General features: G+C 45.5%; 45 protein-coding genes, 3 tRNA genes, 1 pseudogene and 1 riboswitch (2 of these 50 cut by a window edge). Of the genes and pseudogenes, 35 read left to right on the top strand and 14 right to left on the bottom strand.

The features are described from left to right. Positions 1-501: the 3' portion of a DNA gyrase/topoisomerase IV subunit A gene (locus DW642_RS11215; RefSeq protein WP_117510222.1), read on the top strand. The gene continues 1755 nt to the left of window position 1, outside the view; 501 of the gene's 2256 nt are visible here — the last part of the coding sequence; the start codon falls outside the window, past its left edge; it ends in the stop codon at positions 499-501. 125 nt (positions 502-626) lie between these two features. Here DW642_RS11215 and DW642_RS11210 read toward each other — a convergent pair whose 3' ends face one another. Next, entirely contained in the window at positions 627-2027 is a 1401-nt protein-coding gene (locus DW642_RS11210) for a citrate/2-methylcitrate synthase (RefSeq protein WP_117510221.1), read from the bottom strand. Between the two features lie 311 nt (positions 2028-2338). Here DW642_RS11210 and DW642_RS11205 point away from each other — a divergent pair. After that, a tRNA-Thr gene (locus DW642_RS11205) sits at positions 2339-2411 on the top strand. Between the two features lie 192 nt (positions 2412-2603). Here DW642_RS11205 and DW642_RS11195 read toward each other — a convergent pair. After that, positions 2604-3251, bottom strand: a complete 648-nt coding sequence (locus DW642_RS11195) for an epoxyqueuosine reductase QueH (protein ID WP_117510219.1) — start codon at positions 3249-3251, stop codon at positions 2604-2606. 110 nt (positions 3252-3361) lie between these two features. On the opposite strand from DW642_RS11195, the gene DW642_RS11190 reads away from it, so the two are divergent. The 7 genes from DW642_RS11190 to asd all read left to right on the top strand — a co-directional run bounded on the left by DW642_RS11190 (position 3362) and on the right by asd (position 9929). After that, on the top strand, positions 3362-4132 hold the full coding sequence (locus tag DW642_RS11190) for an ABC transporter ATP-binding protein (RefSeq protein WP_117510218.1): 771 nt from the start codon (positions 3362-3364) through the stop codon (positions 4130-4132). Then, positions 4125-4970 (top strand): ABC transporter permease, encoded by an 846-nt coding sequence (locus DW642_RS11185; RefSeq protein ID WP_117510236.1) that lies wholly within the window; start codon positions 4125-4127, stop codon positions 4968-4970. The genes DW642_RS11190 and DW642_RS11185 overlap by 8 nt, the downstream gene beginning before the upstream one ends. Next, a complete protein-coding gene (locus DW642_RS11180) occupies positions 4867-5283 on the top strand; it encodes a hypothetical protein (protein ID WP_055217698.1) in 417 nt (138 codons plus the stop codon). The genes DW642_RS11185 and DW642_RS11180 overlap by 104 nt, the downstream gene beginning before the upstream one ends. Beyond that, a complete protein-coding gene (locus tag DW642_RS11175; protein ID WP_117510217.1) occupies positions 5280-6218 on the top strand; it encodes a DNA/RNA non-specific endonuclease in 939 nt (312 codons plus the stop codon). The genes DW642_RS11180 and DW642_RS11175 overlap by 4 nt, the downstream gene beginning before the upstream one ends. A 71-nt stretch (positions 6219-6289) precedes the next feature. Beyond that, positions 6290-7183 (top strand): recombinase family protein, encoded by an 894-nt coding sequence (locus DW642_RS11170; protein ID WP_055228577.1) that lies wholly within the window; start codon positions 6290-6292, stop codon positions 7181-7183. Between the two features lie 193 nt (positions 7184-7376). Continuing rightward, positions 7377-8756, top strand: a complete 1380-nt coding sequence (argH, locus tag DW642_RS11165; protein WP_055228597.1) for an argininosuccinate lyase — start codon at positions 7377-7379, stop codon at positions 8754-8756. A gap of 87 nt (positions 8757-8843) precedes the next feature. Beyond that, positions 8844-9929, top strand: coding sequence for an aspartate-semialdehyde dehydrogenase (asd, locus tag DW642_RS11160; protein WP_022463016.1), 1086 nt, complete (start codon positions 8844-8846; stop codon positions 9927-9929). A 183-nt stretch (positions 9930-10112) separates the two neighbouring features. Here asd and DW642_RS11155 read toward each other — a convergent pair whose 3' ends face one another. The 6 genes from DW642_RS11155 to DW642_RS11125 form a co-directional block, all read right to left on the bottom strand. Beyond that, on the bottom strand, positions 10113-11123 hold the full coding sequence (locus DW642_RS11155) for a GGGtGRT protein (protein WP_022463017.1): 1011 nt from the start codon (positions 11121-11123) through the stop codon (positions 10113-10115). A gap of 25 nt (positions 11124-11148) precedes the next feature. Continuing rightward, positions 11149-11841 (bottom strand): iron-sulfur cluster assembly scaffold protein, encoded by a 693-nt coding sequence (locus DW642_RS11150; RefSeq protein WP_022463018.1) that lies wholly within the window; start codon positions 11839-11841, stop codon positions 11149-11151. 224 nt (positions 11842-12065) lie between these two features. After that, complete coding sequence (locus tag DW642_RS11145; RefSeq protein WP_055228579.1) at positions 12066-12731, bottom strand: acyltransferase; 666 nt, start codon at positions 12729-12731, stop codon at positions 12066-12068. A 48-nt stretch (positions 12732-12779) separates the two neighbouring features. Continuing rightward, positions 12780-14882: a DNA topoisomerase gene (locus tag DW642_RS11140; RefSeq protein ID WP_117510215.1), complete on the bottom strand. Its 2103-nt coding sequence runs from the start codon at positions 14880-14882 to the stop codon at positions 12780-12782. Further along, positions 14879-15637, bottom strand: a complete 759-nt coding sequence (locus tag DW642_RS11135; RefSeq protein ID WP_055228581.1) for a formate/nitrite transporter family protein — start codon at positions 15635-15637, stop codon at positions 14879-14881. Before DW642_RS11135 ends, DW642_RS11140 begins: the two co-directional genes overlap by 4 nt. A gap of 446 nt (positions 15638-16083) precedes the next feature. Next, the gene (locus tag DW642_RS11125; protein WP_117510214.1) at positions 16084-17283 is read right to left on the bottom strand and encodes a helix-turn-helix domain-containing protein; all 1200 of its coding nucleotides are present in this window, start codon (positions 17281-17283) and stop codon (positions 16084-16086) included. 220 nt (positions 17284-17503) lie between these two features. Here DW642_RS11125 and DW642_RS11120 point away from each other — a divergent pair, with 220 nt between their 5' ends. The 5 genes from DW642_RS11120 (at position 17504) to DW642_RS11100 (ending at position 28817) form a co-directional block, all read left to right on the top strand. After that, positions 17504-19954, top strand: coding sequence for a beta-galactosidase (locus DW642_RS11120; RefSeq protein WP_117510213.1), 2451 nt, complete (start codon positions 17504-17506; stop codon positions 19952-19954). 92 nt (positions 19955-20046) lie between these two features. After that, the gene (locus tag DW642_RS11115) at positions 20047-21465 is read left to right on the top strand and encodes an MFS transporter (protein WP_242991176.1); all 1419 of its coding nucleotides are present in this window, start codon (positions 20047-20049) and stop codon (positions 21463-21465) included. A 115-nt stretch (positions 21466-21580) separates the two neighbouring features. Beyond that, complete coding sequence (locus tag DW642_RS11110) at positions 21581-23929, top strand: GH36-type glycosyl hydrolase domain-containing protein (protein WP_117510212.1); 2349 nt, start codon at positions 21581-21583, stop codon at positions 23927-23929. Between the two features lie 49 nt (positions 23930-23978). After that, positions 23979-26402, top strand: coding sequence for a glycoside hydrolase family 3 protein (locus DW642_RS11105; protein ID WP_117510234.1), 2424 nt, complete (start codon positions 23979-23981; stop codon positions 26400-26402). Then, positions 26403-28817 carry a glycoside hydrolase family 3 N-terminal domain-containing protein gene (locus tag DW642_RS11100; protein WP_117510211.1) on the top strand — a complete coding sequence of 805 codons (2415 nt, stop codon included), beginning with the start codon at positions 26403-26405 and terminating at the stop codon, positions 28815-28817. It begins immediately after the preceding gene. 23 nt (positions 28818-28840) lie between these two features. On the opposite strand, the gene DW642_RS16800 is transcribed toward DW642_RS11100, so the two are convergent. After that, complete coding sequence (locus tag DW642_RS16800; RefSeq protein WP_117510210.1) at positions 28841-29047, bottom strand: helix-turn-helix domain-containing protein; 207 nt, start codon at positions 29045-29047, stop codon at positions 28841-28843. Between the two features lie 446 nt (positions 29048-29493). Then, positions 29494-29569: riboswitch (cyclic di-GMP riboswitch) on the top strand. Positions 29570-29668: 99 nt separating this feature from the next. Between DW642_RS16800 and DW642_RS11085 the strand changes: the two genes are divergently transcribed. The 4 genes from DW642_RS11085 to DW642_RS11070 all read left to right on the top strand — a co-directional run bounded on the left by DW642_RS11085 (position 29669) and on the right by DW642_RS11070 (position 36832). Continuing rightward, entirely contained in the window at positions 29669-31513 is a 1845-nt protein-coding gene (locus tag DW642_RS11085) for an ABC transporter substrate-binding protein (protein ID WP_117510209.1), read from the top strand. 146 nt (positions 31514-31659) lie between these two features. Then, positions 31660-33804 carry an ATP-binding protein gene (locus DW642_RS11080; RefSeq protein WP_117510208.1) on the top strand — a complete coding sequence of 715 codons (2145 nt, stop codon included), beginning with the start codon at positions 31660-31662 and terminating at the stop codon, positions 33802-33804. A 66-nt stretch (positions 33805-33870) separates the two neighbouring features. Next, positions 33871-34686, top strand: a complete 816-nt coding sequence (locus tag DW642_RS11075) for a substrate-binding periplasmic protein (protein ID WP_117510207.1) — start codon at positions 33871-33873, stop codon at positions 34684-34686. Then, entirely contained in the window at positions 34670-36832 is a 2163-nt protein-coding gene (locus DW642_RS11070; protein ID WP_117510206.1) for an ATP-binding protein, read from the top strand. Before DW642_RS11075 ends, DW642_RS11070 begins: the two co-directional genes overlap by 17 nt. A 506-nt stretch (positions 36833-37338) precedes the next feature. Here the strand turns inward: DW642_RS11070 and DW642_RS11060 are convergent. From DW642_RS11060 to DW642_RS11050, 3 genes are read right to left on the bottom strand one after another with little or no spacing between them, the layout of a single operon-like run. Beyond that, entirely contained in the window at positions 37339-38286 is a 948-nt protein-coding gene (locus DW642_RS11060; protein WP_117510204.1) for a TlpA disulfide reductase family protein, read from the bottom strand. Between the two features lie 30 nt (positions 38287-38316). Further along, complete coding sequence (locus DW642_RS11055; RefSeq protein WP_117510203.1) at positions 38317-39207, bottom strand: 4Fe-4S binding protein; 891 nt, start codon at positions 39205-39207, stop codon at positions 38317-38319. Beyond that, positions 39200-39340 (bottom strand): CD1871A family CXXC motif-containing protein, encoded by a 141-nt coding sequence (locus DW642_RS11050; protein ID WP_020435933.1) that lies wholly within the window; start codon positions 39338-39340, stop codon positions 39200-39202. Before DW642_RS11050 ends, DW642_RS11055 begins: the two co-directional genes overlap by 8 nt. A gap of 144 nt (positions 39341-39484) precedes the next feature. Here DW642_RS11050 and DW642_RS11045 point away from each other — a divergent pair. The 17 genes and pseudogenes from DW642_RS11045 to DW642_RS10960 all read left to right on the top strand — a co-directional run. Further along, positions 39485-39682: pseudogene (locus tag DW642_RS11045) on the top strand (cell filamentation protein Fic); the annotation flags it as partial. A gap of 319 nt (positions 39683-40001) precedes the next feature. Then, entirely contained in the window at positions 40002-40205 is a 204-nt protein-coding gene (locus tag DW642_RS11040; RefSeq protein WP_147326118.1) for a hypothetical protein, read from the top strand. After that, entirely contained in the window at positions 40205-41119 is a 915-nt protein-coding gene (locus DW642_RS11035) for an ABC transporter ATP-binding protein (protein ID WP_117510202.1), read from the top strand. Before DW642_RS11040 ends, DW642_RS11035 begins: the two co-directional genes overlap by 1 nt. Beyond that, on the top strand, positions 41116-42015 hold the full coding sequence (locus DW642_RS11030) for an ABC transporter permease (RefSeq protein ID WP_117510201.1): 900 nt from the start codon (positions 41116-41118) through the stop codon (positions 42013-42015). The genes DW642_RS11035 and DW642_RS11030 overlap by 4 nt, the downstream gene beginning before the upstream one ends. Positions 42016-42060: 45 nt before the next feature. Then, the gene (locus DW642_RS16285) at positions 42061-43002 is read left to right on the top strand and encodes a GNAT family N-acetyltransferase (RefSeq protein WP_242991175.1); all 942 of its coding nucleotides are present in this window, start codon (positions 42061-42063) and stop codon (positions 43000-43002) included. 257 nt (positions 43003-43259) lie between these two features. Then, positions 43260-44654, top strand: a complete 1395-nt coding sequence (locus DW642_RS11015; protein WP_117510200.1) for an aldehyde dehydrogenase — start codon at positions 43260-43262, stop codon at positions 44652-44654. 58 nt (positions 44655-44712) lie between these two features. Continuing rightward, entirely contained in the window at positions 44713-45150 is a 438-nt protein-coding gene (locus DW642_RS11010) for a LytTR family DNA-binding domain-containing protein (protein WP_055228234.1), read from the top strand. 13 nt (positions 45151-45163) lie between these two features. Continuing rightward, positions 45164-45607: a DUF3021 family protein gene (locus tag DW642_RS11005; RefSeq protein ID WP_117510199.1), complete on the top strand. Its 444-nt coding sequence runs from the start codon at positions 45164-45166 to the stop codon at positions 45605-45607. Between the two features lie 177 nt (positions 45608-45784). After that, positions 45785-45857, top strand: a tRNA-Val gene (locus DW642_RS11000). Positions 45858-45877: 20 nt separating this feature from the next. Further along, positions 45878-45951 (top strand) — tRNA-Met (locus DW642_RS10995). A 114-nt stretch (positions 45952-46065) separates the two neighbouring features. After that, entirely contained in the window at positions 46066-47199 is a 1134-nt protein-coding gene (locus DW642_RS10990) for an exonuclease SbcCD subunit D (protein WP_117510232.1), read from the top strand. Further along, entirely contained in the window at positions 47196-51137 is a 3942-nt protein-coding gene (locus DW642_RS10985; protein ID WP_117510198.1) for an AAA family ATPase, read from the top strand. Before DW642_RS10990 ends, DW642_RS10985 begins: the two co-directional genes overlap by 4 nt. A gap of 145 nt (positions 51138-51282) precedes the next feature. After that, entirely contained in the window at positions 51283-52308 is a 1026-nt protein-coding gene (queA, locus tag DW642_RS10980; protein WP_117510197.1) for a tRNA preQ1(34) S-adenosylmethionine ribosyltransferase-isomerase QueA, read from the top strand. A 228-nt stretch (positions 52309-52536) separates the two neighbouring features. Further along, positions 52537-53211, top strand: a complete 675-nt coding sequence (locus DW642_RS10975; protein WP_242991174.1) for a phosphatase PAP2 family protein — start codon at positions 52537-52539, stop codon at positions 53209-53211. Beyond that, positions 53201-54262, top strand: coding sequence for a lysylphosphatidylglycerol synthase transmembrane domain-containing protein (locus DW642_RS10970; RefSeq protein WP_117510195.1), 1062 nt, complete (start codon positions 53201-53203; stop codon positions 54260-54262). Before DW642_RS10975 ends, DW642_RS10970 begins: the two co-directional genes overlap by 11 nt. Next, entirely contained in the window at positions 54246-54881 is a 636-nt protein-coding gene (locus tag DW642_RS10965; RefSeq protein WP_117510194.1) for a CDP-alcohol phosphatidyltransferase family protein, read from the top strand. The genes DW642_RS10970 and DW642_RS10965 overlap by 17 nt, the downstream gene beginning before the upstream one ends. Then, positions 54878-55789 (top strand): phosphatidylserine decarboxylase, encoded by a 912-nt coding sequence (locus DW642_RS10960; RefSeq protein WP_242991173.1) that lies wholly within the window; start codon positions 54878-54880, stop codon positions 55787-55789. The genes DW642_RS10965 and DW642_RS10960 overlap by 4 nt, the downstream gene beginning before the upstream one ends. Before the next feature lie 62 nt (positions 55790-55851). Here DW642_RS10960 and aroA read toward each other — a convergent pair whose 3' ends face one another. Both aroA and DW642_RS10950 read right to left on the bottom strand, forming a co-directional pair. Beyond that, positions 55852-57135, bottom strand: coding sequence for a 3-phosphoshikimate 1-carboxyvinyltransferase (aroA, locus tag DW642_RS10955; RefSeq protein ID WP_117510193.1), 1284 nt, complete (start codon positions 57133-57135; stop codon positions 55852-55854). 34 nt (positions 57136-57169) lie between these two features. Further along, positions 57170-57671 carry the 3' end of a prephenate dehydrogenase gene (locus DW642_RS10950; RefSeq protein ID WP_117510192.1) on the bottom strand. It continues 611 nt past the right edge of the window, so only the last 502 of its 1113 coding nucleotides appear in the window; its start codon lies beyond the right edge, outside the window — the gene reads right to left on this strand; its stop codon occupies positions 57170-57172.

The raw sequence follows: 57671 nt of genomic DNA, 5'->3' as shown, positions 1-57671 counted from the left end.
CCGTATGGAAGATTCCGTGACAAGGGAACGCCGATCGACAACCTTGGAAATTACAGCAGCCAGAAGGAGCAGATGATTTACGTCGATGCACTGGAACATATCAAGAACAATAAGCTGCTGTTCGTCAGCGCGGCCGGTATGGTAAAACTTGTCGATGGATCCGAGTTTGATGTCGTAAAACGAACGATCGCGGCGACGAAGCTTTCATCCGAGGAGGACCGTCTGATTCTTGCCGAGGTCTGCCAGGAGCAGGAGTATGTGGTTCTGCAGACGAAAAACGGTGTCTTCCTGCGCTTCCTTACGAGTGAAGTGCCGGAGAAGAAAAAAGCAGCCGTTGGTGTGCGTGGTATCCGTATGGCAGAGGACGACGCGGTAGAGCATGCGTATCTGCTGGCAAGCCGGATGGATTACACGATCACGTATCACGACAAAGAGATTTCTCTGACAGCGAAGATTAAGCTGGCAAAACGAGACACCAAGGGAACAAAGATCCGGGTATAACGCAGAGTTTTGTTTATAACCATGAGAAGCACGCTCCGCGGGTTTTTCGAGAGATCACTTGGCAATAAAAGGACACCTGCCCGATACCAGAACGGTACGGGCAGGTGTCCTTTTCGCATAATTTTTTAGTTATTTGAAAAACTGTGGGAAGTCTTTCTTGGGGTTCTTCTTTCAATGGCAACGTACGGACGATGATGACCGACATATTTATAAGCCGGACGGATGATCTTTCCTTCGTTGACAAGCTCTTCGATCCGGTGTGCGGACCAGCCGGAGATACGGGAGATAGCAAAGATCGGGGTGTAGAGCTCTTTTGGAAGGCCAAGCATTGTGTAGACGAAACCGCTGTAGAAATCAACATTTGCACAGACTGGTTTGAGCAGACGGCGCTTTCTGGCGATACACTCGCCGGCAATGCGTTCTACAGACTCATAGAGAGCAAATTCTTTCTCGCGGTGCTTCTCAGCGGAAAGCTTCTTTGCATATTCTTTCAGAATCACACAACGTGGATCGGACAGGGTATAAACAGCATGGCCCATACCATAGATAAGACCAGTTCCATCGAATGTTTCACGATCAAGCATTTTGGTCAGGTAGGTGCGCAGTTCGTTTTCGTCTTCCCAGTTTGTAACATTCTCTTCAATATTTTCAAACATCTCCATAACCTTCAAGTTGGCACCGCCGTGGCGCGGTCCTTTTAAGGAACTTAAAGAAGCCGCAACAGCAGAGTAGGTATCGGTTCCGGAGGAGGAGACAACGTGTGTCGTAAATGTTGAGTTATTTCCGCCGCCGTGGTCTGCGTGAAGAATTAACGCAACATCGAGAACCTTTGCCTCCAGAGCAGTGTATTCTCCATCCGGGTGAAGCATCTGCAGAATGTTTTCAGCCATCGACAGCTCCGGTTTCGGATTTCGGATGATCAGGTTCTGGTTTTCGTGGTAGTGGCGGTATGCATGGTAGCCGTAAACGGCGATCAGCGGCATTTTGGCGATCAAACTCAAAGCCTGGCGGAGGACGTTCGGAATGGAAATGTCATCCGGCTTTTCGTCGTAGGAATACAGGGTCAGCACACAGCGCTGCAGAGTATTCATCATGTTTTTGCTGGTGGCCTTCATGACAACGTCGCGGACAAAAGTGTCCGGCAGCTCGCGGTAGATACTTAAAATTTCGTTGAAATCATTTAACTGCGGTTCTGTCGGAAGAGAACCGAACAGAAGAAGATAGGTAATCTCTTCAAAACCGAAGCGTCGTCCTTCCATACCTTTGATCAGATCTGCGACGTTATAGCCCTGAAAATAGAGACGGCCATCGGTCGGAACTTTTTCGCCGGTGCGCTCATCAATATCGAAGCCGATAACATCGGAAATTTCGGTCAGGCCGGTGAGAACACCTTTACCGGTGGAATCACGCAGTCCCCGTTTTACATCGTACTCAGTGTATAAAGATAAATCAATCTTTCCGGAATCTTTCGTATACTCTACAAGCTGACTGAGCTTGTCTTCCAGATTATCGTATTGCATGGTCATGACAACAGCCCCTTTCTTCCTTTAGTTAAAAACTATACTTACTTTTTTGGCGGTTGTCAATGCTTTTCTTTCAAAATACATTAATTTTTATAAGGAAAAGTGATGGTTTTCCTTAATTTTTGAAAGCAAGGACAAAGTTTATGCATAAAATTTGCGTCAGGGATGTGAAAACAACAAGGATGAAAACGGCAGGAAATCAGTGGGGCGGAACAAATTCTAGAAAAAGATTCATAAATTTCAAAAAAATGCTTGCAATTTCAAAAAAATACGGTATAATAATGATTGTGTCATTCAGAAAATGAATTTCACAGGCCGAAATAGCTCAGCCGGTAGAGCACTTCACTCGTAATGAAGGGGTCGTCAGTTCGAATCTGATTTTCGGCTTATTCTTTAGAAACCCGCAGGACGTAAGGTTCTGCGGGTTTTCTGGTATCATGAGAAATATGACAGAAATACGAACGCCCTTTGCAGGAAAAAGATCTGCTGCAAAGGGCGTTTGCTGTTACAAGTTTCAGGAAAATCAGTTCGTACAGCATATCCTGACGGAGCTTTTGGCCGGACACTTCAAAGAGCACATCAGCTGTTGCCATTTTCCTGTGCTGCCACCCGTGCGTCGCGTTCCTGGCGGGAAAAGACGCAGCCGCAGTAGTCCTGGCGGTAGAGACCGTATTCATGGGAAAGTTCGATGGAACGCTGGTAGCCGCCCCGTTTCTTGAAATCTGAATTGAGATATGGGATCCCGTATTCGGCGGCAAGCCGTTCTCCGATTTCATTCAGCTTTTCCGCGTTTTTCAGCGGGCTGATGGAGAGGGTTGTTGTAAAATAGTCGAGTTTGAGCTGCTTTGCCATTTCGGCCGCTTCGCGGAGCCGCATTTCATAGCAGACAAAACAGCGCTCGCCGCCCTCCGGCACATTTTCCATCCCGCGTGTCAGCTCATAGAACCGGTCAGAATCGTACGGGCCGGGGCAGAAGGAAATCGGATGCACGGCGGGAAGAGAATGGATCAGACGCTGCTGTTCCTCCACGCGGTGCTCGTACTCCGTCGGCGGATAGATGTTGGGATTATAGTAAAAGAGCGTAATGGAAAAATACTGCGACAGATATTCCAGCACGTAACTGCTGCACGGCGCACAGCAGCTGTGCAGCAGCAAGGTCGGAACTTCACCGTGAAGTCCTGCAATCTTCGCATCCAGCTCCTTCTGGTAATTTCTTTTATTGGCCATAATGTATCTTCAAACCTCCTGGTATCTTTCAATCCTTTCTATTATAGCCTCAGCGCGGCTGGGATGCAAGCTGCATATGATATCTTATAGATAGAGGAGGATGCAAAAAAATGGATGATCAAATCCTGTCATTAGAGCATATATCACTGTCCTATCACACCATGAAAGGAGAAACACCGGCGCTGTGCGATCTGACCTTTTCGGTAAAAACGGGGGAATTTGTTGCTCTTGTCGGACCGAGCGGCTGCGGAAAGAGCACGATCCTGAACTTGATTTCCGGTCTTTTAAAGCCGGAGGCGGGAACTCTGCTGAGCCGCGGACGGCCGATCACGGAGGCGGATCTCCATATCGGCTACATGCTGCAGAGAGACCACCTGTTTGAATGGCGGACCATCTACAGCAACGTTCTGCTGGGCCTTGAGATTTCGCGCACGCTGACACCCGAGCGGAAAGAAAAAGTCGGGGAGATGATGGAGACATACGGCCTGAAATCCTTTTCCAATGCCCGTCCGTCCGAACTTTCCGGCGGTATGCGGCAGAGGGCGGCACTGATCCGTACACTGGCGATGGAGCCGGATCTTCTGCTGCTTGACGAGCCGTTCTCCGCTCTCGACTACCAGACGAGGCTGAACGTCTGTGATGATATCGGAAAGATCATCAAAAAAGAGGGAAAGACAGCAATTCTCGTGACACACGATATTTCGGAGGCCATCAGCATGGCGGACCGTGTGATTGTTCTGGCGGCACGGCCGGCATATGTGAAAAAAAAGATTCCGATCCGGTTTGCGATGGAGGAGCGCACGCCGATGAAAGCGCGCAGTGCGCCGGAATTTAAAACGTATTTCAATGCCATCTGGAAGGAGCTGAATGAAAATGCGTGAGCAGGCAAAAACGCCGGAGAGCAGCTTTCAGAGGGCGTATCTCCGGCAGAAAAAAAGAGAACGGGAGCGGGTGCGGGTGTTTCGGGCTTTGCTTCTCGTCAGTTTTCTGGTATTATGGGAGGTGGCGGCGGATCTGAGATGGATCGATCCGTTTATCTTTTCCAGCCCTGTGCGGGTGGGAAAAACGTTCGTGACCCTGCTGACGGAGCAGAACCTTCTGCGCCATATCGGGATCACGGTGTATGAGACGGGAATCAGCTTTCTGCTCGTCTCGGCACTTGGCATGGCGTTCGCTGTGCTTTTGTGGCTCTTTCCGCGCTTTTCTGCGGTGATGGAGCCGTACCTGGTAGTCCTGAACAGCCTGCCGAAATCGGCGCTCGCCCCGCTTCTCATTGTGTGGATGGGGGCAAACGTGAAAACGATCATCACGGCCGGCATTTCCGTTGCGATATTCGGCTCGGTGATCAGCATTTACAGCAGCTTTCAGAGTGTGGAGCCGGATATGCTCCGCCTGATTGCAACACTCGGCGGAACGAAGAAGGATATGCTGTTCCGCGTCGTGCTGCCGTGGTCGTTTCCGGGGCTGCTCGCCGTGTGGAAGGTCAACATCGGCCTGTGCCTCGTCGGTGTTGTAATCGGAGAGTTTATCGGGGCAAGAGAGGGGCTTGGCTATCTGATTATCTACGGCAGTCAGGTGTTCAGATATGCACACGCAAGAGAAGGGAGGATGACAGATGATTGGAATCGTATGTCTGGAAGAACGAAGAGGAATGCAGTTTGGCGGACGACGCGTTTCGCGGGACCGCGTGGTAACGGAAAAAATCTGCGAACTGTGTGAGGGGAAAACGCTCTGGATGAATCCGGCTTCGGAAAAGCTGTTCGCGGAGCAGAAGGAGAGTGGGAAGGTAACACTTCAGGCGGCGGCAGATTTTCTGGAGCAGGCAGGCGAAGGAGAATACTGCTTTGTGGAGAATACGGGACTGCAGGCTGTGGAAGCGAAGATAGAGAAAATCATCGTTTTCTGGTGGAACCGGCATTATCCGTCTGACCGGAAATTCGACCTGGATCTTTCCAAATGGAATAAAGTGTCCGAGGAGGAGTTTGCAGGCTATTCCCATGAGAAAATAACGAAAGAGGTATATGAGAAATGAAAAAACTAAGAAAACAGCTTCTGCTGCTGGCGGCGCTTCTTGCTCTGACACTGACCGGCTGTGAGGCGCAGGATCTTCTCTCGACGGAGAGAGCAGATTCCGGTTCGGAGGTTACGGCCGCTTATACGATGACGGAATCCCAGATTACCGATCAGGCACCGACGGCCGTTTCAGTTCTTGATGTTCCGGAGTTTTCCGGTGAACCGTATGTCGTTTTAAACGGAAATGAGCCGGATTTTACCGATGAGGAAAAGACGACCGAGTCGTACGAGCATTACAGCGATCTGGACAGCCTGGGACGGTGCGGCGTGGCAGAGGCGAATATTGGCCAGGATCTGATGCCGACGGAGAAGCGCGGCGCGATCGGCCAGGTAAAGCCGACGGGCTGGCATACGGTAAAATACGATCAGGTGGAAGGTAAATATCTGTACAACCGCTGCCATCTGATCGGATACCAGCTGACCGGTGAGAATGCAAACGAGAAGAATCTGATCACTGGAACACGTTATCTGAATGTCGAGGGCATGCTGCCGTTTGAAAACATGGTTGCCGACTACGTCAAAGAGACCGGAAACCATGTGCTGTACCGCGTTACACCAATTTTTACCGGGGACAACCTTGTAGCGGACGGTGTGGAGATGGAGGCACTTTCCATGGAAGATGACGGCGAGGGCATTTCCTTCCATATCTTCGCATACAACAATCAGCCGGGCATCTCAATTAATTATGCAACGGGAGACAGCACGTTAAGCGAAAGCAGCGGAACGATGACGGATCAGCAGGAATATGTCATGAACACATCCAGCATGAAATTCCACCTGCCGTCATGCTCCAGCGTCAGCTCGATTAAGGATGAAAACAAGGCGACATATCAGGGACCGCGCGAGGACCTGATCGCCGAAGGCTATGAGCCGTGCGGACGGTGCAATCCGTAAAAGAAATTACAAAAAGAGGGTCGGAACTTTCCGGTCCTTTTTTCTATATAGTAAAGAGAAGCATCTGGAAAGTGAGACAGGAGATGGAAGAGGAGAAGCTGCGTGCGGTTTATTATGCAAGGTGCAGCACCGAGGAGGAAAATCAGAAGGATGCGCTGGTAAGACAGGCGGCGGAGGCGGAAGAGGCAATCCGGGCAAGAGGATGGAGGCTTGTGGATGCCTACGTGGAGAGCCGCTCCGGTACGAGCCGGAAGGGCAGATGGGAATATAACCGCCTGTACGAGGATCTCGAGCAGAACCGGTTTGATGTCGTCGTAATCAAGTCGCAGGACCGCCTGATGCGGAACACGCGGGACTGGTATCTGTTCGCAGACCGCTTAAACTGCGCCGGAAAGCGGCTGTATTTTTATCTGGAGAACACATTCTATTCGCCGGAAGACGCGCTTCTGACCGGCATTAAGGCGATTCTGGCGGAGGAGTACAGCCGGGAGCTGAGCAAGAAGATGAATCTGGCGCACCAGAAACGGCAGCAGAATAATGGAAAGCCGGTGCTGACCTCAAAAAGTTATGGTTACCGGCGGACGGCAGACGGAGCGATTGAGATCATCCCGGAGGAGGCCGCAGTGAAGCGCCGTATGTACGAACTCTGTGCAGACGGTCTCGGCGGACGGAAAATTGCGGCGGTTCTGGCAGCGGAGGGCGTCCGCAGCCGCGCCGGAAAACCATTCTCTGGAACAGACATTATCCGCATGGTGCGGAATCCCATGAATAAAGGCACCGTAGTCATGAACAAGAAGCATTACGATTTTAACACCGGAAAAACGCTCCCTACACCGCCGGGCGGGCAGTACGTCTATGCGGGGAAAATTCCTGCTATCGTCTCTGAAGAGCTCTGGATAGCGGCAAATCGGGCGGCTGACGAGCGTCTCTGCCGCAAAAAGGTGGGCAAATCTGTTCAGACTTGACTGGGTAATCCTGTCCATCCTGATCCTCTGCCTCGTTGCGGCAGGATTGTACGGCATCTTGGGCTGGCTGGAAAAAAACTACACAAAACGCCGAAATTCGGGAAAGTAGGTGATTTGACTTGCAAAGGAAGGTTGGATGCTTGTATAATAATGCATGATAATTTAAAAAACTTACAGGAAAAGAGGAATGAAAATGGCACAGTTATGGGGCGGACGGTTCACAAAAGAGACCGACAAGTTAGTGTATAATTTTAATGCATCCATCAGCTTTGATCAGAAATTCTATAAACAGGACATCAAAGGCAGCATGGCACATGTAAAGATGCTGGCAAAACAGGGCATCCTGACAGAAGAGGAGAGAGACCAGATTCTTGCAGGACTGGAGGGGATTCTTGCCGATGTAGAGAGCGGAAAACTGGAAATCACCAGCGAATATGAGGATATCCACAGCTTCGTGGAGGCAAACCTGATCGACCGCATCGGAGACGCCGGAAAGAAGCTGCACACCGGAAGAAGCCGCAATGACCAGGTAGCCCTCGATATGAAACTTTATGTCCGCGATGAGATCACCGAGATTGATGCACTCGTCAAAGAGGTGCTGGTAACACTCGAAAAAATCATGGAAGAGAACATTCACACCTATATGCCGGGATTCACCCATCTGCAGAAAGCACAGCCGATCACACTGGCACATCACATGGGCGCATATTTTGAAATGTTCCGCCGCGACAGAGGCCGCCTTGCAGACATCTACAAGAGAATGAATTACTGTCCGCTCGGTTCCGGTGCGCTGGCTGGAACGACGTATCCGTTGGACCGCGCTTACACAGCAGAGCTGCTCGGCTTTGACGGCCCGACCTTAAACAGCATGGATTCCGTATCCGACCGTGACTATGTCATTGAGCTCCTCAGTGCTCTTTCTACGATTATGATGCATCTTTCCCGCTTCTCCGAGGAGATCATCATCTGGAATACCAATGAGTACCAGTTTGTGGACATCGACGACGCATACAGCACCGGAAGCAGTATCATGCCGCAGAAAAAGAATCCGGATATCGCAGAGCTTGTTCGAGGAAAAACAGGCCGCGTTTACGCAGCTCTGATGTCAATGCTCACCACTATGAAGGGAATCCCGCTGGCGTACAACAAAGATATGCAGGAGGATAAAGAGCTGACCTTCGATGCCATCGACACCGTAAAAGGATGCCTGGCTCTGTTCAATGGCATGCTTTCTACCATGCACTTCAAAAAAGACCGCATGGAGAACAGTGCAAAGAACGGTTTCACGAATGCAACGGACGCAGCTGATTACCTTGTTGGAAAAGGCGTTCCGTTCCGCGATGCACATGGCATTGTCGGCCGTCTCGTTCTGTACTGCATTGACAAAGGAATCTCCCTTGATGATATGAAACTCGAAGAGTACAAAGCGATCAGCCCGGTCTTCGAGGATGATATTTATGATGCCATCAGCATGAAGAACTGCGTAGAACGACGCAACACGATCGGTGCGCCGGGAGCAGATGCGATGCAGGCTGTCATCGAGCAGAATAAAAAATATTTACAGGAAAATTGAAAAAACAGTTGCAATTTTGAAAAAATTGGTATAGTATGACATGAGACGCACAAATGTACGCCACAGAAGAACAAGGAGATGAAACCAATGGAGCAGAAATTGAGAGTAGGAATTTTAGGAGCAACCGGTATGGTAGGACAGAGATTTATTTCTCTGCTGGAGAACCATCCGTGGTTTGAAGTTGTGACCCTGGCAGCAAGTCCGAGAAGTGCCGGAAAAACATATGAGGAAGCAGTCGGCGGACGCTGGAAAATGGATACTCCAATGCCGGAAGCAGTGAAAAAGCTCGTTGTGATGAATGTAAATGATGTAGAGCATGTGGCATCTACCGTAGATTTTGTATTTTCCGCTGTTGATATGTCGAAAGATGAGATCAAAGCGATTGAAGAAGCATATGCAAAGACCGAGACACCGGTTGTTTCCAACAACAGCGCACACCGCTGGACACCGGATGTTCCGATGGTAGTTCCGGAAATCAACCCGGAGCACTTCGATGTTATCGAGTTTCAGAAAAAACGTCTGGGAACCAAGAGAGGCTTTATCGCTGTAAAACCGAACTGTTCAATCCAGAGCTATGCACCGGTATTAACGGCATGGAAAGAGTTCGAGCCATATGAAGTGGTTGCAACCACATACCAGGCAATTTCCGGAGCAGGAAAAACCTTCAAAGACTGGCCGGAGATGGAAGGAAACATCATCCCGTTCATCGGCGGAGAAGAAGAGAAGAGCGAGCAGGAGCCGCTTCGTATCTGGGGTAAAATTGAAAACGGCGTGATCGTAAAAGCAACTGAGCCGAAGATCACCTGTCAGTGTATCCGTGTTCCGGTATTAAACGGACACACCGCAGCTGTTTTCGTAAAATTCCGCAAGAAACCGACGAAAGAGCAGCTGATCGAAAAACTGGAGAACTTCAAAGGCCTTCCGCAGGAGCTGAATCTGCCAAGCGCACCGAAACAGTTCATCCGTTACATGACAGAAGATAACCGTCCGCAGGTAACACTGGATGTCAACTACGAGAACGGTATGGGAATCAACGTAGGCCGTTTAAGAGAGGATTCCATCTACGACTGGAAATTCGTAGGTCTGTCCCACAACACGGTCCGCGGCGCAGCAGGCGGAGCAGTACTTTGTGCAGAGACATTGGTTGCAAAGAAGTTTATCGCTGCAAAATAATGCTTAGAATGATATAAAAAACGCCTCTGAAACGTTTTGTGTTCAGAGGCGTTTTTTGTGCATGGATCAAAAGAATATAGTTTGCAGGATATCGAAAGCAGCAAAAAAGAAGCGCCATACGGAAAATCCCGCGGCGCTTCTTTTCTGCTCAAATAATTCTATTTACGCAAGGTTTGGCTAATCTTAGAATTTGCCAGCTTTTGCTGCCTCTTCAACAGCAACAGCTACAGCAACAGTCATACCAACCATTGGGTTGTTTCCTGCGCCGATGAGACCCATCATTTCTACGTGAGCCGGTACAGAAGAAGAACCTGCAAACTGAGCGTCAGAATGCATACGTCCCATAGTATCGGTCATACCGTAGGAAGCAGGACCTGCTGCCATGTTGTCCGGGTGAAGAGTACGTCCTGTACCACCGCCGGAAGCAACGGAGAAGTATTTTTTACCAGCTTCGATACGCTCTTTTTTGTAGGTACCTGCAACTGGATGCTGGAAACGAGTCGGGTTGGTGGAGTTTCCGGTGATGGAAACGTCAACGTTCTCTTTCCACATGATAGCAACGCCTTCGCGAACGTCGTTAGCGCCGTAGCAGTTAACTTTCGCACGCGGTCCATCGGAGTATGCTTTTCTGAATACTTCTTTCAGTTCTCCGGTGTAGTAGTCATATTCAGTCTCTACATAAGTAAAGCCGTTGATACGAGCGATGATCTGAGCAGCGTCTTTTCCAAGACCGTTCAGGATAACACGCAGAGGTTTCTGACGTACTTTGTTTGCTTTTTCAGCGATACCGATAGCACCCTCAGCAGCTGCGAAGGACTCATGTCCAGCCAGGAATGCGAAGCACTCGGTGTCCTCTTCCAGAAGCATTTTACCAAGGTTACCATGGCCAAGACCAACTTTACGCTGATCTGCTACAGAACCCGGGATACAGAAGGACTGAAGTCCCTCACCGATTGCTGCAGCAGCTTCAGAAGCTTTGCGGCATCCTTTTTTGATTGCGATTGCTGCGCCTACAGTGTAAGCCCATTTTGCATTCTCGAAGCAGATTGGCTGAATGCCTTCGATCATTTTGTATACATCAAGGCCAGCAGCTTTTGTAACTTCTGCAGCTTCTTCGATGGAGTTGATTCCGTACTCAGCAAGCTTAGCCAGAATCTGTTTCTCTCTTCTTTCATATGATTCAAATAAAGCCATTTTCCTATCCTCCTAAATTATCTGATTACTCTTTTCTCGGGTCAACGATCTTAACAGCATCAGCAACACGTCCGTACTGTCCGCTTGCTTTTTCGAAAGCTGTGTTTGCATCATCGCCGGCTTTGATGAAGTCCATCATCTTTCCGAAGTTGATGAATTTGTAACCGATAATCTCATCATCTGCATCCAGAGCGATACCTGTTACATAACCGTCGGTCATCTCCAGATAACGAGGTCCTTTTGCAAGAGTTCCGTACATGGTACCAACCTGGGAACGAAGTCCTTTACCAAGGTCTTCCAGGCCTGCGCCTACAACCAGTCCGTCCTCGGAGAATGCACTCTGGCTTCTTCCGTAAACGATCTGCAGGAAGAGCTCTCTCATAGCAGTATTGATAGCATCACACACAAGGTCAGTATTCAGTGCCTCAAGGATGGTAAGTCCTGGCAGAATCTCAGATGCCATAGCTGCAGAATGAGTCATTCCTGAACATCCGATGGTCTCAACGAGAGCTTCCTGGATAACGCCCTCTTTTACGTTCAGAGTCAGCTTGCAGGTACCCTGCTGCGGTGCGCACCAGCCAATACCGTGAGTGAATCCGGAAATGTCTTTGATTTCTTTTGCTTTTACCCATTTTGCTTCCTCCGGAATCGGAGCTGCACCGTGATGCACGCCCTGGGCAACCGGACACATCATTTCTACTTCGTGTGAATAAGTCATTGTTAAACTCCTTTCAAATATGTACTTATTTGAGCTTTTGTCTTTCGAACGGACTGTTTCCAGCCTGTTCACAGACCTATGGTTATTGTCTCACAAAATTGGTCATTCGTCCAGCATATTTTGATAAAAAATTGCAAAGACCACCGGAAAACGATAAAATTTCCGGCGGTCTTTTAAATCAATCGGTTTGGTTTTCTCTCGATAAAAGAGAATTTTTTTAATTATCAGATTTTTTTGACAATTTCTTTCGCATTCTTAAAAATATGACCTGACGGGATCACACCGCGAACACAGGAGAGTGGATAAATGTTGGAATTTCTTCCGACAACCGTTCCCGGGTTCAATACGCTGTTACAGCCGACCTCAACTTCATCGCCGAGCATCGCACCGAATTTTTTCAGTCCGGTTTCGATCTGTTCATCTGCGCCTTTGACAACAACGAGCTTCTTATCGGATTTTACATTGGAAGTAATGGAACCGGCACCCATATGGGCTTTGTATCCAAGAACAGAGTCGCCGACATAGTTGTAATGCGGAACCTGTACTTTATTAAAGAGAATGACATTTTTCAGTTCGGTGGAGTTTCCAACGACAGCGCCTTCGCCGACGATGGCGTTTCCGCGGATAAAGGCACACTGACGGATCTCAGCGCCTTTTCCAATGATGCATGGGCCGTTAATGGAAGCGGTCGGTGCGATCACGGCATCTTTTGCGATCCAGACATTTTCGCCGCGTTTTTCGTATTCTGCCGGATCGAGTGTTTCGCCGAGTTCAAGAATAAAATCTTTAATGAGCGGAAGCACTTCCCATGGATACGTTTTGCCTTCAAAGATTTTTGCGGCAATGGTCTGGGTTAAATCATAAAGTTCAGAAATGGTTGCATCTTTCATGCGTGATTCATCCTTTCTTGTTTTAGTTCCTGTTTATCTTACCACATTTCAGGAGTTCTGTGCGCCTTTTTTTCTGGCGGTGGAATAGGACTTTGCAGAGGAGTCTTCTGCAGCGGTACGTTTCCCGGTACGGGAGCGCGTGGAAGAGGCTTTTCTGTAATACGGCGCGGACGCATCAAAGCTGCTCTTTAGCTGGAACTGATTCCGCAGCTGCTTCACATTTACCGTGTGGCGTGTCACAAAGTTTTCCAGTTTTCCCATATATTCCTCGGAGGTAATGGAGCCTTCCGCTACATAGGTAAGTCCCTTTTCCCAGCTTGCCGTCAGCTCCGGATTCAGAAGCGGGCGGATCGACTGGTGTACGACGTCGTAGATCATTTCGCCAAGCTGTGTCGGGGTGATAACCTGCGTCTTTTTGTTCAGAGCAAGATATTTGATAAAGACAAGCTTTTTCAGAATCTCAGCACGCGTCGCACTCGTTCCGATGCCGCTTCCCTTAATCTGTTCGCGCAGCTCCTCGTCTTCAATGAGCTGTCCGGCATTTTCCATTGCAAGGATCATCGAACCGGAGGTGTAGCGTTTTGGCGGAGAGGTTTCTCCTTCCTTGATAGAAAGGCCGAGAAGATTCAGCTCGCTGCCTTTCTGCAGCTGGGACAGCGCTGCAAGAAAAGAGGGATCGCAAGTCGTCTCGTCCTCCTTTCTGCCCTCGTCGTCCTCCTCTTTCTTACGGAAGAAAGAATACTGCATGGCTTTTAAATAGCCCTCCTGCACGAGAACGCGGAAGTTGGAGAAAAACTGCTCGCCGCCGATTTCGGTGACAAGAGCAACTTTCTGATAGACCGCCGGCGGATAGAAGATACCGAGAAAACGGCGGACAATTGTCTCATAAACTTTTGCGGAGAGTTCCGAGAGGTTCCGCAGATTGTTAAGGCCCTGTCCGGTCGGAATGATCGCATAGTGATCGGTAATCTGTTTATCGTTTGTATAGCGGGTGGAACCAATCTTTTTCCAGCTTTCACCCTGCAAAATTTCATTTGCAAGGCCGCTGCAGATACCGTACTGCTGCAGGCCGCGCAGGTTTTTGCTGATTTCCCTGGCAACGGCAGAAGAAAGCACACGGGCATCGGTTCGCGGATAGGTAACCAGCTTTTTCTCGTAAAGCTCCTGAACAACTTTCAGCGTTTCATCCGGACTGATTTTGAAAAAGCGGGCACAGTCGTTTTGCAGCTCCGCAAGGTTGTAAAGCAGTGGCGCATTTTTATTTTCCTTTTTTCGCTCCATTTTCAGGACATGCGGGATCAGAGGATTCTGCATGCTTAATTCCTCAATCAGTTTCTGTGCGTCCTCTTTTTTCTGGAAGCCGTTCTCCTTATAGAGAAGCGGAGAGTTGAAGTAGCGGCTGCCTTTTACGGCGCGCCATTCCCCCTCAAAATTGCGTCCATTTAAGGAAAGACCGGCGATGACACGGTAGAATGGTGTTTTCACAAAGCTACGGATTTCGCGCTCCCGGCGTACGACCATGCCGAGCACACATGTCATAACACGGCCGACGGAAATAGACTGATATTTAGTGCCGAGATACGATGCGACAGCGCTTCCGTATTTGAGCGAGAGAAGACGGGAAAAGTTAATGCCCATCAGGTAATCTTCTTTGGCGCGGAGATAAGCGGATGCCGAAAGATTGTCGTATTCACTTTCGTCCTTCGCTTCGCGGATACCGCGCAGGATTTCTTCTTCTGTCTGCGAGTCGATCCAGACACGCTTCTGTTTCTTGTCTTTGATACCGGCCATCTGCGCGACGAGACGATAGATGTATTCTCCCTCACGCCCGGAGTCGGTACAGACATAAATGGTTTCAATATCCTCCCGGTGGAGCAGGTTACTCACAATGGTGAACTGCTTTTTTACTTCCGGGATAATTTCATATTTGAAGTTTTCAGGCAAAAAAGGCAGGGTCTCGAGACTCCACCTTTTTAACGCAGGATCATATTTTTCCGGATAGCTCATCGTAACCAGGTGACCGACGCACCAGGTTACGACGGACTGCTCCGACTCTAAGTATCCATCCCTGCGCTGCATATTCTGTTTTAACGCTTTTGCGAACTCCTGAGCAACGCTCGGTTTTTCCGCAATGTATAAAGATTTTGTCATTTATCTGCACTCATCATTCGAAGCGGCCAGGCAAGGAGCACACCGCCTCCTATTGCGTTTCCTATAGTTACAATGACCATGCTTTTCAATGCGGCAGTCAGAGAAATGCCGCCTGGGACCAGAAGTGCAGCGGTAACAAAGGTGGCCATATTGGCAACGCAGTGTTCAAAACCGGCAACAACGAATCCGGTGATGCAAAGTATAATCATGAAAAATTTGGCAACTTCATTTTTGCATTTCATGCCGCAGGCAACGGCAAGGCAGACGAAGAAGTTGCAGAGAATGGCACGGAAAAACATTTCTCCGGCAGGAATGGAAAGTTTATTTCCAATAAATCCTGCGTAATAATCGGCAGTACCGGAAGCACCTGCCAGTACGAAAATTACGGAGAGAATCAGGCATCCGACAAAGTTTCCGATGTAGCTTACCAGCCATACTTTTCCAACCTGTGCCCAGGAGACTTTTTTGTCATAGGCCCCAAATGCCATAACAAGATTGTTTCCGGTGAAAAGCTCTGCACCGATAAAAACGATCAGCAGAACCGCAATGGCAAACACAATACCGCCAAGCAGTTTTCCCCAGGCAGGATCTGTACTCTGGAACGTATTGCCTACCACGTTGGAGAAAATCATGGCAACCACGATAAAGAAACCGGCCATGACTGCACGGAGAAAGTATTTCCCCGGGTGTTCTTTCAGCAGCCTTGCTTTGTTTACGGCTGCCTCTGAAAATTTTTGTACGTCATCATAAGGCATAGAATAACTCCTTTCTTATGTCCCGTAGGATGGACATATCCCCTCTCTTTTTGTCCGGGGGATGGTCTTTTTTTCCGGAGCAGCTTGCAAATGCTTCGGATTTCGCGCTTTCAACTTTGGCTATTATAGCATTTCCCGGAAAGATTCGCAATGAAGGAGGAAGAAAAAAGTATATTTCCACAGAAATGTCAGAAAATAAGGGGTGAAACGACAGATTGTATGATGAACTCAGAGGGATTGAAACAAGGATTGAAAGCTTTTTTTATGTTCTGTTTTACAAAGATCTCGGACACAGTGAAATTGTAAACCATGATGATCCGGCGTTTGTGAAACTGGTTTATCATCTGCACTGATGTTCATTCTTAGCAAAAACCTCATCTGCTGTTTTCATACAAAAGATAAAACGGCAGGTGAGTTTTTTGTAATGGGCCTCTGGAAAGGATAAACTAAAGCCGTATAGTATCCATTACACCGGATTTTTTCCGGTATTCTAAAGGAGTCATATGATACTGTTTTTTGAATAAACTCTGAAAATGAGGCTGGCTGGAAAAGCAGAGATAACTGCTGATTTCAGCCAGACTTTTTGTACTGTAGGTTAAAAGCATTTTAGCTTCTTCTAATTTACATCTTGTAATGAAAGCACCTATGGTAAAGCCGAGCTCAGTTTTGAATTTTTTCATCGTGTAGGAAGTACTTTTCTGAATGGAATCCGCGACATCATTCACAGAGATGGATTCATTTGTATGTGTACGGATAAAATTCATACAGGTATAAACTTCTCTTGAGATTCCAGCAGGGATTTTGGTTTCACCTGCCTGCTGACAAAAATCCAGAATCATGGAGTATTGCAGTGCCTGGATTTTTTCCAGTGACTGCAGTGCCTCGCATTCCTGAATATAAAGATCCAGAAGCTGATATGTTTTTTCAATATCTACTCCTCCCGGAATGGCACCAAGAACAGCGGTTTTGATTGCTGTCACGATAAAAAGATTTTTGGCATGGCGAATCGGGGTTTTTGCAAGTCTGCCTTCTTCTAATTGTAATGTATTATTCTTCAAAAAATTCTGCAAAGCATTTACATTTCCGTTTTGAACAAACTGAAAAAGTTCGCATTCAAACTGGTAAGTGTTATGCATCTTTTTATTTTCCATATTTTCTGTAATGGATTTCAAATGCTGCTGGCTCTGCCGCAATTGCTGGGGTGCACGCTGTCCCAATAATTTCAACACACTGATTTCCTTGTGGTTCACACATTGATGCAGGAAAACAAGATGCTGACAAAATTGGATATGTGATAACCGGGGAATGGAGGCGAGAGCCTCAGCGATTACTTCCTTGTACTTCAGGGGCGTGGCAGAGTCATGCATATAACTGCGGACGAGCTCATCTGTCACAGGAACGGAAAAAACCGGGCCTAAGATGATATATTCACCAGTAGTTTCAATTTGGACAGAGCCATATACAATGTCGGGAGATGCAAAACGAAATTCGGGATTATAATCGGATGGATAAAGCGGATAAGGGCTCTCGGTTGAGATGTGGAGCTGTTCTGATAAAGCAGAGTAAATAGCTCCTGCTTCAGTAATTAGATTCGTAGGAATTCCTGTAACGGCATAGTAATTTTTACAAAAAGTAACATAATTCATATGATATTCTCCTGGTATCTGTGGGATGCAGTGGATCAAATTTTCGTTTGAAAGTTTCTGCAAAGCAATTCACGATTCCTTCACTTCCAAATTTAAAGTATAAAATGGAAAAAGAAAAATAACAATACGAAAACATATAATTTTGTATGTTTTTATGTAATATCTTTCCTTTCATTTTTGATAAAGTGCGATTAGAAAAAAGGAAAGGCGGATCATACGTATGAGACAACCGATTAAAATTAATAAAACGAATCCAAATAAAGGTGTTCTCGATTATTCTTATCTTTTGGATGCACCAGCTGGAAAACATGGATTTGTAACGACAAGGAATGGCCATTTTTATTTTGAAGATGGTGTAAGGGCAAAATTTCTTGGGTTTAATGTGGCTGCAAGATCAAATACCCCGGATCATGAAACCGCAGAGAAACTGGCGGAACGTTTTGCGAGCCTGGGCGTGAATGTGATTCGGCTCCATGCAGCAGATGCCCCAATCAGCGAAGAACCACGCAGCTGGTCCAGCTGTAAAGAAGCTCCACTTTTAGATTATGAAAAAGGAAACGGGAGAGAATTTCATCCGGAAGGTCTGGATCGATTTGACTATTTTGTCGCAAAATTGAAAGAGCGGGGTATTTACCTTCACATTGATCTTATCGTTGCAAGAGATTTTGTAGAAGGAGATGGACTGGACTACCCAGGAAATGCGGGAAGCTGCATCAAACGTTTTCCCATGTACAATAAACGGATGATAGAGCTGCAAAAAGAATATGCCAGAAAGATTCTCTGTCATGTGAATCCTTATACAGGTCTTGCACTGATTGACGATCCGGCGGTGATCACGGTTCAGATCAATAATGAAGATTCTGCGATTAAAGGAACGATGGAAACGGATCAGCGGGAAGAGATGCAGCCATATCGGGATGAGGTACAAAATCGTTTTAACAGCTTCCTCTTGATGAAATATGGAACAAGAGAGCGTCTGAAAGAAGCATGGACGTTTGAAGGAAAATGTGCGCTTGGCGAGGAAGAAGATCCGGAGAAAGGAACTGTGCAGGGAGCCGCAGGTAATTTCTATCAGCCGGAATGCGACCCTTTGGGAAAATGGGAAGAAAATGAAAGTCCGGCCCGCTATGCTGATTTTATGGAATTTGGCATTACGATGAATCGTAATTTTTATCAGGATATGAAAGATTATCTTCATTCCCTTGGAGTAAAAGTTCCGATCGTGACAAGCAATCTGGTTGCCGGTGCAGCGGATGTATATGGCCATACCGACGGGGATTTTATGGAAAATAACAGCTATTTTAATCACCCGCTGCTTCCGATCCAGGAGGCAAATACCTATCTGGTTGCAGGGCCGGCCGAATATGTGTCAACGAACCCGCTGACCATGCAGACAGGAGTTGGTTCTATGGCAACAACACTTTTAAATCTTGCTTCCGTTGCCATTGTAAAAGGAAAGCCTTTCATGCTCAGTGAGTGGAACGAATATGGGGAACATCCTTTCCATTCGACAGCATATGTGCACACGGTTGCCTATGCATGCTTGAACGACTGGGACGGACTGATTTTATACAATTATCATACGTCGGAAAAGGCGGACGATCAGCCGGACGATGAAATCTGGAGTGTTTTTGATGTATATAATGATCCGGCGGTTATCTGTCAGTGGGGATTTATGGCATCTGTATTTCTCAAAGGGCTGGTATCGGCGGCTAAAAATCGTGTAGATGTCGTATATACACAGAACGATTTGAAAACACTGCCGAAAATGCACGCAATGCCAACTACTTTTTTACCTTACATCACATGTATGCGAAATGTATTCCTGGACGGAGGGGATACCTATCAGGGAGACGCGGCTGTTGCAGTGAACGCAGGATTTTTGAATGGGGCAGATCTCTCGGAGGCAGAACACGGTGTGTATTATGCATGGTCACCGTATCGTGACGCATGGCGGAAATATAAAGACCACAACAGGCTGAAACAGGCAGCGAAGAATGCAGAAGAGATACGAGAAGGCGTGTATCTGGGAGCACAGGCACTTGTCTTTGATGAAATTCAGAAAATCGCAGGCACAGGAGATTATCGTGAATTTGCTGCAATTCTTGACCGGGCAATGAAAGAATGGAAGATACTTTCGGAGGAATGTGGTCTGGTAGATGGAAAACTGATTTCTGATACAAAAGAGCTGGTGTTTGATCCGGCACATGCCCGGTTCGTAATTCATACACCGTATTGCGGATATTTCAGTGGAAGCCCAGCAGAAAGTCTGCGGCTGTCTGAAAAAATTGAGATCCAGTCAGAAAATGAGCGGATTACGCTGGCACTTCTTCCAGTGGGAAAGGAAAAACTGGAGCAGGCAGAGGAATTTGTGATCACTGCGATGGGAACAACGGGAATGGACAAGACAACGTATCAGGAAGGTGCACAGATGATGGGCTTTCCGTTTACTGCAGTACACTTTCAGGGAAAATTATATGCCGAAACGCTGGAAGGAAGAATCTACGTAAAAGCTAAGGAGGCCGTTCTTACAGCATTAGATCCAATGGGAAATGAAATTGGAAGAATAGAAGGAAAAGAGACAGAAAAAGGAGTATGTTTTCTTCTGTCAGGCAATCTTCCAAGTGTTCAATATAATTTAAAAATAAAAAAAGAATGCCCAAATATATAATATTAAATTGCTATATGTAATAAAAGAAACAAAATACTTGATAGAATACAAGTATAAAACAGCGGCTGTAAAAAACGATGGGAGAAAAAGATATGGGAAAAAAGAAACAAAAAGTCCTCTATGATGCAGACGGGGCAAGAAGAGTTATGAGAAAAAGAGATTATATGGCTGATATGGGAGGTCAGTTAGCGATAGGCGTGATGGCCAATCTGGTTGGTCAGCTTACTTACTTTTATACAGATAAAGTCGGCATGGCGGTAGGCGGAGTCGGAATTGCGATGATGATCGCTAAGATTATAGATGCACTGACGGACGTTCTTGTGGGAAATATGATTGACCACTCCAAAGGTGGAAATAAGAAATATTACTCCTGGATGCTGAAAATGGCGATTCCTGCAGCAGTCATCATCATTATGATGTTTACGGTCCCGATTCAGGCAGGACAGACAGCGGCATTGATTTATGTACTGGTTACCAATCTTCTTTTAACAGCAGTTATTTATACTATGATTGCCACACCGTTTTCAGCGGTTATGATTGTGCGTACCCACAGCCAGAGTGAGCGAAGCAATATGGGGCTGTTCCGTGCAGTCGGAAACTACGGTGCCGGAACAATCATTGCTATTATCACAATTCCGGTAACCAATATGCTGGGTGGTACACAGAGTGCATGGATCAAATATGGTGTTGCGCTTGCACTTGGCGTTTTATTACTTTTCCTGATCTGCTACAACAATGGAAGAAAAGCAAAATTTGCTTCGGATTATGAAAGCGAATCGGAAAACGCATCAGAAACAGAAGAAGAGGAAGCAGTTCCATTTAAAGATGCTATAAAAATGTTATTGCAGAATAAATACTGGGTGATCGTTCTTCTGTTCAATTTGATTACCAATATTACCGCTGCAGTGGCAGCAGCCTCGGGTACATACTATGCAAAATGGATTTTTGGCAACGATAATCTTGTTGCAGTCATAGGAGCGGCAGGTATGCTGGCAACGGTAATCGGATTTGTGGTTTCCAAGCCGATCATTTCGAAGCTGGGTGTTACAAAAACAATTCAGCTTGGGTTAATGGGAGCTGCCATTCCATCCCTGATCCGCTGCTTTATTCCGGAAAACTTTATGGTTTATGCAGCAACCAGCCTTGTGGCGAGCTTTATCCAGATTCCACTGATGTGTCTGTACGGCGTATTAACAGCAATGACGGTAGATTATAACGAATGGAAATATGGAAAGAAATTAGTTGCAATGTCGGGCGGAGCCATAGGATTTGGAAGTAAAGTGGGAAGCGGCCTTGGATCTGTTATCTTATCCGCATTTCTTGCCATTGGCGGATATCAGGCATCGCTGGAAAGTGCAACTGCTTCCATGCGATATTCGATTTATGGATTTTCCAACTATCTTCCGCTGGTTGTAAACCTGGCTATGTTCCTGATTTTTACCAGATTTGATCTGGAAGAAAAATTACCAAAGATGCGGGAAGAAGTACTTGCGAGAAAAGAGAAAAAATAAACGGAGAAACTACAAGGTCGGTACAGGAAAGACTGTACCGACTTTGCAGTTGTCATTCAATTTACAGAAACTGCCAGTGGCAGGCTCTGTAGGTTAAAAATAAGGAGAATTGAAAATGAGCGATACATTATGCAATGAAAAAAAGAAACCTTATACATTTTCAGAAGATGGAAATTCCTGCATTATAACAGAAACCAGAACACCAAGATACTGGTATAATTATCTGTGGAATGAAAATCATTACTGTGCGCAGATTTCCCAGACAGGACATGGGCGCAGCTATTACCTCAGTGAAAAAGCAGATATGTGTATGATGAATCAGGACGATGCAAGATATATCTATCTAAGAGACGAGAAAAGCAAAGAATGCTGGAATATCGGCGAAGGTCCATTAAATACGGAAGTAGAAAATTATCAGTGCGTACACAGCATTGGATCTTCCAGAATCCAGTCTTCTTATCAGAATATTGCAAGTTCCTGGCGGCTGTTTGTACCGGAAGAAGGATACCAGGAAGTGTGGACTTTGAAAATAAAAAATACAGGGGAAAGACAGCGCCATCTCAGCATATTTTCAGCAGTCAGCTTTTATCTGGAGGGCTTTTCTTATCCGCGATATTATGAAATGTATCGTTGTATGGAAACAGATTATGATGAAAAGTTAAAGGGTGTATATTGCAGATCCGCACATCCTTTCGCACCGCACAAAAGATACAACGCATTTCTGGCAGCATCAGAGCTGGCATACGCATATGATGGAAATCTGGAAGCATTTTGCGGGACAACCAGTACCATAACAAGGCTGGATGCATCAGCAAGCGCGCTTTTCCAGAGACCGGACATTGTCGTAAAGGGAAAAGACTGTACAAATTCCAAAGCGGCCCTTTTTATTCTTGGCGGTGTGCTGCAGCATAAAATTGTGCTACAGCCAGGAGAAGAAAAAGAATTACAGTTTGTATTTGGAATCAGTGAATCACTCGAAGAGGCAAGGGCGGTATCGGAAAAGTTTTCCAATTCTGCAGCTGTGGAAAAGGAACTTGAAAAAGCAGAAACGCATTATCTGGAAAAATATCGTTCGCTGACCGTGGAAACGCCGGATGAAAAAATCAATCACATGATGAATAACTGGGTGAAAAAACAGGTAGATTTTTGCATTGTCGGGAAAAAAGGAGTCCGCGATAATCTTCAGATTGCAGTCGGCCTGTTAAACTATCGGCAGGAAACAGCAAAAAAAGAGATTCTGGAATGTCTTCGCCATCAGTTTCGGGATGGTCATGGAGTTCTTACGTGGTATCCTTATGATGATACCCGGTATTCCGATCAGCCGTTCTGGATCATATGGGCTGTCTGCCAGCTGATAAAAGAAACGGGAGACTTTTCTATCCTGGATCTGGAGATTGAATGGCAGGATGGAGGGAAGGCGGCTGTTCTGGATCATGTGAAAGCGGCTGTGAATCGATTGCTGCAGGATAAAGGAAAGCATGGACTGGTACGGATTTATTTTGCGGACTGGAATGATGCACTCAATGTTACAACGGATGAATATGCGGAATCCGTAATGCTTTCCCATCAGTTCTGCCTGGCACTGAAGGAATTAGAAGCATTACTGAAGAAAAAAGGCGATCAGGTATATGCCGGAAAAATAGCAGAGGAATATCGTATCTTACGAAACAGCATTAATGCATATGCATGGGATGGAGCGTGGTACATGCGGGCGTTAAGTGATGTGGAGAATATTGGTTCCAAAAACAGCGAAGGAAGCAAAATTTATCTGAACGCGCAGACATGGGCTGTTTTAGGAGATGTTGCAGATGCAGAGAAATTACCAAAGATATTAAAAGCAGTGGATTCCATGGAGCATGATTTTGGATTTCCGTTAAATCTTCCGCCGTATCAGAAGTATTCGCCAAATGTAGGGAGAATGTCCGGCATGCTGCCAGGATTGTTTGAAAATGGTGGTGTATACTGTCATGCTACAGGGTTTAAAATTCTGATGGACTGCAAGGTGGGGAGAGGAAGCAAAGCATTCGAAACACTGAAAAAAATTATGCCGGACAGTGATAAAAATCCATCCATGCAATCCGGAGCAGAACCATATGTTTTTACAAACTGTTATTCTACTAATCCCGGATATTATGGAAGATCCTACCAGTCCTGGACAACGGGAACTTCTGCGTGGTGCATGATGGGATTGTACGAAGGAATTCTCGGAATCAAACGGGATTACGATGGACTGCGGATCGATCCGTGTCTGCCGAAAGAATGGGAAAAGGCAGAAGTGACCAGACATTTTCGAGGTGCTGATTATCATGTAATCATCGAAAATCCAGATCATCTGGAAAAAGGAGTGCTTGAAATTAAGACAGACGGAGCAGTTTGCGATATGTCCGACAAAGCAGATGGGTTTGTGCTGCCTGATTTCAAGGATGGAAAAATGCATGAAGTCCATGTTATATTGCGTAAATAGACAAAAGAGGCTTGTTTATGAAGACATCAGCAGAAAGAAAGGAAAAGAGATGAAAAAAAGTATTTTTCAGGAACTTGTGGAAGAATCAATTGTTCTTTTGAAAAATGAAGAGCAGATCTTGCCATTAAAAGAAAAAAAGGTGGCTTTTTTGGGACGGGCACAGATAGAAACCATTTTTTCGGGAAACGGTTCGGGAGCATCCAAATCCCTTGCAAACAAGAATCTCTTATGTGAATGTGAAAAAAGAGGAATCTGTGCAGAAGCAGGGTTAAAACAATTTTATACCAGCCATCAAAAAAACGAATCGGAAAAGTTTGTGATTGACGGTATTGATATCACAAATGTAGAAAATATGAACTGTGGTTTTATGTATGAGATCTTTGGAAAATATCAGCCGATGTGGACAGAGTATCACATTCCGGAGCAGCTGATGCAGAAAGCCAGGGAGTTTACCGATACCGCTGTTTTTGTGCTGGGAAGGAATGCTGGTGGGGAAGAATGTGACAGGCACATCAAAGGTGATTATGAACTTACCGAATCCGAAAAAGAACTGCTGGAACAGGTGTGCTGTGTTTTTCCACATGTGATCGTTGTACTGAATATTAATGGAATGATCGATATGCAGTGGGTGAACGCCTATTCCGCAATTAAGGCCGTGGTGTTTCTGGGAATTCCGGGCGAAGAAGGCTGCGGAGCATTAGCTGATATTCTGACGGGGGCTGTGAATCCATCTGGCAAATTAAGTTTTTCCATGGCAGAGTCTTTCAAAGACTACCCGACAGCAGAAAATTTCACCTGGAATAAAGAACAGGAAGATGAAATTTTAACTTACGAAAATTATGGACTGGATGCAAAGGCAAATGGAAGTACAGGATATACGAAAAGCCCGGTAACGGTGTATCAGGAAGACATTTATCTGGGGTATCGCTATTTTGATACTTTTCGGAAACAGGTATTGTACCCCTTTGGATATGGAATGTCTTACACATCGTTTACGATTCTTCCGAAAGAGATGAAACAGGAAAAAGAAGAGGTGGAATTTATTACGGAGGTAACAAATTCCGGAAATTATGCAGGAAAAGAAACGATACAGCTTTATTTGTCCTGCTCTGGTACAGAGTCGGAAAAACCGGAAAAAGAATTAAAAGGCTTTGCAAAAACGAGACTTCTTGCTCCGGGGGAGAAACAGAATATTTCGATCCGAATATCCATGCAGGATCTGGCAGGATATGTTGAGACATCTGCATCATATATCCTGGAAAAGGGAAAATATCAGTTTTTTATCGGAAATTCATCCCGTGAGACAATTTTTGCAGGAGAAATCCAGATAAGAGAAGATTACGTAATTAAAAAATGTGTGAATCGTCTTTGCGTGCAAAACTGCAATGTAGAGCATTTGCAGGTACTATCTGCAAGAGAAGGACGAAAAAAGGTCCGAATGCATGAAAAGAAAAAAGAAGAGACCGATGGTTTAAAAGAGCAGGAAAGATATGATCTTTTACGGGATGAAATGGAACAAGTAAAAAATTTCAGTATCGAACAGCTGGCTGCATTGTGTGTGGGGTATGGACCTGGAATTCCATTTGCAGCGTTCAGCAAACAGGAACAGCCGGAAACTATATTGGATGGTCAGGGAAATCCACTGACCAAAAACGATCATCCAGTCGGAGCAAAAGGATATGTCTCCCCGGCTATGCCAGAAAAAGGTATTCATTCCATTTTTTATAAAGATGGACCGGCAGGTGTGGGAACGGGGGCCTGGCCAACGGCTATGCTGATTTCCTGCGCATTCAATAAAGAACTGTGGGAAGCGTTTGGAAATGCGGTTGGCGCAGAGTGCGAAAAGAAAGCGGTTGACGTATGGCTGGCACCAGCAGTCAATCTGCACCGGAATCCGCTTTGCGGGCGAAATTTTGAATATTTTTCGGAGGATCCTTATCTGACCGGAATCTGTGCGGTCCAGATTACAAAGGGCGTTCAGGAAAATCATCCTGTCCGCGTCTGCCCCAAACATTTTGCCGTGAATGAACAGGAAACGTATCGAAGAGGAAGTGCGAAGAAGCGGTACGATGCGGTAGATTCCATCCTTACGGAACGTGCATTGCGGGAACTTTATCTGAAACCTTTTGAAATGTTGGTTCGAGATGCCGGAGTATCCTTTATTATGACATCGTTTAATAAAATTAATGGGGTTCTTGCAGCTGGAAATCGAGATTTGTGTACGCATATTTTACGGGAAGAATGGAACTTTGATGGTGTTGTCGTTACTGACTGGGGCGATATGGATATTGTCGCAGATGGCGGCGATGCTGTGGCAGCGGGAAATGATATTGTGATGCCGGGTGGCCCGCCGGTGATCCGGCAGATTTTGCAGGCCTATCAGGAGAGACGGATTACCAGAAAAGATCTGGAAAGGAGTGTTGCAAGATTGTTACATGTTCTGAAGTTATTTGAGAAAGGGGAGCGTATTTAAATGAAATCATATAGGGATCATACACTGGGTGCCAAAGAAAGAGCCTCTCTTCTGCTCAAAGAAATGAGCCTTGATGAAAAGATGGCACAGATTAACTGTGTTTTTCCTTTTGATCAGGATGCCTATAACTTTGAAAAAATTCAGCAGGAGACAAAATACGGAATGGGAGAAGTAAGCACGCTGGAAATGCGCAGGATGGAGACACTTGATGAAGTGGCTGCATGGCAGAGAAAAGTGCAGAAGATTGTGATGGAAAACAGTGCCCATCGAATACCGGCAATCTTTCATATGGAAGGATTGTGCGGGGCCTTCATTCAGGACTCCACCAGTTTTCCGTCTGGGATTGGCAGGGGAGCAAGCTTTGATCCCAAGCTGGAAGAACAGATTGCAGAAATTGTGAGCAGACAGGAAACGGCCTGTGGTATTACCCATATACTGGCACCGGTTCTGGATGTGGCAAGAGATCCGCGTATGGGCCGTTTTGGAGAAAGTTATGGAGAAGATGCTTCCCTTGTAAGTGCGATGGGGGCAGCGTATACGAAAGGAATACAAAAGAATACAGTTGCTTCAAGAAAAGCAGAAAGTGTGGCAAAACATTTTGTGGCTTTTCATAATTCGCAGGGTGGAATTCATGGAACACACAGCGAAACGCCGACGCGACTTTTAGAAGAAGTGTTTGCAAAACCTTTCCAGGCAGCAATCACAGAGTCAGATCTGAAAGGTATTATGCCTTGTTATTGCGCTGTGAATGGAGAAGATGTATCTGCTTCTCATAACATGCTTACGAAACTGCTTCGGGAAAAAATGGGATTTGACGGCATGTGCATCAGCGATTACGGTGCAGTGGGAAATGCGCATAGTGTACATCATATTGGAGAAACATTTGAAGAAGCCGGTGCGATGTGTCTTCATGCGGGAATGGATATCGAGATGCCGTCCTGTACTGGCTATAATGAGAAATTAAAAGAGATGTTTTCAAGTGGAAAACTGGATATCCATATTTTGGATACAGCGGTTTTGCGGGTTCTGGAGGGAAAATTCAGAATGGGCTTATTTGAAAATCCCTATGCGCTGGAAGGAAAAGAGCTTCATGCTCTTGTAATGCAGGAAGCAGACAGGAACACTTCCCTGCGGTCGGCCAGAGAATCCATGGTACTGCTGAAAAATGACGGCGTATTGCCGATTGCGGCAAAAGGGAAAAAAATCGCGGTGATCGGACCGCATGCCGGGTATGCCAGAAAAATGTTTGGTGGATACACACATATGTGTATGATGGAGTCTACCTATGCGATTGCCAATTCTATTGCAGGTGTAAGCGGAGTTGTACAGGCAGATGCAGATGAGATTATTACGGTTCCGGGAACCAATATTCAGTCTGATGAGACAGAGCAGTTTGATCAGATCCTGAAAAGACAGAAACCGCAATGCAGAAATCTGTATGAAGAATTCCAAATCCGCTTTCCGGAAAGTGAGATTTTATATGCATATGGCTATCCGATTGCAGGAAACGACGAAAGTCATTTTGAAGAAGCGCTGCAGGCAGCAAAGCAGGCAGACATTGTGATACTGACGCTTGGCGGTAAGCACGGAACGTGTTCCATGGCATCAATGGGAGAAGGAATTGACAGTACTGATATTAACCTTCCAAAATGTCAGGATGCATTTATTCGCAAGGCTGCGCAGCTTGGAAAACCATTGGTTGGCGTTCACTTTGATGGAAGACCGATTTCCAGTGATGCTGCAGAGGAATATTTAGATGCTATTCTGGAAGCATGGAGTCCATCAGAAACAGGAGCAGAAGCAGTAGTTGATATTTTAACCGGAATATATAATCCGGGAGGAAAACTTCCGGTTACCGTTGCTTATGGAGTGGGACAGCTTCCGGTTTATTACAATCATCCATATGGTTCCTCCTGGGATCAGAGCGGCAGTATCGGTTTTGCCAATTATGTGAATATGCCGCACAGACCGAGATATTATTTTGGATACGGACTGTCGTATACAACATTTACATATTCGGATTTACATATCTCGATGGGAAATGAAAAGGCAGCAGATACGGTTCAGATCTCCTGCGCTGTTGAGAACACGGGAAGCTGTGAAGGAGATGAGGTTGTCCAGCTTTATTTACGAGATGAATATGCCAGCCTGACAAGACCAGTAAAAGAACTGGCAGGTTTTAAGCGCATTCACCTGCGAAAGGGCGAAAAGAAAACGGTATGCTTTGAGGTGAAAACGGATCAAATGGCTTTTCTGGACATTGATATGCACTGGAAAGTGGAAAAAGGACGATATGCAGTAGAGGTCGGAAGTTCTTCAGAAGATATTCGTTTAAGAGGAAGCTACTGTGTGAAAGAAAATAAATGGGTTGCGGGAAGAAACAGAGCGTTTTGGGCAAGTGCCGCAGCGAAATAAAAAGAACAGAACCGGATGCCATTTTATACAAAGCGGCATTCGGTTCTGTTCTTGCGGTATTCCCGTGGGGAGCAGTTCATTTTTTCACGGAAACATTTTCCGAAATAGGACTGCTGGCTGAAGCCGGTCTGCAGGGCGATCTGTCCGATGGGAAGTGTGGTTTCTGTTATCTCCGTGATTTGTTTTCTATGTTTTGGCAATATCTTAATAATTTCTGCAGATATTTTCATATTATTTTTTCGATATAATAAGTATACTTGTTGTAAAAAGGATTGTAAAGGTAGTCCAAATGGACAATAATAGTTTATCACATACAACGTGGAATTGTAAGTACCATATGAACCAGAGCAGGAAAACCTGCCGTCGCTGATCACACTTGAAAAAATATGTGCAGCTTTGGGCGTGACATTATCGCAGTTTTTTCAGGAAGATAATTCAGAGAATCTGACAGAAAAACAGAAAGAAGTTCTAGGGATATGGAACGATCTGAGTACAAATAAGCAGGAAACAGTAATGTCAATGCTGCGTGGACTTCGGAAGTAGGAGAACAGTTCGAGTATATGTATCGGCTGTTCTTTTTTTGTTTTTGAACGTTAAAATGTTAATTTTTTTCTTGTGTATAGTAGAACACTAAAGTATAATAAAATCAGTTTTTTGCATAAGATTAAAGCTATAATAAGGAAATTGGCAAACCAGATGAAAGTCTGGGACGCAAAGCTACAGGGCCTTTAAAATGGCAGCCAGTTGCATAAAATGAGGTGCACTGTCTGTCTGACGGTGCTTTTTTACGGTGTTATTTCATAGACGTAACAATAATGATTTTATCAGGAAAGAATGAGGAAAATAAAAGTATGAAAAAGGCAAAACGTTGTCTGATAGCAGTGGTGTCAGGTGTACTTGTAGCATCTGCTGTCTTGTCTGGATGTGGACAGTCAAAGAAAGAAGTATCTATAAATGATGATCATCTTACCGTTTATCTGTGGGAAAATCGTTTGATGAAAAATATTGCACCCTATATCCATGAACAGTTTCCAGATCAGGATATTGAATTTATTATAGGTAACAATGATACCGATTTATACAGTTATTTTAAAGAACATGATGAATTACCGGATATTATAACAGTACGTCGATTTTCTGGAACAGATGCACAGGACTTACAGCCTTATCTTATGGATTTTGCTTCTTATGATGTTGTTTCCAAGTATTATTCTTATGCGGTGCAATATTATAAGAATGCGGAGGATGAAATCCAGTGGCTGCCAATCTGTGGTATTCCGCAGACGATCATTGCCAACAAAACACTGTTTGATCAGTATGGCGTAAAGATTCCAGAAAATTATGAGGAATATGTACAGGCCTGTCAGCAGTTTTATGATAATGGCATAAAACCGTATTCCATGGATCTTAGGGAAGACTGGTCTAATAATGAAATCATCCAGGCGGCGGCAATCGGTGAGTTTACAAGCCTGGATGGTATTGAATGGCGAAACGGTGCAGAGACTGCAGCGGATGAAGTAAAGTTTGATGATGTATTATGGAAACGTATTTTTTCAGAAACCAGTCAGTTTCTTAAGGACTCGCATTTTGGTAAAGAAGATATCAATATTGATATCAATACAGGAACCCAGATGTTTGTCGAAGGAAAATCAGCAATGTTTCATGGACATCCGACGGTTATGCAGCAGCTGCAGAAACAGATGGATGCGGAGCTGATCCGTATTCCTTACTTTTCACAGACATCGGATGAATCCTATGTGTACATGACTCCGTCCTTAAACATTGCATTTAACAAAAACCTGGAAAAAGACCGGGAGAAACTGGATACTGCGCTGGATGTGCTGGATTGTATGATTTCAGAAGAGGGGCAAAAGCTGATTGCGGATGGAAGCGGTGTTATTTCATTGAATACAGATGTTCCAACCATGATGCAGGATGTGCCTGGACTGGAAGAGGAAATTAATCATAATGCTGTTTATATCCGATATTCCGCCCAAAAATCATTTGATGCAAGTCTTGAGGCTGTTCACGGATTACTGTCAGGGGAAATGGATGAAATACAGGCTTATGATACTTTTCGCAGTGTAATGAATCGTAAAGATCCAGAAGAAAAAGCAACGGTGAATTTTGAAAATGAATATTCCATTTCACTGAACGATAGAAATGGCCGTGATGCAGCATCTTCCATTTTAACTACGATCAGAGAAGAAAATGATGCACAGCTGGCTCTGGCACCATATTATTATTTCACTTCTTCTATGTACAAAGGAGAATGCACCAGCAGCCGGGTTGGCATGATGACAGCGAAGAGTTCAGATACACCATTATATGTTGCAAAAATCAATGGTAAACAGGTTTATGAACTCGTGGAAAATTATCTTGCTGATGCTGATGAGAATTTTTACGTAACCAATAAATACGAATTACCAATTGCATCCGGTATGAAAATGATCGTCAATCAAGAGGAAAGTGGATTTTCGTTAAAGGACTTAACAGTTAATGATAAGAAAATAGACAAAGAAAAGGAATACTCGATTCTTCTTACAGACACCACAATGTCTGTTTTGAAAAAAATAAATCTGAAATGTGAGATTGAGCAGCTTAAAGATACAACATTATCAAGTGCATGGACCGAAGCAATGTCAAATGGACAGCAGCCGTCAGCACCGGAAGACTATATAGAGGTTGAACAGTAAAAGTGGAGATAGAACAAAAGGTAAACAAAAGAAAAAAAATAACAAGGCTGTTGCTTATACTACTTATGATTCTTTTAAGCTTAGTTTGTATCAAGTATCTTATAAGTAAGTCTAATAAGTATATCAGCGAAAATGGAAAAAGCAGTATGGGAGCTGTTGTTGAACAGATACAGCAGACCTATGATCTTCAGGTGAGTGGATACTACAGCCAGCTGCAGTTGGTTGAGGAATTCTTACTTCATGAGAGGGAACTGTCTCTTGAAACGGATACGAACAAAAATTTCTTTGAAGCATGGGAAAAAGAATCGGAAAGTACTCTTATATTCCTTCAGGAAAATGGTCAGGCAATATCAGCAGGTGGAACAAAAATGCGGATTGATATGCCAAGTAAACTTCTGCTGGACTTAAAGAACGGATACAATATTGGAAAACTGGTGCGTCTTGATTATGATCAGAAGAAAAAAGACGGTTATCTGGTTGCGATTCCATGTCAGGAATACACGATCAATGGAGAAACTTATACGGCAATTGGAACTGTGTATGATCATTCGAAACTGGATTCCATGTTAAAATTGAAAGGTTATCATGGAAAAGCATATTTGTTCATGCTGGATCATGACGGAAATATTACGTATACGAACCAGAGTGGAGATAAATACCTGCGTAATTATTCTTTGTTAAAACATTTAAAAGGGGAACAGGCTATTACAGAAGAAGAGGCTGATTTGTTCAAAAAGAAGTTTGATAACAGAGAATCCGGAGTTGCACTTTTGGGAAAACAGAACCCCTATTATCTGGGGTATTGCCCGATAGAAAGCAACAACACCATTTTGGTGTGCATTGTGGCCAAGGGAGTTGTGGACAATGTGCTGATGGATTACCAGAAAACGGTGTTGTTTACAACAATACTCATGGCAGGTTTTATACTTTTACTTTTTGCCGGATTATTCTACAGTATTTCCAGACTTAGTCTTGCAGATCAAAAAGCAGAATATGAAAAAAGAAATAATGAACTTCATTTACAAACAATGAAGGAAATGGAAGTAGTCAATCAAAAACTGAAAAAGGCAAAGAACGTTGCAACAGAGGCTTTACAGACAGCTGAAAATGCAAATAAGGCGAAAACGGATTTCCTGTCTAATATGTCACATGATATTCGCACACCTATGAATGCAATCATTGGTATCACATCTTTGATCAGACATGAAGCAGGTAATAAAGCAAAAGTTATAGAGTATGCAGATAAAATAGATATTTCATCGCAGCATCTGTTGGGAATTATCAATGACGTTCTGGATATGAGCAAGATTGAGGCGGGAAAAACAGTATTCAAGTATTCTGACTTTTCTATTCTGGATCTTGTACAGGAACTTGACACTATATTTCATACTCAAATATATGAAAAGCAGCAGACCCTTACAATCATAAAAGAAAATATTCAACATGAGTGGGTGAATGGGGATCAGGTTCACCTGATACAGATTTTCAGCAACCTGCTTTCCAATGCAGTGAAGTATACCCAGGAAGGTGGGGAAATTCAGTTCTTTGTAGAAGAATGTGAGACAAAGTCATCTGTCTATGCAAAGTACCGTTTCTTAGTTAGCGATAATGGTATGGGAATGTCGGCAGATTTCAAGGATACAATTTTTGATGCGTTTACCCGTGCGGAAAGTTCCCTTACAAATAAAATACAGGGAACCGGACTTGGAATGGCGATTACTAAGAATCTGGTTGAGGCAATGGGAGGTACCATTGATGTGGAGAGTGAATTGGGACAGGGAAGCTGTTTTGAGGTTCTCATGGATCTGAAAATTGCAGAGGATAGAACAGTTGCTCTGGTGACACAAGAAGAAACAGATGAGCAGGATGGTAATATCCTGCAGGGAATGAAATTCCTGTGTGCAGAGGATAATGAGTTGAACGCAGAGATCCTGACGGAACTGTTAAAGATAGCAGGTGCGGAATGTACCATCTGTGAAAATGGTGAAGAGATTTTGAAGGCATTTGAGCAGTCTGCTCCAGGTGATTATGACATGATCCTGATGGATGTGCAGATGCCTGTTATGAATGGCTATGAGGCGACGAGGGCAATCCGCAGAAGTTCCCATGAACTGGCAAAGACGATACCGATCATTGCCATGACTGCCAATGCATTCTCAGAGGACATTCAGCATTCTCTGGCAGCCGGTATGAATGCACATGTTTCAAAACCGGTTGAGATGAAGGTACTGGAAAAGACGATTAGAAGCATAAAATCCGGCGGGGGGGGGTACCGAACCGCAGGTCACTGAACAGTGACAAATGGAAAGTAACCGGACATAAAAGAATCGAAAAGGATAGTTAGGGATAGATAGAAAATGAAAGGAAAAAGAGTGATTGCAGGCATTCTGCTTGCAGGGATTTTAGCAGTCACCCTGGCGGGGTGTAAAAACACAGATAACACGAAAGAAAAAACCGAAAAGCCTGTTATTACCCTCGGCAGCGACAGCTATCCACCATACAATTATCTGAATGAGGATGGTGTACCGACGGGAATCGATGTAGAACTGGCTGCGGAAGCTTTCAAAAGAATGGGATATCAGGTGGAGGTTGTCCAGATCAACTGGGAGAAGAAAAAAGAACTGGTGGAGAGCGGAGAGATTGACTGTATCATGGGCTGCTTTTCCATGGAAGGACGCCTTGACGATTACCGCTGGGCGGGACCATATATAGCAAGCCGTCAGGTGGTTGCTGTAAATGAGAATAGTGATATCTATAAACTGAGTGATCTGGAGGGTAAGAACTTGGCTGTTCAGTCCACAACCAAACCGGAAGGCATCTTTCTGAACCGGACGGATCAGAGAATCCCCAAGCTGGGCAATCTGATCAGTCTGGGACACAGGGAGCTGATCTATACATTTCTTGGGAAAGGATATGTAGATGCAGTCGCCGCACATGAGGAATCTATTGTCCAGTATATGAAGGATTATGATACAAGCTTCCGCATCCTTGAAGAACCTTTGATGGTTGTGGGGATAGGAGTTGCTTTTGCAAAAGAGGATGACAGGGGAATCTGTGAGCAGATGGATCAGACACTGGAAGAAATGCGCCAGGATGGCACATCCCTGAAAATTATTGAAAAATATCTGGATGATCCCCAGAAGTATCTGGAGGTGGATGATCTTGGATATTAAGAGAAAGAAAAAAGAAAAACGAATCCAGCTGATCGGTGGTCTGATTGGAATCTGTGTGGCTGTAGTTTCTCTGTTTTATTTCTTTCATGCGGAGAAAGCGGAAGCAGAGAAAAGAATGGTAGAGATTGTAAATTATGTCAAAGTGCAGTGTTCCACCTACACCCATTATAATGAATCTTCGGAATCCAAAAGTCTTCTCCGTGCGATTGAAAGTGCCAGACAGATGAGTACGAATATCGATATGGAAATAGAAAACGGCGGTCAGCTAAGCCGGGATTTCCTGAAGGAAAACCTGCAGACTCTATGGGTGGATGGTATCATTGTACTGGATGCAGAAGGAAAGACGGACTGTGAATACAGCACGGATGAGTCTCTGGCTAATGAGATTACGGAGTATCTGCAAAAAGAAATTATCATGGATTTTGCCGGATATGAAGAAAGAAGCTATTCGGAACGGTTTACCAGGGAAGATGGATCCTTTATTGACATTGCAGCCTGCGCCAGAAAAGATGCACCGGGTATCGTTGCAATCTATTATTACACATCTCCTGAATTTGCCAGAAACTATACGCTGACGATACAGGGGCTTTTAAATGGTTATAGTATCCAGAAAGATGGAACGATTATCGTTGCAGACGACGGAATCGTTGTTGCCAGCAATAATGAGAGCCTGTTGGGACAGAATACAGCCGACAACGAAGTTGTTCAGGCAATGAAAAAGCATACAGACAGTCAGCATATCTATCATTTTAGGAAGGAAGGAATTGGATGTTATGGAATCATGCTGAAACAGCGTGATTATTATATCTACGCATATCTTCCGGATACGGAAGTGTTTTGTAATCTTCCATTAAGTGTTATAGGTGTTATTTTTCTTTATTTTCTGATGTTCGGCATATTCTGGTTCTGGACATACAGAACCAATCTGGCGCACCGGAAACAAGAATTTGAAAAAGATGAAAAATATAAAGCAGAACTTCTGACAGCAGCAAAAAAGGCAGAAGCCGCCAATGAGGCAAAAACAGAGTTCCTTCATCGTATGAGCCACGATATCAGGACTCCGATTAATGGAATCTACGGTTTGATCAATATGGCAGACCATTATGCAGATGATATGGAGAAGCAGAAGGAATACAGAACAAAGGTTAAAGCGGCATCCAATCTGTTGCTGGAACTGGTAAATGATGTTCTGGACATGAGTAAGCTGGAGTCGGGTGAAGTTGTTCTGGAAGAGAGTCCATTTAATCTGAGCAAAATCTCTGAGGAAGTGCTTGTTGTAATTGAACAGATTGCTGCAGAACAGAATATCCGGATTGTATGGGAGAAAAAAGAAATCATACACCGTGATCTTATTGGAAGTCCGGGGTATGTAAAACGTGTGATGATGAATATCCTGTCCAATGCAGTGAAATATAACAGAGAAAATGGACATATTTATCTTAGCTGCATGGAAATCCCATCCGAACAGCCAGGAATGACGACAATGGAATTTATCTGCCGGGATACAGGAATCGGAATGACTGAGGAGTTCCAGAAACATATTTTTGAACCATTTGCACAGGAACATACAGGAAGCCGCACAAAGTTTGTCGGAACCGGACTGGGAATGGCCATTGCAAGGAAGCTGGTCGAGAAAATGGGTGGAACCATTACTTTTGAAAGTGAAAAAGGCGTAGGGACGACATTTGTGATCCGGGTTCCATTTAAAATAGATCCGGATGCGGATAAACGTGAAGAACAGAAGGAGGTATCCGAAAAATCTATAAAGGGATTGCATATTCTTCTGGCGGAAGATAATGAGCTGAATATGGAAATCGCTGAATTTATGCTTCAGAATGAGGGCGCGGACGTGATTAAAGCGTGGAATGGGCAGGAAGCGGTTGAGCTGTTCAGAAAAAGTGAACCCGGTGAATTTGATGTCATTCTTATGGACATTATGATGCCGGTAATGAATGGTTATGAAGCCACAAAGATGATCAGGTCTCTGGACAGAGAGGAAGCAAAGGAGGTACCGATCATTGCAATGACAGCAAATGCCTTCACGGAGGACAGAATAAGAGCAAAAGAAGCAGGAATGGATGAACATGTTGCTAAGCCTGTTGATGTGGAATTACTGATAAAAGTAATTCATAAATTGGTGAAATAAAAGATATTATAAGAAAGTTATAAAATTGTAGAAAAGCGTCAAAAGAGTTATGAAGAACGTATCCTGAGAGACATTCAGAATGGAATTACACTGGAAACACTTATGGCAAACATAAGAAAACTCCAGAAGAAAAAGCAGCTGTTGCGATACAAAAGAAGCAGCAGAGGCGAGCAAGACGGAAAAAAGAAACAAGTGATAATCTGGCTAAAGAAGAAATCTTGCAAGATGACAGATTTTTCTTTATTGCCGGTTACACCTCCGGAGGTGCACCGTATGGTGTCACCTGGGAGGAAATGGGTCTGAAACCTTGGGAAGATTTGGAAGAGAATAAGTGAGATGTTCAGTGAAATCTTATTTATCTCTTGTGACTGAAACAGGTTCCCGTTTTGCCGGAAGTAAGTCAGAACTGATTTCAGGAGCATCGAGCAGTGCAGTGAAATTCTGCTGAATGTTAGGGAGCAGTTACTGCAAACAGTAACTGCCCCCTAACTAGGATATTTATGTAATTATTTCTGGTCCAGTACGGACTGAATCTGCTTCATCAGCTGATCGTAGTTTGACTGATCGTCAATGCCACCCATGAAAGGTTCCCCAACGATATTTCCGTCTTTATCTACAAGAACGGTTGTAGGAAATGCCATGATGTTTCCTTTTCCAGCATAGTTTCCAACTGTTGAATTAGAATCGAAAGTCAGGTTCTTGTAGGAAGCGCCCTGAGCTTTCAGGATTTCTTTTGCCTCTTTGATTCCGGCTTCATTGTTGTCTAAAGTATCCATGTTGATACCAACAACTTCGCCACCCATTTCTTTGAGTTTCTCATTTAATTCATTCAGCTTAGAGAGCTCTCCGACACATGGCTTGCATCCACTGAACCAGAAATTTACAACTGTAACTTTATTTTTAGCGAAAAGACTGTCATCTACATCGTTTCCATCCAGATCTTTTCCTTTGAAACCTTTGAATACAGCTGTGGATTCGTTTGATTTGGAGGAAGAGCTGTCAGAGGAATCGGATGCAGCAATCTCTTTCTCAAGCTTGGCAATTTCTTCTTCAATTCCGCGGATTGTCTCGATGTCTTTGCACAGAGTTTCATATTCTTCTTTAGAGAAAGAGTCTTTGTTAGATTCCACTGTGCTTGCGAGGGTATCAGCATAGTTTCCGCTCTTGTCATCACCGGCAGCGTTCTTGTTCATAAGACCAAAGGCTTTGTCCCATGCATCTTTGTGATCAGCAAAAAGCTGGTTTTCCTGCTGGTAAAGGTCATCCCGTTTTTTGTTCAGCTCGTCTGCGCTGCCCGTTTCTGTTGTGGAAGAAGATTCCTGTTTTGTGTTTGTATTGTCTGTTGAGGAGGAATTTCCGCAGCCTGTAAACGCAAAAAGTACAGAAATGGCAAGGGATGCAGCAATTACCTTTTTTAATTTCATTGAGTTTGTTCTAAGTGTTTTGTTTTTCATGATTTTAAATCTCCTTTAAATTACGTTTTATTAGTTTTTATTTTCAGCCTGTTTCTTAGTTGAAAATCCGTAATGATAGCAGATTGCATCAGTCGGGCAGGCTTTCATACATTCTCCGCATCGGATACACTCCGGATGGTTTGGTGTGTCTACTACATTGACATCCATCTTACAGACACGACTACATTTCTGGCAGCCAACACATTTCTCATGATCAACCTGAATCTTAAGAAAAGATACCTTGTTAAACAGTGAGTAAATAGCACCCAGCGGGCAGATCCATTTACAAAATGGACGGTAAAACAAGATGCTCAGGATGATGAAAAGCGCAAGGACTGTGAACTTAAATGTAAATAAATGTCCGAGTGCGGCACGGATTCCTGAGTTGGCAAGTGACAGTGGAATTGCGCCTTCAAGTACGCCTTGTGGGCAAATGTATTTGCAGAAGAAAGGATCTCCCATACCAAGTGAATTGGTTACAAATGCCGGAAGTAGTATAACAAAGACGACCAGAATCACATATTTCAGATACCGCAGAGGCTTCAGTTTTGCGGTGGAAAGTTTCTTGCCCGGAATCTTATGCAGCAGATCCTGGAACCATCCAAACGGACAGAGAAATCCACAGATAAACCGCCCTAACAGAACACCTAACAGGATGAAAAATCCGGTGATGTAGTAGGTAAATTTGAATTTTGAAGAACCGACCACGGCTTGAAAAGCTCCAATCGGACAGGCACCTGTGGCGGCAGGACAAGAGTAACAGTTTAGTCCCGGGACGCACATCGTTTTTACATTTCCCTGATAAATTTTCCCTTTAAACAGATTCGGGATGTGAATGTTGGTCAGCAGTGTAGCAGCTGCCTGAATCCATCCGCGGAAGCGGGCCAGAAAGTTTTTGTTTGATTTCATTTTCTTATCCAATTCCTACACACTCCATACATAATTTTATTGCCTTGCTAAGAACAACCGCTGCTTCTCCGCGGAAGATCCCGACAAGGAAAAACACCAGACCGGCTGCAAGTAAAAGAATCTGTGTTGCTTTTTCAGATTTCATTAAAATACTCCTTTCAATGTTCAAAGTCCGTTTATTGACCTTTCGATGTTTGCATTGTACAATAGAGGGTGTAAAATTCCTGTTAAGAAAATGGAGAAAAATAAATTGAGAGTATTAGTTGTTGAAGATGAGAAGAAATTATGTGTAGGCCGATTGCTTATGTTCAAGGAATGCCTGAAGTACAATATCGTTCCGTTCATGATCGAAGAGGATCTGAAGATGTTTTATTATCGTGGTCTGAAAGAATGGAACAATGAAAAAGGTTATCTGATGGATACCTGTCTGACAGCGCAGGATCGGTATAAGGAATATTTAGACTATTTTAGGATTTCGTATTCATAACTCATTTTGAGAAGAGGAATGTTGAAAAGATGGAAGGACAACAGATCAAAGATGAAGTATTAAGATAAGCGGGAATTCATGACGTGGAGTTTCAAGTGATTAAAAAATTTATGAAAATGAATAAGTGGAAAGTTGCATGTCCATTGACATGGCTTTCCACTTATTTTTATGAATTCCTATGCGCCAGACGAGCAGACAACAGAAATTGGCATCTTACCCGCGAATTTCTGCATTTCACATCATGCAGACTGGACGAATGCTGTAAAATCATATATAAAAGAAATAGGAATAACTGGGGGTGAGATGGATGAAATGTGAGGTGGAACAGATTGATCCAAAGCAGGAAGAACATGTTATGGTATATTGCCACAACAGGGAAGCATCCTGGGTGCAGAATGTTCGGGAAGCTGTATTTGGACAAACATCGGTATGTGGATATAAAAATCACGTTTTGTATCAATTGAAATTGTCTGATATTTTTTATGTGGAACAGCAAAGAAATCAAAGGAGAGGGCAGGCGTAATGGAAACAGATATGATTAAAATCACTCATTTAAAGAAAAGCTTTGGTGATGTAAAAGCAGTCAATGATCTGAGTTTTCAGGTGAAAAAAGGAGAGTTCTTTGCATTCCTTGGTGTAAACGGGGCAGGGAAGAGCACAACGATTTCGATCATCTGCGGGCAGCTTCGCAAAGACAGCGGAACGGTTCAGATCCAGGGCACAGATCTGGATAAGATCGGAAGGAAAGTTGGAACAATGCTTGGCGTGGTATTTCAGGACAGTGTGCTGGACAAGCCACTTACCGTCAGGGAAAATCTGAAAAACAGAGCAGCGCTTTATGGAATAACAGGAAAAGCGTTTGAAAAAAGATTGCGGGAACTGGTGGAGATTTTTGATTTCGGAGATTATCTGAACCGGCCGGTCGGAAAACTGTCCGGCGGACAGAGAAGAAGAATTGATATTGCAAGAGCCTTGCTGCATCGGCCCGAACTTCTGATTTTAGATGAACCAACGACAGGACTTGACCCACAGACGCGGCTTTTGATCTGGGATATCATTGAAAAACTTCGAGTGGAAGAAAAGCTGACAGTTTTTCTGACTACGCACTACATGGAAGAAGCTGCAAATGCCGGTTATGTGGTGATTCTGGATAAAGGAAGCATCGTGGCAGAAGGAACTCCTTTTGAGCTGAAAAATGAGTATGTGCAGGACACTATGTCTGTTTATGGTGTGACAGGAGAAGAAATCAAAACACTGGGCAGAGAGTATAAAAAGATCCGGGATGGCTATCAGTTAAAAGTAAAAAATACCGCAGAGGCTACCCGGCTGATCGTGGAACATCAGGAAATATTCCGTGATTATGAAGTGGTAAAGGGCAGAATGGATGATGTATTTCTTGCTGTAACCGGAAAAACATTGGGAGGTGAGCACAGATGAAGGCAGTATTTGCACTTATAAGTCGAAACAGAAAATTGTTTTTTAAAGACAGAGGAATGTTTTTTTCGGCTTTAATTACTCCGGGAATTCTGATTTTGCTGTATGCTACATTTCTGGCAAACGTATACAGAGATTCCTTTGTGTCCGCGATCCCGGACATGATTACAATCTCAGACAAACTGGTCGATGGAACGGTGGCCGCACAGCTTGCCGCGGCTCTTCTGGCAGTCAGCTGTGTGACTGTGACATTCTGCGTGAATCTTACGATGGTACAGGACCGGGCAAACGGAACAAGGAAAGATTTTAATGTATCGCCAATCAGCAAAGCACAGCTTTATCTTGGGTATTTTTTATCTACTGTAGTCAATTCCCTGCTGGTGAATGGGCTTGCGCTTGTATTATGCCTTGGCTATATGTACAAAATGGGCTGGTATATGAGCGCTGTAGATGTATTCTGGGTTCTTCTCGATGAAATTTTACTGGTACTCTTTGGAAGCACGTTGTCAAGCATCGTCAGTTTTCCACTGACAACCCAGGGTCAGTTATCCGCAGTGGGAACGATCGTAAGTGCCGGGTATGGATTTTTATGCGGAGCTTACATGCCGATTTCAAATTTCGGCAGCGGCCTGCAGAAAGTACTGTCGTATCTGCCAAGTACCTACGGAACTTCTCTGTTGAAAAATCATATGCTCCGTGGAATCTTCGAAGAGATGGAGAACAATCAGCTGCCAGAAGAAATGATTACTGCGATTCGTGATACACTGGATTGTAACCCGAAGTTCCAGGGGTCTGTAGTAAGTGTAAATCAGATGGTGATGCTTATGGTTGGATGTGTTGTGGTATTTGGAATTATTTTTTTGTGCATGACAGCTCTTCCGGAGAAAGATGGGAAATAATCGCAGAATTGCGGAACACAGGAACAGAAGGAGATGAGAGGATTTATGGTACATTTGAAAAAAATCACAGAGGACAATTTCCTGGATGCATTCAACCTGCGCCTGGCCAAAGGGCAGGAATCATATGTTTCCCATCCCGTCCGAAGTCTGGCACAGGCATACGTTTACCGGGATCAGTGTCAGCCATTTGGAATTTATAATGAGGATAAAATGGTCGGTTATGTGATGGTCGTCTACGATTATGATATCCCGGAATATGATATCTGGCATATGATGATCGATGCTTCCTCGCAGGGAAAAGGATATGGAAGTGCTGCTCTTACTCAGGTGATCGATTACATTGAAACAAAACCGTTTGGTGATTCTGACAGAGTGACACTCACCTGCAAGCAGGAGAACCAGATTGCATTAAAGCTTTATCATAGAGCCGGGTTTGTGGAAACTGGGGTGGAAGAGGATGGAGAGATAGAACTTTCGCAAATATTAGGAAAAAAATTTGTGAATGCGGAAGAAAAAAGCAACGAAGTGACGATCCGCAGGGCCAAAAGCAATGATTTATCAAGAATCGCTGAAATATTTGTTCTTAACAACAGAATCCACTATTTTCCGATTTTTCAGGATCCGGAATATTCTTTCAGCGAATTGCAGGTGGTTTCTGCGATCAATCATTACTTTGGAAAAGAAGAGGTACTGTCTCATACGTATGTCTTTGATGACGGACTCATCAAAGGTTTTATCCAGATTGAGGAAAAAGAAATCGTAAAACTGTATGTGGATCCATTTTTTCAAAAAGCAGGAATCGGTCATGCGCTCATTCAATTTGCGATGGAAGATAAGGATGCGGCGTATGTATGGGCACTGGAAAAGAATATAGGAGCGATTTCTTTCTATAAAAGACATGGATTTTGTCTGACGGGGAAGAAAAAGTATGAGGAAGGCACTACGGAATATCTGGTAAAATTAGCTTTGAAAAATTATGAAAGTTAAAAAATTGTCAGACACGAATTTAAGTTTACATTTTAGGGAAGTAAGCAGGAGAGTGGATTGCGAATATCCGCTTGTCAGTAACAAATAGAGAGCTGCCAATTCTGAAGAAAAATAATTCAGAGTTGGCGGCTTTTCTTATTTCTTTGGGATAAATGCTGTTTTCGGATAAGAATATATGATATGCTATCGAATAGCGATGGAATGTACCAGAGCGTGCCCCAAAATCATTTCTGCCGCTTTGAGAAAAGGAGAATGGAATGGAAAAATTAATGCTCGAAACACTTATGGAACAGCAAAGAGAGTATTTTGCATCTGGAGCCACATTGCCTGTGAAGGTGCGGATGGAGGCTTTGAGCAGATTGGAAAAGGCCTTGCAAAAACAGGAGCAGATCCTCTGCAAAGCGCTGCATACGGATCTTGGAAAGAGCAAGACGGAGAGTGTGATGTGTGAGATTGGACTGGTGCAGGGGGAAATCCGCTGGATGAAGCAGCACTTAGGGCGGCTTTGCAGAACAAAACATGTCAGAACACCGCTGGCGCAGTTCGCTGCAAAAAGTTATCAAAGCCCTTCTCCTTATGGCAATGTGCTGATTATGAGCCCGTGGAATTACCCTGTTCTGCTGACGTTAGAACCGCTGGTAGATGCCATTGCGGCAGGAAATACTGCGGTGGTAAAGCCAAGTGCTTATGCACCGGTCAGTGCAAATGCCCTGAAAGATCTGTTAGAAGAATGTTTTCCACCGGAATATGTTGCCGTTGTTTTAGGCGGACGGGAGGAAAATCAGGCACTTTTACAGGAAAAATTTGATAAGATTTTTTTCACAGGAAGTGCAGCGGTCGGAAAGCAGGTCATGGAAAGTGCTGCAAGACATCTGACGCCCGTGACACTGGAACTTGGCGGAAAAAGCCCATGCATTGTAGAAAAAAGCAGTAAGATCCGGCTTGCGGCAAGACGAATTGTCTTTGGAAAGTTTATCAACTGCGGACAGACCTGTGTGGCTCCCGACTATATTCTCTGTGATGCATCGGTGCATGACGAACTCGTGGAAGCGCTCCGGCAGGAAATCAGGAAACAGTTTGGAGATCCACTTTTCAATTCAGAGTATGGAAAGATCATTAACGAAAAGCATTTTGACCGTCTGCTTGGTCTGATAGATCAGGATAAAGTGGTCTGTGGTGGAAATTTTGACAGGAAAGATCTGCGGATCGAACCTACTGTGTTGGATCACGTAGAATGGGAAGATGCGGTCATGCAGGAGGAGATTTTTGGTCCCATCCTGCCAGTATTGACGTATGAAAAACTTGAGGATGCACTCTCCTGGATCAATCAACGCCCCAAACCGCTTGCCCTGTACTGCTTTACGGAAAACAAAAAGGTGAAGAAAACGGTTCTGGAGATGTGCCGGTTTGGCGGTGGCTGCATCAACGACACACTGATTCATCTTGCTACCAGTGAGATGCCGTTTGGCGGTGTAGGAGAAAGCGGTATGGGCGGCTATCACGGTGAGGCCGGATTTGCGGAATTCACACATAAGCGCAGCATCGTGGATAAAAAGACATGGATGGATTTTCCGATCCGCTATCAGCCGTATACAGCAAAAAAGTTGAAACTGATTCGAAAATTTTTATACAGCATACCATACAAGGGATAGACATCTCCAAGAAAATCCGATATAAAAGAGGATAGGGAAAAGAAAAGAGGGGACTAATGTGAAGATAACGATCATCAATCCATTTCCGGACGAAGAGGAAGAAATCATCATCAAATGCCGTGTGCTGACGGAGGACATCAACCATCTGATCTGCAAACTGAAAAACGGGGATCGGAAAATTACGGGATACGATGCAAAAGGAATTACTCTTCTGGCACTTCCGGATATTTTTTATTTTGAGGCAACGGACAATAAGGTTTTTGCCTATGGACAAAAGAATGTTTATGAAGTTAAAGAAAAACTGTATCAGTTAGAAGAACAGCTGGTGTCTTTTCCATTTATGCGGGCCTCCAAATCCATGATTCTAAATCTGGACAAAATCCGGCATTTGTCGCCTGCTTTTGGCGGCAGATTTGAAGCGTTACTCGAAAATGAGGAAAAAGTGGTTATTTCCCGGCAGTATGTGCCGGTTCTGAAAGAACGACTGGGATTGTAGGGAGGCGAAAACAATGATGAATAAAATAAAAATTCTTGCAAATATTTTTTCGAAAATTACCGTGTGCGTTCTGCTTGCGTCCGCGATCTATATTACTGTGATGTGCGGTCTGGATGCCCAGATCAGTGTCATGATTCTCTGGCAGATTCTTCTGGTTTCCGCTGTATGCTCCATCCCGATTCTGATGTACCCGGATGAGGAAGGAAAAGAAGTATCCAAACAGGGCATGATTGCACGGCAGATCATCTATTTTATCTATGTCAATTGTGCTGCCCTGGGACTTGGCAGAGCGTTCGGATGGTTTTACTTCAGCAAAGCTAAAATGGTCGTGCTGATGGAGGTTTTGGTTATTGGAGTTTATGTTACGGTGAATCTGATCGTATATGTAAATGACCATATGGTGGCGGAAAGCATGAACCAGAAACTGGAAGAGATGAGAAAGCGGAAAGATGCATAGAAAAAATAACTTTGGATAGTTAAAGACAGCGTATGCCGGAAGGACATGAAATCGCTGGTATTGTAGAAACAAAAGAAAAAATTTGAAAAATTTCAAAAAATATCGTTGACAAACAGAACAAAGCGTGCTAATATACATATTGTCAGCAGGACGTAAGAACTGCTAGAAAACAGATATGGGGTCTTAGCTCAGCTGGGAGAGCATCTGCCTTACAAGCAGAGGGTCACAGGTTCGAGCCCTGTAGGCCCCATACTTCTAAAAATATAGTATGGCGAGATAGCTCAGTTGGCTAGAGCACGCGGTTCATACCCGCGGTGTCGAGGGTTCGAATCCCCCTCTCGCTACGAAAGAGAGAGCTCCTGCGAAAGCAGGGGCTTTTGTTGTTTTACGTTCGGAGGGGGCTGCCAGTGGCGGGCCCGGCAGATTACAATACCATGGAAAATGACAGGGAGGCGCTTATGAAATTATTCCACTTATCCGATCTCCACATCGGAAAGCGAGTCAATGAATTTTCGATGATCGAGGATCAGAAGTACATTTTGTCGCAGATTCTGCATGCTGCAAAAAGAGAGAGACCAGATGGCGTACTGCTTTCCGGAGATATTTACGACAGTACGATTCCAAGTGCAGAAGCGGTTCAGGTTTTTGACGCGTTTCTGACAGAGCTTTCCACCAATCGGATTCTCACTTTTATTATCAGTGGAAACCATGATTCCGCCGAGCGTCTGGCATTTGGATCCAGCCTGATGGGAAAAAGCGGGATATATTTTTCAAAGGTATACAATGGAACGATAGAGAAAATTCCGCTGCAGGATGCGTATGGCACGGTGTGGATTCATCTGCTTCCGTTTTTACGGCCTGCGGTGGTGCGTCATGCCCTGCCGGAGCGTGCGGAAGAAGTAATGTGTACAGCGGATGCAGTTCGGATTGCACTGGAACAGGATCTGGTTGATGAACAGGATCGAAATGTGATTCTGGCCCATCAGTTCGTAACCGGGGCAAAACGATGTGATGCAGAAGAACTGCAGGTTGGCGACTTGGATCAGATTCCGGCAGAATTGTTTGAAAAGTTTGATTATGCTGCACTGGGGCACATCCACAGCCCACAGAAGGTGGAAAGAGACACGGTTCGCTATTGCGGTTCGCCGCTGAAATATTCTTTTTCGGAAGCAGGACAGGAAAAAACGATTACGGTGATCGAATTAAAAGAAAAAGGAACGGTGGAGCTTAGAACAATTCCATTAAAGCCCTTGCACGATCTCAGGAAAATCCGGGGGACGTATCTGGAAGTCACGGCAAAAAGATTTTATGAGAACAGCGACTGCGAGGATTACCTTCTGGTGACGTTGACGGATGAAGAAGATGTGCCGGATGGAATGGCAAAACTCCGAACGATCTATCCGAACCTGATGCGCCTGGAGTACGATAACAAAAGAACCCGGTCTGCTGCAGACATTGGCACGGCGGAACGAGTGGAGGAAAAATCAGAACTGGAACTGTTCCGGGAATTTTATGAATTACAGAATAATCAGAGCATGACCGCACAGCAGAAAGCGCTGGTGGAAGAATTGTTACGGGGGATGAAGGCATGAAACCAAAGAAATTAGTCATCAGTGCATTCGGACCGTATGCGGACCGGATAGAACTTGATTTTGACCGGCTGGGCGGCGGTCTGTATCTGATTACGGGGGACACCGGCGCTGGAAAAACAACGATTTTTGATGCCATCACGTTTGCGCTTTACGGGGAAGCGAGCGGTGAAATCCGGAAAGGCGAAATGTTCCGCAGTAAGTATGCAAAACCGGAGGTGCGTACCTTCGTAGAGCTTACGTTTACGTATCAGGGAAAGGACTATACGGTAAAGAGAAACCCGGAATATCTGCGCCCGAAGGACCGCGGACAGGGCATGACGATGGAGAAAGCGAATGCAGAACTGATTTTTCCGGATGAGCGGCAGCCGGTTACGAAAACTTCGGAAGTGACAAAGAAAGTGACAGAACTTCTCGGGCTGGATCAGCGTCAGTTCCGACAGATTGCGATGATTGCGCAGGGAGATTTCCAGAAGCTTCTGCTGACAGGAACAGCGGATCGGAGTGAAATTTTCCGGAAAATGTTTCACACAGAGATTTATCAGGAGCTGCAGAAGCGTCTGCGGGAAGCAGCAAAGGAGTGCTGGAAAATATACGATGAAAAGAAACGCAGCATCAGCCAGTATCTGGAAAATGTTGTCTGCCCGGAAGAGGCAGAATGGAAAACAGAGTTTGACCGGCTGAAGAAAAATAAATTCGACGGCCAGGTTATGCGCGGTATGGAACTGCTTGCACGCTGCATCGAATGGGACGATGAGAAATTAAAGGCGCTGCAAGACGAGCAGAGTACGCTAAATGAAGAGATCGAAAAGAAAAACCAGCTTTTGGGAAAAATAAAAGAGCGACAGACGAGACAAAAAGAGAAAGAGCAGAAAGAAAAAGAATGGGAGACTCTGCTTCCGAAGGAAGAAGAAAAGAAAAAGAGAAGTGAGCAGGCAGAGAAAGAGGCAGAGATTTGTAAGCAGTTGGAAGAGCAGATTCGGGAAGAAAAAGTGTGTCTGGAACTGCTGCGAAAAGTGCAGCAGGAGCAAAGTGCAATGACACAGCTGCAAAAGGAACTGCAGGCAGCAACAGAAGCAAAAGAACAGCTTCAGACAGAGCAGGAGCGTGCAAAAAAAGTCCTGGAACAGAAGAAAGCACGGGAAGAACGTCTCTCTGATGCGGAGGTGAAACTTGCACGGACGGAACAAAAAGAAGCGTATGCCGCAGAGCAGATACAGCAGATGGAAGCATACTGCGAGACAATTGCAGGCGCAGTCAAAGAGGAAACGGCAAACAAAGAAGAGGAAAGCGTTCTTTGTAAAAAAATAAAAGAAACAGAGGAGACAGCGGCCAGGGCAGCCGAAGAGGCAGAAAGGCTGGCCGGGCAGGATCAGGTCTGCGAAAAACTGCTGGATGAAAAGAAAAATCTGGAACAGAAAATCCACACTTTAGAAGAAACGAAAAAACAGCTGGAGAGAACGACGGCTGAAAGGACGCAGATTGCCGCGCAGGTGACACAACTGCGAAAGGAAGAAGAGAACTTACAGGCGGATATCGCGACAACGGCAGAACATCTGGCCGAAAGAGACGGAGCCGCGCTGCTGCAGGAAAAATACCACCAGAAGCTGGAAACGCTGGAAAATCTGCTGGAAAGCTGGGAGCAGGGACGCAAAGAACTGGAAGAAAAGCAAGGTGCATACCAGCGTGAAATCAAAAAGAGAGATGCTTTACGGGAAACATATCAGGCGATGGAATCTTTATTTCTGGATGCACAGGCGGGAATTCTGGCAGAAAAACTGACAGAGGGAGAACCATGCCCGGTCTGCGGCGCTATTCATCATCCGCAGCCTGCCAGACGAGCAGAACATACGCCAGATAAAGAAACGCTGGATCACAAGAAAGAAGAACTTCGGATGCAGGAGGAAGCAGCTGCGGGACAAAGCGAGGCTGCGGGCAGCTGCCGCAGACAGGTAAAGGAAAAACGTGCACAGCTAACGGAATGGCTGTTAAGAGAACTGCCCGAGAGTCAGAAAGAACACGAACAGAAGCGACTTTCACAGATGCCGGATGTTTTATTTCAACAGGAAGCGGTCGAGAAGGCAGAGCAGCTTCGGAAGGAAGAAGAAACACAGAAAGTACGTCAGATGGAATATGCGGAACTGGAAAAAAGACAGACAGAACGGCAGAAAAGACTGGAAAGCATAAAAAAGACCATTGCAGCGGAACAGACACAGCTTGGCCGGGCAGAAGGAACCAAAAGAGCACTGGAAGAACAGTTGGAAAAAGAAATTGCGGAGGCGCAAAAAACGACTGCTTTTATGGAGAAAAAGAATCCTGCGCAAAGAAAGGGTCCGGGGGAGAGCGAGGACAGAAACTCCCTGGCTGATCAGATTGCCCAGGTGATTTCCTTCCGGAAAAACAGACAGAAACAGTGTGAGGGAGAGATTGCTGCCACGCGGGCAAAGGTGAGCCGCCGTGCAGAATGTATCGCACGGCAGAAAAAAGCGGAAGCTGAGCGGAAAGAGGATCATGAGCGGCTGCAGAAGGTGCGGAGCCGTCTTGAAGTACTGCAAAGCGATCGGAAGAGATGGAAGGAACAAGAAGAGAAACTGCTGGAAAATCTGGAAGAGCAGAGAGCGATCTGGGCAGAACAGGATCAGCAGAAAACAGGAGCGAAATCCGAAGGCAGGCCTGGAGATGGGAAGGAGCAGCTGAAGGATCTGGTAAGTGCAGAAACGGTGAAAAAACAGATAAATGAATTTACGGGATCGGAAATCGCAGAAAAACTTGCAGATGCGGAAAGAGAACTGTGGATTCGGTCTGTATGGGAACAGCACTGGCTGAAACAAAAGCGAAAAGAACTGACAGAACAGAAACAATGTATTCTTGCAGAACAGGAGGAACTGAAAAAGATCCGACAGGAAATCCAGGAAGAAACACAGAAAACGGAGCAAAGAGAACAGGAAATTCGCAAAAAAGAGCTGCGGGAAACGGAACAAAAGGCTGAAAGAAAAGCACTGCTGGAAAAGATCCGGGAAAAAGAGGCGCAGCTTGCGGGAAAAGAAGAAACAGAACTTCTGGAACATATTGCAGCCTGGGAAGCACAGAAAGAACGGCTGGAAGAAGCACAGAAAACAGCAAAAGAGGAACTGGATGCCATACAGAAAAAACTGACGGAAGTACAGGCGGCGCTTACGGCGATTCAGGCGTTAGAAACAGCGGATTCACAGGAACAGCCGCTCCCGTCAGAAATAGAATTACAGGAAGATTTAAGGGGACTTTCCGAACAGAAACAGGTTCTGGATCAGCGTTATAACGAGCAGTATCACGCGGCAAATACGAATCAGAACACATATGATGCCATTCGGAATCAGCAAAGTCAGATGCAGACCGTGGAAGAAGAGTACAAATGGGTCAATGCGCTTGCGGATACCGCATGTGGAAATGTGAGCGGAAAGCAAAAGATTGAACTGGAAACGTATGTGCAGATGGCGTATTTTGACCGGATTCTGCGAAAAGCCAATGTGCGTTTCCTGACGATGAGCCAGGGACAGTATGAGCTGAAACGGCAGGAAGACGGCACGAATAAGAAAGAAAAAGCCGGATTGGAACTGAATGTGATTGACCATTATAACGGAACGGAGCGGAGTGTCCGCACGCTCTCCGGCGGCGAATCGTTTCAGGCATCGCTTTCGCTGGCACTTGGCCTGTCAGATGAAATTCAGTCGTATGCAGGAGGAATCCGGTTAGATTCCATGTTTGTGGACGAAGGTTTTGGTTCTCTCGATGAAGAGTCCCTGAATCAGGCGGTGAAAGCACTGGAAGGTCTGGCGGATGGAAACTGTCTGGTCGGAATTATTTCTCATGTGCCCAAGTTAAAAGAGCGGATTGAGAAAAAAATCATTGTGACGAAAAATCGAAGCCGGGATGGTGTAGGAAGCCGGGCAGTGATCGAGTAGACCACACAGGAGATGATTGGGATTCGAGAGAATTCCTTGTCAGAAAGTACGGAAAATGCTATAATGGATCCGTTGGGCAAAAAAAGTTGAATGAACAGAGCAAATCCGGCGAATCATGCCGGCTGCCATAGAATGGAGGAAACAAATGAAAACATCAGATTTTTATTATGATCTGCCAAAAGAACTGATTGCACAGGATCCATTGGAAGACCGCAGCGCTTCCCGCCTGATGCATCTGGATAAAACGACAGGTGAATATAAGCATGGTCATTTCCGTGATATTCTGCAGTATCTGAAACCAGGCGACTGTCTGGTTATCAATGATACGAAGGTAATTCCGGCGCGTCTTTATGGTTCCAAGGTCGGAACGGATGCAGCAATTGAGATTCTTCTTTTAAAGAGAAAAGAAAATGACATCTGGGAAACGCTGGTAAAACCGGGCAAAAAATGCAAGGTCGGAACCGTAATATCCTTTGGAGACGGAATTCTGACAGGCGAAGTAGTCGATATCGTGGATGAAGGAAACCGCCTGATCCAGTTCCGCTATGAAGGCATTTTTGAAGAAATTCTGGATCAGCTTGGTGAAATGCCGCTGCCGCCATATATCACACATAAACTGCAGGACAAGAACCGTTATCAGACGGTATACGCAAAACACGAAGGCTCCGCAGCAGCTCCGACCGCAGGACTGCACTTTACAAAAGAGCTTCTGCAGCAGGTACAGGATGCCGGTGTAAAGATCGCCCATGTAACCCTGCATGTCGGCCTTGGCACCTTCCGTCCGGTGAAAGTGGAGGATGTCACCCAGCATCACATGCACTCTGAGTTCTATGTGGTAGAAGAAGATCAGGCAAAACTGATCAACGATACGAAAGCAGCAGGCGGCCGTGTGATCGCAGTCGGAACAACGAGCTGCCGTACTCTGGAGTCGGCAACCGGCGAGGACGGCATTTTAAAAGCCGGAAGCGGCTGGACCGAGATCTTTATCTATCCGGGTTACCGCTTCAAGATGATCGACGGACTGATCACCAATTTCCATCTGCCGGAGTCCACACTGGTGATGCTGGTATCGGCACTGGCTGGAAAAGAGCATATTATGGCAGCTTATGAAGAGGCTGTAAGAGAAAAATACCGCTTTTTCTCCTTCGGCGATGCCATGATGATTGAATAAAAAATTCGTTTATGACAAAAATACGATGCTGAAAGAAAACGACCATATAGGAACACCCGTGAAGCCCTATATGGTCGTTTTTTTCTCTGCGAATCTTCTAAATCTTTCTTTTTCCCTGCCGAAAAACAGAAGATTTTATTAAGGTTTCTGAAAACGAGCGGAACTGGGTTGTGTCAGGGAATGTTTTTGCGTATACTGATACGTGTTTGAGACAAGGGAGGACGGATTTTGAAGAGAGACGAGAGAAGAAAGTTTCCATACTATGGTATCCTGCCGCTAATTCTGACGCTGACAGCGAATTTTATCGCTTATTTTGGAACGCGGCCGCTTACCAGTTCGTGGAAACATTACAATATAGAAACGGTGCTGGACCAGCAGATCCCGGTGATCCCGTGGACGATCGTGATTTATTTTGGCTGTTATCTGGTCTGGATTGTAAATTATCTGATTGCCGCAAGCAGAGAGAAAGAGTTTGTCTGGCGGTTCTTTGCAGCAGATGTTCTGGCGCGGCTTGTCTGTATGGCATTTTATCTGCTGCTGCCGACAACGAACGTAAGGCCGTCGATCCCGGAACAGGGATTCTGGAATCAGATGCTTGCCTTGCTCTACCAGATGGATGCGGCGGACAATTTGTTCCCATCGATTCACTGCCTGAACAGCTGGTTCTGCTATATCGCAGTCCGCAGCAGACGGGAGATTCCGCGCTGGTATCAGCGGTTCTCTTTCTGGGCGGCACTTGCCGTGTTTGTCTCTACGCTGACAACAAAGCAGCATGTGATTGCAGATGTGATTGGCGGAGCGCTTCTGGCAGAAGTGACGTGGCAGATCGCGGGACGCACGCATCTTGGTGCATGGTATGGCATGATATTGGAACGAAGGAGGTGGAAACGCCGTGCAGAGTAAGAAAAAAATGATCGTGAATACTGTTTTTCTCGTTGTGATTTTTGCGTTGACGATATACGGTGTTTTCCACGGCGAAGACCTTGGCGCAATGATGGAAGCAATGCGGCGGGCAGATGTGCGGTGGCTGCTGCCGGGACTGCTCTGTGTCGTGTTTTTTATCTGGGGAGAATCGATCATCATCTGGTACATGATGCATTCCTTCCAGATTCCGGTGAAGAGGCGGACATGTTTTCTGTTTTCTTCCGTCGGATTCTTTTTCAGCTGTATCACACCGTCCGCAAGCGGCGGCCAGCCGATGCAGCTCTACTATATGAAAAAGGAGAAAATATCTCTTCCGGTATCAACGGTGATTCTGATGATCGTCACGATCACCTACAAAGCGGTGCTGGTCGTGGTGGGACTTGGGCTTGTTCTGTTCGGACAGGGCTTCCTGCACCGGTATCTGACGGAAATCCTTCCGGTTTTCTATCTTGGAATCGGTCTGAATGTCTTCTGTGTCACAGCCATGCTTATTCTGGTTTTTCATCCGGCGCTTGCGCGGACAATTCTGGTTTTGGGACTGAAAATCGTGGAAAAACTGCATTTGATGAAACGAAAAGAAAGCCGCCTGAAAAAACTGGAAGCTTCCATGGAAGTCTACCAGAATACGGCAGCGTATCTTGGCACCCACAAAATGGTGCTGGTCAATGTCCTTGCGATTACATTTGTACAGAGGTTTGCTTTATTTGCAGCAACATGGTTTGTATACCGCGCCTTCCATTTATCAGGCATTTCCTTTATTGCCATTGTGCTGCTGCAGGCGGTCATTTCCGTATCGGTTGACATGCTGCCGCTTCCGGGAGGAATGGGAATCAGCGAGACACTGTTCCTGAAAATTTTCCCGCCGGTCTTTGGAAGCACGCTGCTTCTTCCGGCAATGGTGCTTTCCAGAGGGCTCGGCTACTACGGGGAACTGCTGGTGAGTGCAGTCTTTACCATCGTCGCACAGCTTACGATCGGGAATACGAAAAGAGAAAAAAGAGGGGGAACTACATATGATAGGGTTCTATGATTATACCGTAATATTAACATATATCAGCTTTGCATCGTCCATCAGCGGCATTTTTCTTGCAACGCGGGGACACTTTAACTGGGCGATTTTTTGTCTTGCTTTTTCCGGACTGTGCGATATGTTCGATGGAAAAATTGCGCGGACGAAGAAAAACAGGACCGAAGATGAAAAGCGGTTCGGCATTCAGATCGATTCGCTCTGCGATGTGGTTTGTTTCGGCGTCTTTCCGATCGTGCTCTGCTATGAGCTTGGCATGACACATTTTTACAGCATTCCGATTCTTATTTTCTACGGTCTTGCGGGCGTGATCCGTCTGGGATATTTTAACGTGATGGAAGAGAAGCGTCAGAATGAAACTTCGGAGAACCGGAAATATTACCAGGGACTGCCGATTACCTCGATGTCAGTAGCTTTGCCGCTGCTGTTCGTCTTTGCACCGCTCTGCCGCGGATACTTTCTGATCTGGCTGCATCTGCTGGTGCTGGCGGTCGGCGTTCTGTTTATCACGGATTTCCGCTTCCGCAAGCCGACGAATAAAGAGCTTGCTGTGCTGGTAGCTGTCGTTGGAGTGGCTGTGCTCCGCGGACTTCTGATCTGGAAGGGAGGAAGAACGGTTTGAGACTCTGCGCTTATCCTTACCGAAAACAGGGGAAAAATTATCCAAAGCTTGATCTGATCCGCGAGGAAAATGATCTGCAGGACCGTTTTCTACACATGATGTACAGCCATGCCGCCGGAAGAGCCGCGATGCAGCCGCTGGTTCAGTCATTTGTATCTCGTGCGGCAGGCTGCTTTCTGGACAGCCGCTTATCGGTGCCGCTGGTTGCACCGTTTGTAAAGAAAAATCATATTTCACTGAAGGAATGTACCGCAAAGCAGTTTATCTCGTTCAATGATTTCTTTGTGCGGAAGCTGAAAATGGATGCACGTCCGTTTTCCAATGCGCCGCAGGATTTTATCAGCCCGTGTGATGCGCGGCTTACGGTTTATCCGATTCATGAGAACGGGAAGTTTGAGATCAAGAACACAGAATATACGCTGGAACAGCTTCTGCGCGACCGGAAGCTGGCAAAACGGTATGAGGGCGGAACGTTATTTCTGTTTCGGCTTTCCGTGGACGATTATCACCGGTATCTCTTTGTGGATGACGGCGTCTGTTCGACGGAACGGCGGATTGAGGGTGTGCTCCACACGGTCAATCCGGCGGCGAATGATTTTTGCCCGATCTATAAAGAAAATACGAGAACCTACACGCTGCTGCAGTCCGCAAATTTCGGCACACTGCTGCAGATGGAGGTCGGCGCGATGATGGTCGGAAAGATTGTCAATGAAAATGCCGGAGCGGCGAGACGTGTACAGCGCGGCGAAGAGAAAGGCTATTTTGCCTTCGGTGGTTCGACAGTGATCGTTCTGGCACAGAAGGGAAGCGCAGTGCCGGAAAAACGGATCTGGAATTATTCGCGGCTTGGAATCGAAACGCGGGTACGGCAGGGAGAAACGGTTGGGACGGCCGGAAGAACAGGGTAAAAGCAAAAAAAATGGATTGTGAGGAAATGATCTTCACAATCCATTTTTTGTTTAAACGTTTTTTATGCCTGCAGCCGTGCCAGATCCTGGTAGAATGTCGGATACGAGATATCCACACAGCCGGCGCGCAGGATTTCCGTCGGTGTCTCTGCGGCAAGCGAAGCGATTGCAAACGACATCGCAATGCGGTGGTCGAGGCGGCTGTCGATTTGGGCGCCGTGGAACGGTTTTCCGCCCTCAATGATCATGCCGTCGTCCGTGCCTTCCAGGGAAACACCCATCGCGGTGAGTTCGTTTACCATGATATCAAGACGGTTCGATTCTTTGAATTTCAGCTCCTCCGCATTCCGGATCACGGTTGTACCGTTCGCTGTGGCGGCAAGAACCGCGATGATCGGGATTTCATCGATCAGGGTCGGGATCAGTTCGCCCTCGATGACGGTGCCGGAAAGAGACGGCGTATAGCGCACGAGAAGGTCTGCAACCGGTTCTCCGCCGGAGTTCTGCTCATTCAGAAGTGTGATGTCAGCACCCATGGCGCGGCAGACGCGGAGCATACCGTCGCGGGTCGGGTTGATGCCGACATTTTTCAGGAGCACCTCAGAGCCTGGAACTATCAGCGCGGCGGCGATGAAGTAGGCGGCGGAGGAAATATCTCCCGGCACACGGACGAGATTTCCATGGAGATCCGGGTCCGGCAGAACCGATGCGGTCAGCCCTTCGGAGGCAACGTCGGCGCCGAAGAATTTCAGCATCAGCTCCGTATGGTTTCTGGAAAGAGCCGGTTCGGTAACGCTTGTTTTTCCGTCAGCATACAGTCCGGCAAGCAGGACACACGATTTGACCTGTGCGGATGCGACCGGCGAAAGATAGGAGATGGCGTGGAGCGGATGGCCGTTGATCGCAAGCGGCGCACAACCGTTTTCCGGAATACTGCGGATGGAAGCGCCCATCTGGGTCAGCGGATTGATGATGCGTCCCATCGGCCGTTTCTGAATGGAGGCGTCACCGGTCAGTGTACTGGAAAAGTTCTGGCCGGCAAGAATGCCGGAGATCAGGCGTGTCGTTGTTCCGCTGTTTCCGCAGTCGAGAACGGCGGACGGAGCCGAAAGCCCGTGCAGGCCTTTTCCATGAACGAGGATGCGCTCCGGTGTGTTCTCGATCTCAATGCCCATACTGCGGAAGCAGGAGATGGTGGAGAGACAGTCGGCACCCTGTAAAAAGTTTGTAACTTCTGTGGTTCCCTCTGAAATGGCACCGAACATGACGGCGCGGTGGGAAATGGATTTATCGCCCGGCACGGAGATTTCTCCGCGCAGAGGACGTACTGCTTTCTGGAACTGCATAACGTAACTTCCTCCTGTCAAGATATACGCGCTTTTAATTGCGGATATGAATGGTATAGCCATGGTCTTTTAAGACCTTCCGGGCAAGAATGCCTGCCTGCTCTTCATAAAATTCAATGCGGAGAGCACCCTCTTCGAACTCGCGGTTATGCGTAATGCCGATATTTTTAATACTGATCTGGTTGATGGCAAGAATTGTTGTAACGGCTGCGATTCCGCCGGCTTCATCGAGCAGGTCGCAGTAAACGACGTATTCTTTCTTTGTCGGTCCATAGGAAGAATCTTCCATGGAATTCCGGTATTCGCGGGAACTCTCAAACATATTGTAGAGCTCGTGGCCTTTTTTGTTGTCAACCAGGTATTTTGCCTGGACGAGAAGGCGGATATAGGAATCCAGCACATTCGAGAGCTGCTTCTGGTTTGAGAGACAGATCTGCTGCCATACCTCCGGGGAGGAGGAAGCGATGCGGGTGATGTCCTTGAAGCCGCCTGCAGCAACGGTTTTCATCTGCTCTTCCGGTGTGTCCAGGGATGCG

The organism is Blautia sp. AM23-13AC, from assembly GCF_003435675.1.
GTDB lineage: Bacteria > Bacillota > Clostridia > Lachnospirales > Lachnospiraceae > Fusicatenibacter > Fusicatenibacter saccharivorans.
The sequence above is the reverse complement of the archived record's forward strand: the minus strand, read 5'-3'. Positions and strand labels throughout refer to the sequence as shown.

Bases quoted from the DNA above. Each gene is read 5' to 3' on its own strand.
- DW642_RS10965 (WP_117510194.1), top strand. From the start codon at position 54,246: ATGATAGGGTTCTATGATTATACCGTAATATTAACATATATCAGCTTT.
- DW642_RS11050 (WP_020435933.1), bottom strand. From the start codon at position 39,340: ATGAAATCTGAAAAAGCAACACAGATTCTTTTACTTGCAGCCGGTCTG.
- aroA (WP_117510193.1), bottom strand. From the start codon at position 57,135: ATGCAGTTCCAGAAAGCAGTACGTCCTCTGCGCGGAGAAATCTCCGTG.
- DW642_RS11100 (WP_117510211.1), top strand. From the start codon at position 26,403: ATGAAATCATATAGGGATCATACACTGGGTGCCAAAGAAAGAGCCTCT.
- DW642_RS11195 (WP_117510219.1), bottom strand. From the start codon at position 3,251: ATGGCCAATAAAAGAAATTACCAGAAGGAGCTGGATGCGAAGATTGCA.
- DW642_RS11035 (WP_117510202.1), top strand. From the start codon at position 40,205: ATGGAAACAGATATGATTAAAATCACTCATTTAAAGAAAAGCTTTGGT.
- DW642_RS11175 (WP_117510217.1), top strand. From the start codon at position 5,280: ATGAAAAAACTAAGAAAACAGCTTCTGCTGCTGGCGGCGCTTCTTGCT.
- DW642_RS11210 (WP_117510221.1), bottom strand. From the start codon at position 2,027: ATGACCATGCAATACGATAATCTGGAAGACAAGCTCAGTCAGCTTGTA.
- DW642_RS11060 (WP_117510204.1), bottom strand. From the start codon at position 38,286: ATGAAAAACAAAACACTTAGAACAAACTCAATGAAATTAAAAAAGGTA.
- DW642_RS11135 (WP_055228581.1), bottom strand. From the start codon at position 15,637: ATGCCTTATGATGACGTACAAAAATTTTCAGAGGCAGCCGTAAACAAA.
- DW642_RS11070 (WP_117510206.1), top strand. From the start codon at position 34,670: ATGATCTTGGATATTAAGAGAAAGAAAAAAGAAAAACGAATCCAGCTG.
- DW642_RS11105 (WP_117510234.1), top strand. From the start codon at position 23,979: ATGAAAAAAAGTATTTTTCAGGAACTTGTGGAAGAATCAATTGTTCTT.
- DW642_RS11015 (WP_117510200.1), top strand. From the start codon at position 43,260: ATGGAAAAATTAATGCTCGAAACACTTATGGAACAGCAAAGAGAGTAT.
- DW642_RS11190 (WP_117510218.1), top strand. From the start codon at position 3,362: ATGGATGATCAAATCCTGTCATTAGAGCATATATCACTGTCCTATCAC.
- DW642_RS11180 (WP_055217698.1), top strand. From the start codon at position 4,867: ATGATTGGAATCGTATGTCTGGAAGAACGAAGAGGAATGCAGTTTGGC.
- queA (WP_117510197.1), top strand. From the start codon at position 51,283: ATGAAAACATCAGATTTTTATTATGATCTGCCAAAAGAACTGATTGCA.
- DW642_RS11185 (WP_117510236.1), top strand. From the start codon at position 4,125: ATGCGTGAGCAGGCAAAAACGCCGGAGAGCAGCTTTCAGAGGGCGTAT.
- DW642_RS10985 (WP_117510198.1), top strand. From the start codon at position 47,196: ATGAAACCAAAGAAATTAGTCATCAGTGCATTCGGACCGTATGCGGAC.
- DW642_RS11075 (WP_117510207.1), top strand. From the start codon at position 33,871: ATGAAAGGAAAAAGAGTGATTGCAGGCATTCTGCTTGCAGGGATTTTA.
- DW642_RS16800 (WP_117510210.1), bottom strand. From the start codon at position 29,047: ATGAAAATATCTGCAGAAATTATTAAGATATTGCCAAAACATAGAAAA.
- DW642_RS11145 (WP_055228579.1), bottom strand. From the start codon at position 12,731: ATGAAAGATGCAACCATTTCTGAACTTTATGATTTAACCCAGACCATT.
- DW642_RS11005 (WP_117510199.1), top strand. From the start codon at position 45,164: ATGATGAATAAAATAAAAATTCTTGCAAATATTTTTTCGAAAATTACC.
- DW642_RS16285 (WP_242991175.1), top strand. From the start codon at position 42,061: ATGGTACATTTGAAAAAAATCACAGAGGACAATTTCCTGGATGCATTC.
- DW642_RS11110 (WP_117510212.1), top strand. From the start codon at position 21,581: ATGAGCGATACATTATGCAATGAAAAAAAGAAACCTTATACATTTTCA.
- asd (WP_022463016.1), top strand. From the start codon at position 8,844: ATGGAGCAGAAATTGAGAGTAGGAATTTTAGGAGCAACCGGTATGGTA.
- DW642_RS11150 (WP_022463018.1), bottom strand. From the start codon at position 11,841: ATGACTTATTCACACGAAGTAGAAATGATGTGTCCGGTTGCCCAGGGC.
- DW642_RS11125 (WP_117510214.1), bottom strand. From the start codon at position 17,283: ATGAATTATGTTACTTTTTGTAAAAATTACTATGCCGTTACAGGAATT.
- DW642_RS10990 (WP_117510232.1), top strand. From the start codon at position 46,066: ATGAAATTATTCCACTTATCCGATCTCCACATCGGAAAGCGAGTCAAT.
- DW642_RS11030 (WP_117510201.1), top strand. From the start codon at position 41,116: ATGAAGGCAGTATTTGCACTTATAAGTCGAAACAGAAAATTGTTTTTT.
- DW642_RS11080 (WP_117510208.1), top strand. From the start codon at position 31,660: ATGGGAGCTGTTGTTGAACAGATACAGCAGACCTATGATCTTCAGGTG.
- DW642_RS11120 (WP_117510213.1), top strand. From the start codon at position 17,504: ATGAGACAACCGATTAAAATTAATAAAACGAATCCAAATAAAGGTGTT.
- DW642_RS11115 (WP_242991176.1), top strand. From the start codon at position 20,047: ATGGGAAAAAAGAAACAAAAAGTCCTCTATGATGCAGACGGGGCAAGA.
- DW642_RS11155 (WP_022463017.1), bottom strand. From the start codon at position 11,123: ATGGCTTTATTTGAATCATATGAAAGAAGAGAGAAACAGATTCTGGCT.
- DW642_RS11140 (WP_117510215.1), bottom strand. From the start codon at position 14,882: ATGACAAAATCTTTATACATTGCGGAAAAACCGAGCGTTGCTCAGGAG.
- argH (WP_055228597.1), top strand. From the start codon at position 7,377: ATGGCACAGTTATGGGGCGGACGGTTCACAAAAGAGACCGACAAGTTA.
- DW642_RS11085 (WP_117510209.1), top strand. From the start codon at position 29,669: ATGAAAAAGGCAAAACGTTGTCTGATAGCAGTGGTGTCAGGTGTACTT.